The organism is Pseudomonas sp. FG98 (assembly GCF_057808595.1).
The window spans coordinates 1-45,676 of the sequence record NZ_JBMDIJ010000052.1; the positions used below are offsets into that span (position 1 = coordinate 1).

Consider the following 45,676-nt stretch of genomic DNA (forward strand, 5'->3'; position numbering starts at 1 on the left):
TTCGCCGCCGATCGCGGCTAACAGCCGCTCCCACAAGGTCCGCGTTGAGCATGGCTGAGATGTGTAGATACCCATGCAGCGATAGGGCCCACAAGAACGAAAAAGCCCCGTCAGTCTGGCGGGGCTTTTTCATTTCAGCTGTCGATCAGCGCCGACGGAACAGCGGCAGCGGTTCGTCAGTGGCGGCCTGGTAGGTCACCGAGAAGTCCTTCAGGCTTTCCAGCGCATCTTCCGGGCTCTTGTCGGCACGGATGGCGAAGGCGTCGAAACCGCAACGGGCCATGTAGAACAGCTGGTCGCGCAGCACGTCGCCAATGGCACGCAGCTCGCCGGTGAACTTGTAGCGATCACGCAGCAGGCGCGCATTGGAGTAGTTGCGCCCGTCGGTGAAGGCCGGGAAGTTCAGGGCGATGACCTGGAAGTGGCCGACGTCTTCACCGATTTCCTCGGCTTCCTCGTCGCTGTCCAGCCAGACACCCAGGCCGCCATCACGGGCTTTCAGGGCGTGGCTGTGTTCGCGCCAGAGTTGCAGCGGCACGATATAGTCGTCGCAGTTGGTCAGCTCGTCGAGGGTGACTTCCTTGGGCAGCAGGTGCCAGGTTTCGTCGACGATCTGGTTGTTCTTAATGATTCGCTGCATAGACGCGCTCCTTGAAGGGGTCGATGCCGATACGCTGGTAGGTGTCGATGAAACGCTCGTCTTCGGTACGTTTTTCCACGTACACCGAGATCAGTTTCTCGATCACGTCCGGCATGGCGTCCTGGGCGAAGGACGGGCCGAGGATCTTGCCGAGGCTGGCGTCGCGGCTGGCGCTGCCACCCAGGGAGACCTGGTAGAACTCCTCGCCTTTCTTGTCCACCCCGAGGATGCCGATGTGGCCGACGTGGTGGTGACCGCAGGCGTTCATGCAACCGGAGATGTTCAGGTCCAGTTCGCCGATGTCGAACAGGTAGTCCAGGTCGTCGAAGCGGCGCTGGATGGATTCGGCGATCGGGATCGACTTGGCGTTGGCCAGCGAGCAGAAATCACCGCCAGGGCAGCAGATGATGTCGGTCAGCAGGCCGATGTTCGGGGTGGCGAAGCCATGCTCGCGCAGTTCCAGCCAGAGCGCGTGCAGCTCGCTCTGCTCGACGTCGGCGAGGATGATGTTCTGCTCGTGGGAGGTGCGCAGCTGGCCGAAGCTGAAGCGCTCGGCGAGGTCGGCGACCTTGTCCAGTTGCTTGTCGGTCAGGTCGCCGGGGGCGACGCCGGTAGGCTTGAGCGACAGGGTCACGGCCACATAGCCCGGCTTCTTGTGCGCCAGGGTGTTGCGCACGCGCCAGCGGGCGAAGCCCGGGTGCTGCTGGTCGAGTTCGGCCAGTTGCGTGTCGAGGTTGTCCAGGGCCTTGTAGTCCGGGTCGACGAAGTGCTTGGCAACGCGCTGCACTTCGGCTTCGGTCAGGGTGGTGCTGCCGCCGCGCAGGTGGACCATTTCGGCCTCGACCTTCTCGGCGAAGACTTCCGGCGTGAGGGCCTTGACCAGGATCTTGATCCGCGCCTTGTACTTGTTGTCACGGCGACCGTAACGGTTGTACACGCGCAGGATGGCGTCCAGGTAGCTGAGCAGGTCCTGCCAGGGCAGGAACTCGTTGATGAAGGCACCGACCACCGGGGTACGGCCCAGGCCGCCGCCGACCAGGACGCGGAAGCCCAACTCGCCGGCTTCGTTGTGCACCGGCTCCAGGCCGATATCGTGCACTTCGATGGCCGCACGGTCGCTCTTCGAGCCGTTGATGGCGATCTTGAACTTGCGCGGCAGGTAGGCGAATTCCGGGTGGAAGGTGGTCCACTGGCGGACGATCTCGCACCATGGGCGCGGGTCGATCAGCTCATCGGCGGCAACGCCGGCGAACTGGTCGGTGGTGACGTTGCGCAGGCAGTTGCCGCTGGTCTGGATCGCGTGCATCTGCACGGTGGCCAGCTCGGCCAGGATCTCCGGGATATCCTCCAGGGCCGGCCAGTTGTATTGCACGTTCTGCCGGGTGCTGATGTGCGCGTAGCCCTTGTCGTAGTCGCGCGCGATCTTCGCCAGCATGCGGGTCTGGCGCGAGGTCAGCTGGCCGTAAGGCACGGCGACGCGCAGCATCGGGGCAAAACGTTGGATGTAGAGGCCGTTCTGCAGACGCAGAGGGCGGAATTCTTCTTCGCTCAGCTCGCCGGCCAGGTAGCGGCGGGTCTGATCCCGGAACTGCTTGACGCGGTCCTCGATGATCCGCTGATCGTACTCGTCGTATACGTACATAGGGGTCCTGTTCTCAAGCTGCTTGCAGCTAATCGCGCGCACGGCCGCGCACTCCGGAGGCGGAGCCGGGGAAAGATAGCAGTTTGTATTTATGTGAAAAAGTGATGTTTTTGCATATGAAAAGATCGTTTTGGACTAAGTGAGACTGGCTAGCGTTTGTAGGACGATTCGGCTGTCCGCCGAGCGGTAAAAGTCCCTGCTTGAGCAAAGGGCATTGCTGGACTTAACTGCTGGGGGTGTGCATTCCCATAACCACTACAACAAGAGGCGATGCAATGGGAAACCCGACCAAAACCGGCAAGTCGGACAGTAGCGTGGACGCTTGGGCAATCCTCTGCCTGATCGTGCTCGTGGTCGTAACCGCCGTGTACTGGGTCAGTCACCAGTGAAGGAGCACAACGACTGAGCAGAACCCACCGTGACCTGAAAAGCGACCGCCCGCGGCATGGACCCCGCGGGCGGTTTCGTTTCAGCGTGCCGTCAGGTGCAGGGCCAACTGGACCAGGCCGTAGAGCACGAGGATGAACACCAGCGTGAAGGCGGTGCCCATGGCGATGAAATGCGAGGGCTTGCCTTGGGTGAAGTCGCGGGCGCGGTTCTTGCCGCTCTGCACGCCGAAGGCGGCGGCGAGGATGCTGTGCAGGAGCTGCCAGAAGGTCGGGGGCTTGCCTTGTGGGTCTTCCATGGTCGGCTCTCCAAGTGGTTGAGGGAGAGTCTAGACCCTGGTTTCAGGGTTGCCCGACCGGGCCTCATCGCTGGCAAGACCAGCTCCCACAAGATTCACGAGCACCGCGAACCCTGTGGGAGCTGGCTTGCCAGCGATAGGGCCATCAGCCGCTATGGAGAACTCAGTTCTCGTACCCGAGATTCGGCGCCAGCCAGCGCTCGCTCACCGCCACGTCCTGGCCCTTGCGCGCGCTGTAGCTGTCGATCTGATCCTTCTCCACCTTGCCCACGGCAAAGTACTGCGCCTGCGGATGGGCGAAGTACCAGCCGCTGACCGCCGCCGCCGGGAACATGGCGAAGTGCTCGGTGAGGAATACGCCGCTCGGGCCGGTCTCGCCAATCGCGGTGCCGTCCAGCAGGCGGAACAGGGTTTCCTTCTCGGTGTGGTCCGGGCAGGCCGGGTAGCCCGGGGCAGGGCGGATACCGGCGTACTGCTCCTTGATCAGCGCCTCGTTGTCGAGGTGCTCGTCTTTCGCGTAACCCCAGTGCTCTTTACGCACCTGCTCGTGCAGCCATTCGGCGCAGGCCTCGGCCAGACGGTCGGCGAGGGCCTTGACCATGATCGAGCTGTAGTCGTCGCCCTTGTCCTGGTAGGCCTTGGCCACTTCCTCGGCGCCGATGCCGGCGGTGGTGATGAAGCCGCCGACATAGTCGGTCACGCCGCTGTCCTTCGGCGCGACGAAGTCGGCCAGGGAGAAGTTCGGCTTGTTGTCCGGCTTGATGGTCTGCTGGCGCAGGTGGTGCAGGCGTGCCAGCGGCTGGCCGTCGTCGCCGTAGACCTCGATATCGTCGTCCGCCACCTGGTTGGCCGGCCAGAAGCCGAACACTGCGCGGGCGCTGATCAGCTTCTCGTCGATCAGCTTGGCCAGCATCTGCTGGGCATCGGCATACAGCGCGGAGGCCGCTTCACCCACCACCTCGTCGGTGAGGATGCGCGGGAACTTGCCGGCCAGGTCCCAGGAAATGAAGAACGGTGTCCAGTCGATGTATTTGGCCAGTACCTTGAGGTCGATGTTGTCCAGCACCTTCACGCCGGTGAAGCTCGGTACCGCGGCCTGGTAGCCGGCCCAGTCGTACTGCGGCTTGGCGGCGATGGCCTGGGCGTAGCTCAGGCGCTCGGTACGGGCGCTGCGGTTGGCGGTGCGCTCGCGGACTTCGACGTAGTCGGCACGGGTCTTCTCGACGAAGCCGGGCTTCAGTTCCTTGGACAGCAACTGCGTGGCCACGCCCACGGCACGCGAGGCGTCGGTGACGTAGACCACCGCGTCATTGCTGTAGCGCGGTTCGATCTTCACCGCCGTGTGCGCCTTGGAGGTGGTGGCGCCGCCGATCATCAGCGGCAGGTGGAAGTCCTGGCGCTGCATTTCGCGGGCGACGTGGACCATCTCGTCCAGCGACGGGGTGATCAGGCCGGACAGGCCGATGATGTCGCATTTCTCGTCGCGGGCGACCTGCAGGATCTTGTCCGCCGGCACCATCACGCCGAGGTCGACGATGTCGTAGCCGTTACAGCCCAGGACCACGCCGACGATGTTCTTGCCGATGTCGTGGACATCGCCCTTGACCGTGGCCATGAGGATCTTGCCCTTGGCCTCCGGCTTGTCGCCTTTCTCTTCTTCGATGAACGGAATCAGGTGGGCTACCGCCTGCTTCATCACCCGCGCCGACTTCACTACCTGCGGCAGGAACATCTTGCCCGCGCCGAACAGGTCGCCGACCACGTTCATCCCGCTCATCAGCGGGCCTTCGATCACCTCGATCGGCCGTGCGCACTGCTGGCGGCACAGCTCGGTGTCTTCGACGATGTAGGCGGTGATGCCCTTGACCAGCGCATGCTCCAGGCGTTTTTCCACCGGCAGCGAGCGCCATTCCTCGTTTTCCACTTCCTTGGCTGCGCCGCCGCCCTTGTAGTCGTCGGCGATGGCGAGCAGGGCGTCGGTGCCTTCCGGAGTGCGGTTGAGCACCACGTCCTCGACCTTCTCGCGCAGCGCTGCGGGGATCTCGTCATAGATCTCCAGCTGGCCGGCGTTGACGATACCCATGGTCAGGCCGTTCTGGATGGCGTGATAAAGGAAAACCGAGTGGATCGCCTCGCGCACCGGGTTGTTGCCGCGGAACGAGAACGACACGTTGGACACGCCGCCGCTGGACAGGGCATACGGCAGATGGTCGCGGATATAGGCGCAGGCTTCGATGAAGTCCACGGCATAGTTGTTGTGCTCTTCGATACCGGTGGCGACGGCGAAGATGTTCGGGTCGAAGATGATGTCTTCCGGCGGGAAGCCCACTTCGTTGACCAGGATGTCGTAGCTGCGCTGGCAGATCTCGCGCTTGCGGTCGGCGGTGTCGGCCTGGCCGACCTCGTCGAAGGCCATCACCACCACGGCGGCGCCGTAGCGCTTGCACAGCTTGGCGTGATGCTTGAAGGCCTCGACGCCTTCCTTCATCGAGATCGAGTTGACGATGCCCTTGCCCTGGATGCACTTGAGGCCGGCCTCGATCACTTCCCACTTGGAGGAGTCGATCATGATCGGCACCCGGGAAATGTCCGGCTCACCGGCGATCAGGTTGAGGAAACGGACCATGGCCGCCTGGGAGTCGAGCATCCCTTCGTCCATGTTGATGTCGATCACCTGGGCGCCGGCCTCGACCTGCTGCAGGGCGACTTCCAGGGCCTCGGTGTAGTTCTCCTCGCGGATCAGCCGGGCGAATTTGGCGGAACCGGTGATGTTGGTGCGCTCGCCGACGTTGACGAACAGCGAGTTGCGATCGATGGTGAACGGCTCGAGGCCGGACAGGCGGCAGGCTTTCGGGATGTCCGGGATCGGCCGCGGCTGGTACTTGGCCACTGCCTCGGCGATCGCCTGGATATGCCCCGGGGTGGTACCGCAGCAGCCGCCGATGATGTTGAGGAAGCCGCTGGCAGCGAACTCCTCGACCACCACGGCCATTTCCGCCGGAGTCTCGTCGTATTCACCGAAGGCGTTCGGCAGGCCGGCGTTGGGGTGGGCGGAGACGTGGGTGCCGGCCTTGTTCGACAGTTCTTCCAGGTACGGGCGCAGGTCCTTGGCACCGAGGGCGCAGTTCAGCCCGACCGAGATCGGGTTGGCGTGGCGCACCGAGTTCCAGAAGGCTTCGGTGGTCTGGCCGGACAGGGTACGGCCGGAGGCGTCGGTGATGGTCCCGGAAATCATGATCGGCAGTTCGACGCCGTCGTCCTCGAACACCTGCTGCACGGCGAAGATCGCTGCCTTGGCGTTGAGGGTGTCGAAGATGGTTTCGATCAGGATCAGGTCGGCGCCGCCCTCGATCAGGCCGCGGGTGGCCTCGATGTAGTTCTCTACCAGCTCGTCGAAGGTGACGTTGCGGTAGCCGGGGTCGTTGACGTCCGGGGAGATCGAGCAGGTCCGGCTGGTCGGGCCGAGCACGCCGGCGACGAAGCGCGGCTTGTCCGGGGTTTCCAGGGTCTTGGCATCGGCCACCTGGCGGGCGATGCGCGCGCCTTCGACGTTGAGCTCGTACACCAGCTCTTCCATGTCGTAGTCGGCCTGGGAGATGCGGGTGGCGTTGAAGGTGTTGGTTTCGAGAATGTCGGCGCCGGCGTCCAGGTAGGCCTTCTCGATGGCCGCGATCACATCCGGGCGACTGAGCAGCAGCAGGTCGTTGTTGCCCTTGACGTCGCTCGGCCAGTCGGCGAAGCGCGTGCCACGATAGTCGCCTTCCTCCAGACGGTAGCTTTGGATCATAGTACCCATGCCGCCATCTAGAATCAGGATGCGCTCTTTGAGTGCTTGCTGAAGTGCTTGGAAACGAGCGCTGCGGTCAGACATTGGAACTACCTGGGTCAGACAAAGACGAAAGTTGCGGGATGATAACAAAGCTGCGCGCTTTTTAGACGTGCGGCACATTTGCATGAATTTCATTCATGTTGGCACCGCGCCCACCGGTAGACTGTGAAAAGCCTTTTGAAACCAGGACATACGGCACATGGTGCATCGCTTGATTGCCACCGCCTTCGCACTGTTGATCAGTGGCGCGGCGTCAGGGCAGGGCCTTCCGAATAACGCAGCGATCTCCTATACCCGGGACATCCAGCCGATCTTCACCGAGAAATGCGTGGCTTGCCACGCCTGCAACGACGCGGCCTGCCAGCTCAACCTGGGCAGCGCCGAGGGCGCCAGTCGTGGCGCCTCGAAAATCCCCGTTTACCAGGGCGACCGCAGCAAGGCGGTGACGCCGACCCGCTTGTTCTACGACGCCAGCGGCCCGGCCGCCTGGCAGAAGCTCGGTTTCAGCTCGGTGCTGGACAACCAGGGCAGCCAGGCCGCGCTGATGGCGCGCATGCTCGAACTGGGCCACGCCAAGCCGCTGGTGCCCAACGCCAAGATTCCCGACAACATCGTGCTGGGCCTGAACCGCGAGAACATGTGCCCGTTGCCCGGCGAGTTCGATGCCTACGCCAAGGCCCATCCGCAGGAGGGCATGCCGCTGGCGGTCACCGGCCTGAGCGATGCGCAATACCAGACCCTGCAGCGCTGGCTGGCCCAGGGCGCGCCGGTGGAGCAGAACCCGATCCGCCCCAGTGCCAGCGAAGCGGCGCAGATCGCCGAGTGGGAAGAACTGCTCAACCGTCCCGGCTCCACCGAGGCGCTGGTCGGGCGCTGGCTATATGAGCACCTGTTCCTGGCCCATATCCATTTTGTCGGCGGCGAACCGGGCCACTTCTTCCAGTGGGTACGCTCGCGCACGCCAAGCGGCCAGCCGATCGATGTCATCGCCACCCGACGGCCCAACGACCCGCCCGGTACCGATTTCTATTACCGGTTGATGGCGGTGCAGGGCGTGATCGTGCACAAGACCCACATCACCTACCCGATGGGGCCGCAGAAGCTCAAGCGGGTCAAGCAGCTGTTCTACAGCGGCGACTGGCATGCCACCTCGCTACCCGGCTATGGCCCGCGGCACCGCTCCAACCCGTTCGAGACCTTCGAAGCGATTCCGGGAGTGGCGCGGTATCAGTTCATGCTGGATAACGCCGAATACTTCGTCCGCACCTTCATCCGCGGCCCGGTGTGCCGCGGCCAGATCGCCACCGACGTGATTCGCGACAACTTCTGGGCGTTGTTCCAGGAGCCGGCTCACGATCGCTATATCACCGATGCCAAATACCGCGCCGAAGCCACGCCGTTGCTGGCCATGCCCGGGCAGATCGACGACGTTGGCAGCATTCTCAGCCTCTGGCATGCCTATCGCGACAAGCGCAACGAATACGAGAGCCTGCGCCGCGACACCTATGCCGAGATGCCGCCGCCCAGTTGGTCGACCCTGTGGGCGGGCAATGACAATGCCTTGCTGACCATCTTCCGCCACTTCGACAGCGCCTCGGTGACCAAGGGCCTGATCGGTGACGTGCCGCTGACCATGTGGCTGTTCGACTACCCGTTGCTGGAACGCACCTATTACCAGTTGGCGGTCAACTTCGACGTCTACGGCAATGTCTCGCACCAGGCCCAGACCCGCCTGTACTTCGACCTGATCCGCAACGGTGCGGAAGTCAACTTCCTGCGCCTGATGCCGGCCAGCAAGCGCGGCGACATCCTTGGCAGTTGGTACCAGAACAGCGGCAAGGTGAAGATGTGGATGGACTACGAGGACATCGACACCGACACGCCGAGCGCGTTGAAGCTCGATCTGCATCATTCGGTGCGCGATTTCGGCCTCAAGCTGATCGAACGTAGCGGCAGCCTCAACGCCTCGCCGGACCCGATCAACCGCTGCACCGGCGCCTATTGCTCGCGGCCGCAGATGAGCGAGGAGTTCCGTGATGTCGAGCAGGCCCTCAGTCGCCTGGCGTCGCGTCCGGCAGCCGGGCTCAAGGTGATTGGCCAGTTGCCCGAGGCGACCATGCTGCGTATCGAGGGGCAGGGCGGCCAGCGCCAGGTCTACAGCCTGTTGCGCAACCGGGCCCACAGCAACGTTGCTTTCATGCTCGGCGAGGCCTACCGCTACCAGCCGGGGCTGGACACCCTGACCCTGTACCCGGGCGTACTCAGCAGCTACCCCAACTTCATGTTCAACGTCCCGGCCAGCGATGTGCCGGAGTTCGTCGAAGACATGGAAGCGGCTCGGGACGACACCGCGAAGTTCGAGCGCATCGTCATGCGCTGGGGCGTGCGCCGCAGCCATCCGCAGTTCTGGCAGTACTTCCATGACCTGAACAGCTACATCAAGGAAACCGAGCCGGTGGAGGCCGGGGTGCTTGATATGAATCGCTACGAGAACCTTTGATTTGCCGGGGCTGCTGTGCGGCCCCATTGCATTTCTTTCCCGACACAATTGGTAGGACTTTGTTCGTCGCCGCGCATGGCGTAAACTGCCGACAAGTCTGTGAGGAAATTCCATGAGCGCCATAACCATTACCGACGCCGCGCACGATTACCTGGCCGATCTGCTGTCCAAGCAGAACACCCCTGGAATCGGTATTCGCGTTTTCATCACCCAACCCGGCACCCAATATGCCGAGACCTGCATTGCCTACTGCAAGCCAGGTGAAGAAAAGCCGGAAGATACCGCGCTGGGTCTGAAAAGCTTTACCGCCTACATCGATGCCGTGAGCGAACCGTTTCTTGACGACGCCGTCGTCGACTACGCCACCGACCGCATGGGCGGCCAGCTGACCATCAAGGCGCCCAACGCCAAGGTGCCGATGGTCAACGACGACAGCCCGATCAACGAGCGCATCAACTACTACCTGCAAACCGAGATCAACCCGGGGCTGGCCAGCCACGGCGGCCAGGTCAGCCTGATCGACGTGGTCGAGGACGGCATTGCCGTCCTGCAGTTCGGTGGCGGTTGCCAGGGCTGCGGCCAGGCCGACGTGACCCTGAAGGACGGCATCGAGCGCACCCTGCTCGAACGCATTCCGGAGTTGAAGGGCGTGCGTGACGTGACCGACCACACGCAGAAAGAAAACGCCTACTACTAAGCATTAGCAGGCAATAAAAAGCGGAGCCCAAGGGCTCCGCTTTTTTTCAGACCTTGCCGGCGATGAGGCCGGACCGGGCAACATCGTTGTTCATGCCGACGCTATCGCTGGCAAGCCAGCTCCCACAGGGCCTGCGTCGAGCACAGATACTGTGGCTGGCCCAGAACCCTGTGGGAGTCGGCTTGCCGACGATGAGGCCAGCTGTCACAACATCAATCTGCTTGTCTGCCCCCATAGAATCCCTCAGAAGTCATAACTCACACTGGTGTAATAAAACGCCCCCTGCGCCCCTTCCGGCGAGGTGATCGAGTACTTCGGCACTCCATACAGTTGAGCGCCTTTCAACTTGTCCGGATGGCTGTCGAACAGGTTGATCGCCCCCACCGACAACTTCAGCCCCAGGTCGAAGCGGTAGCTCAGGTCCAGGTCGGTGACCCATTGCGGGCTGAAGGTCTGGTCCAGCGCCGGGTTGCTGGCGTTGAGGCTTTTCCATTCGCCATAGCGCCGTTGGGTGACGGTCAGCCCCCAGTTCTCGTACAGCCAGTTGGCGCTGAAGGTCAGCTTGTTGTCCGGTGTGCCGTGCTCGATCAGGCCCTGGGTGGCGCGACCGACGATCTGCTCGCCACTGATCCCGCCGACATCCCGCAGCTCGGTGATCCGCGTGCGGGTCTTGGCGAAGCCGGCATTCAGGTCCAGCCGTCCATACGCCGCCAGGTCCAGTTGGTATTGCCCGCTCAGCTCGATACCGTCGGTGCGGGTGTCGGCGATATTGGTGTAGAACGCCGCGCTCTGGATATTGGCGTAGGGCGTGCCGGCGAAGATCGGCCCGACCACGTTGGACGGCAACTGGTCGGAGAGGGTGATGCGGTTGTCGATATCGATGCGGTAGGCGTCGACGCTCAGCGAGGCATTGCTCAGCGGTCGCCAGACCAGGCCCAGGGAGTAGTTGGTCGACTCCTCCGGCTTCAACGCCCGTCCGCCCAGCAGCGCGGCTTCCGGGCTGTCGGCGCGCAGGGTGCGCTGCTGCACTTCCACCCAGTTACCACTACCGGTCGGCTGTTCGACCACCTGCACGCTGAACGACGACAGCCCGCTCTGCACCAGCGATGGCGCGCGATAGCCGCTGCTGATACTGCCGCGGGCGGCGATCTGCGGGGTGAAGTCATAGCGCAGCGAAAGCTTGCCGTTGGTGGTGTCGCCGAAGTCCGAATAATGCTCGGAACGCACCGCAAGGCCGGCCTGGAACTTGTCGGTGATCTGTCCTTCGAGGTCCAGATAGGCACCGAACACCTTGCGCTCCAGCGAGGCGGCATCGACGTTGGTGATCCCCGAGTAGTAACCCGGCAGGCGCCGTCCGGTGACCGGGTCGAGGGTGTTGAACAGCGCGCCGTTCTGCCAGCCGGCCGCCTCGCCGGCGCTCAGGGTGTAGTTTTCCTTGCGCCAGGCCAGGCCGGCGGACACCGTCAGCGGCCTGGCCAGCAGGTCGGTAGGGAAGTCGCGGACCCAATCGAGGGTCAGGTTGGTCTGCTCGTTCTCGCGCTCGCCGGTATAGATGTTGTACGGACTGCTGGCCCCCCAGCTCGGGTTGATCGCATCGCGGTCGGTGGACTTCAGTGTGTCGTTGCCGTAGTTGGCCGCCAGGTCGAACTTGCCCAGTTGCTCGTCCTCGTAGCGCAGGCCGCCGGTCACGGCGTAGTCCTCCAGGGCGTAGCGGGTGATCGGCAGGCGCCCGTCCGGATAGCGGGCCAGGGCCACGCTGCCGTAGTTGTTGCGCAGGGTGGTGGGTGGATCGAAGAAGCCTTCGGCGTCGGTGTTCTTGTGCCCGTAAGTGGCAAAGCCGTAGGCGGTCAGGCCGGCGCCGAGGCCGATCTCGCTGTTGGCGACGAAGTTGTACTGATCACTGACTCCGCCCGAACCCCAGTTCCAGGTGCGGTAGCGGTTGTTCTGCTCGCGCGGCGTATTGATGCTGGTGCTGCCGGGATAGAAGATCCGGTTGTCCGGGCGGGTATCGCTGGCCGGGTCCTGGCTGCCGGCATCGAAGGACAGGGTAAGGAAGCCGTCGTTGGGCAGGGCAAAGCCCTTCCAGCCGCTGAGCTTGCGCTGCAGGCCGTCGCCCTTGTCGTAGCCGCCGAAGCGGTAGCCGATATTGCCGCCGTCATCGTTTTCCTTGAGCACGATGTTGATCACCCCGGCGATGGCATCCGAGCCGTATTGCGCGGCGGCACCGTCGCGCAGGACCTCCACGCGCTCGACTGCGCTCAGGGGAATCAGGCTCAGATCCACCGCCGCCGCACCGCGACCGTTGGCCAGGCTCTGGCGGGTGACGTTGGCGCTGCTGTGGCGGCGCTTGCCGTTGACCAGCACCAGCACCTGGTCCGAAGCCAGGCCGCGCAGCGAGGCGCCCTGGGCGATGGAACCGGCGAAAGCACCTTGCGGCGACTGCGGGAAACTGAACGACGGCGACAGCGCGGTCAGTGCTCCGGACAGGTCCTTGGCGCCGGTCTCTTCAAGGCGTTCGGCGCTGAGAACATCCACCGGCGCCGCGCTTTCCAGGGCGGTGACATCACTGCGGCGGGTGCCGACCACGACCACGGTATCGAGCTTGTCGTTCTTCGCAGCGGCGCCATTGGCGGGCTCCTGGGCCTGAACGACGGGCACGGCAAGGCTGCCGATGACCAGCGCGATGGCGCCGGCCAAGGGATCGAGACGGAACATGCAAGGCTACTCCTTTGACACGGAAAGGGTGCCGGCAACCTGGTTGCCGGCGAGGCAGGATCAGAACCGGCTGGTGACGCTCAGGCCGACGGTGCGCGGATCGCCGTAGGTGATCACGTATTGCCCGGCAGTACCGTTGGGCCGGCCATGGACCTGGTAGCGGCGGTCGGTGAGGTTGTTGACGAAGCCGGTGACGCTGAGTTTCTCGTCGGCGCTGAACCAGGTCAGGCGACTGTTGGCCAGGGTGTAGTGCGGCTGGTTGAGCGGGGCGTCGGCGCTGCTCTGGCGGTCGGCGAGGAAGTATTCCTTGTCGCGGAAGCTGACATCGCCGCCGGCCACCAGCTTGCCGGGGATATCCAGCGGCAGGGTGTAGTCGGCGCCCAGCGAGACCACGTAGCGTGGCGAACGGACGAAGCTGTTGCCGCTGTAGTCGGCGGTGACCGCACCGGTATTCGGGTTGGTGTTCTTGAAGTCGGTGTACTCGGTATCGAGGAACGACAGCGCACCACGCAGATGCAGGCGGTCGGTAGGCTGGCCTTCGATCTCCAGCTCGGCGCCCTTGACCTTGCCCTTGGCGCCGTTGGTCAGGGCGGTGGTGAGGATGCCGCTGTTGACCGTCAGCAGGTTTACCTGGATGTCCTGGTAGTCGTAGTAGAAGACGTTGGCGTTGACCGTCAGGCGGCGGTCGAACCACTCCGACTTCAGGCCCAGTTCATAGGCATCCAGTTCTTCCGGATCGACCGTGGTCAACTGCGCCAGGCTGGTGGACAGCCCGGTATTGAAGCCACCGGAACGGAAACCGTGGGCGTAGCGGAAGAACACCCGCAGGTTGTCGTTGATCCGGTATTCCGGGGTCAGGTCGTAGGTCCAGGCGTCCCAGCGTTTGCTTTCCTCGCGGTTGCCGTTGCTGCCGGAAGCGGTCAGCGGGATCAGCGGACCGTTGGCGGTGGCGCGGGTCAGTTGGGTCAGGTCGAGGTCGATATCCTTCTTCTCGGTGGTCCAGCGCAGGCCGCCGGTGACCGTCAGGTTATCGGTGAAGTCGTAGGCCAGGTTGCCGAACAGCGCGTAGCTGTCGGTGCGGTGGGTGTAATCGAGGTTACGGTAATCGACGGTGCCACCGGTCTGGTTGGAGCCGGTGCCATTGGGCGTCGGACCCGGAATGATGCTGCGTACCGCGCTGTTGTCGAGGGTCTCGTGGAAGTAATGGGTGCCAAGCATCCAGCGCAGGGTCTCCTGCGGCGACGAGGCCAGGCGGAACTCCTGGGAGTACTGGTCGTAGGTCGCATCGCTGTCGCTGGCGCCGTTGACCTCGTAGGGCGTGTAGTCGGCATCGGTCAGCGACGTGTTGCGGATATGGTCGTAGGCGGTGATCGAGGTCAGGGTGTAGTCGCCGAGGTTCCAGTTCAGGGTCAGCGAGGTGCCGCTGTGGTCGAGCTTGTAGTCCTCGTCGGTGTTCAGCTCGATCTTGCGTCCGTCCGGGCGCTGGTAGCCGACGTTGTAGTAGCGCCCCAGGGGCAGCGAGCCGCTGCTGCCGTCGCCCTTGAATTCGCGGCCGTGGATCTTCAGCAGGGCTTCCAGGTCCTCGTTGACCTTGGCCAGGAACTGCACGCGCACGGCCTTCTTGTTGACGTCGCCGTAGGTCTGGTCGTTGGTCAGGTTATGGGTGAAGCCGTCGCGTTCCTCGGAGTACAGCGACACCCGTGCGGCCAGGCGGTCGTCCACCAGCGCGCCGCCGATGGCGCCATTGAGGATGCGCTCGTTCTTGCTGCCGAAGCCGATGGTGCCGTAGCCGTCGGTGTCGAAGGTCGGCTTCTTCGAAATCACGTTGACCGCACCGGCGGTGGTGTTCTTGCCGTACAGCGTGCCCTGCGGCCCGCGCAGGATCTCGATGCGTTCCAGGTCGAACAGCGGCCCGCCGCCGGCCACTGGCGCGTTGAGATAGACGTCATCGGCATAGATGCCCACCGGATACACCGTGGCCGCACCGGTATCGCCGGTGCCGAGGCCGCGGATGTACCAGCGCGGGCGACCGTCGCCATCCGGGTTCTTCGCCGAGGCGTTGGGAATGAAGGTGGTGATATCGCCCATGGCGCGCACGCCGTCGGCGGTGAGTTGGGTGCCCTGGACCGCCGAAACTGCCACCGGAACCTCTTGCAGGGTTTCCTCACGGTGTTGGGCGGTGACGGTGACGGTTTTCAGCGCTGGTGTGGTGCTGGTGTCATCGTCGGCGTGGGCGAACTGGCTGGCCAGCAACAGGCTGATGCCGATGCCTTTGGCGATTGGATTGAGTTGGAACTTGAACATGCTGCTTCTCCCCGAGCGTTGCAGATGCTGGGGTAGAGCAGGGTTTGTGCCATGTTTTCAAGCTATTGATTTATATGAATAAATCAGGAATTTCCGAGCGGTATTGCTAGAAGGGAAGCAAGGGGGTGGTGAATGCCTGTTGCTACAGCAGCAGTCTGCACCGGCCTCATCGCCGGCAACGCCGGCTCCCACAGGTTTTGTTTGCACCGCGAACCTGTGGGAGCCGGCGTTGCCGGCGATGAGGCCCTCAATAGCAACGATGAACCTCAGTCTTCTCGCTTCACCACCAAGGTCAAAATGTCATAACTCGCCACCAGTTCCCCAAGCTGGTTGGTCACCTCCACATCCCACGCCACCACCCCTTGCGGCACGCCCTGCGGACTCTTCTTGCCCTGGTCGATCTTGCGCTTGCAGGTCAGCCGGGCCTGGATGGTGTCGCCGATGCCCACCGGGTTGATGAAGCGCAAATTGTCCAGGCCATAGTTGGCCAGCACCGGCCCCGGAGCGGGACTGACGAACAACCCGGCCGCCGCCGAGAGCACGAAGTAGCCATGGGCGATACGCTTGCCGAACTGCGATTCGCGGGCGGCGATTTCGTCGAAGTGCATGTAGAAGTGGTCGCCCGACAGGCAGCCGAAGTTGACCAGGTCGGCTTCGGTGACGGTACGGCGGTGGGTCAGCAGCGACTCGCCGATACGCAGGTCCTCGAAATGGCGGCGGAACGGATGCACCTCGGTTTCGATCACTTCGGCACCGCGCACGTATTCACCGGTCACGGCCATCAGCATGCTCGGCGAGCCCTGCACCGCAGCCCGTTGCAGGTAGTGCTTGACCGCGCGCAGGCCGCCCAGCTCTTCGCCACCGCCGGCACGACCCGGGCCGCCGTGCTTGAGCTGCGGCAGCGGCGAGCCATGCCCGGTGGACTCGGCAGCGGCTTCGGCGTCCAGTACCAGCAGGCGGCCATGCCAGGCAGCGGCGACCGGTACGGCCTTGGCGGCGACGGCGCGGTCGGCGGTGATCAGGCTGGCCACCAGGCTGCCCTTGCCACGGGCGGCCAGGGCCAGGGCTTCGTCGAGGTCGTCGTAGGTCATCAGCGTGCTGACCGGGCCGAACGCTTCGATGTCGTGGGCGCCGCCTTCGACATGGGCATCACGGGCCAGCAGCAGGGTCGGGGCGAAGAAGGCACCGTTGGCCACGCCGTCGCCGCGCGGTTCGAAGCCGTCGCGGGCACCGAACAGCAGGTCGCAGCTCTGCAGCAACTGCTCGACCCGCTCACCGACATCGGCCTGTTGCGCGTGGGACGCCAGCGCGCCCATGCGCACGCCTTCCACCGACGGATCGCCGACCACCACCTTGCTCAAGCGGTCGCGCAGGCGGGTGGCAACCGCGTCCAGGTGCCTGGCCGGGACGATGGCGCGGCGGATGGCGGTGCATTTCTGCCCGGCCTTGGTGGTCATTTCCCGGGCGACTTCCTTGATATACAGCTCGAACTCCTCGCTGTCCGGAGCCACGTCCGGGCCGAGGATCGAGCAGTTCAGCGAGTCGGCCTCGGCGGTGAAGGGCACCGAGTTGCGGATCAGGTTGGGCGTGACCCGCAGTTTCGCCGCGGTATCGGCCGATCCGGTGAAGGTCACCAGGTCCTGGCCGTCGAGGCGCTCCAGCAGGTCGCCGGTGCTGCCAATCACCAGTTGCAGGGCACCCGGCGGCAGCAGGCCGGACTCGTCGATCAGGCGCACCACGGCTTCGGTCAGGTAGCTGGTGGCCGTGGCCGGCTTGACGATGCACGGCATGCCGGCAAGGAAGGTCGGGGCGAACTTTTCCAGCATTCCCCAGATCGGGAAGTTGAAGGCGTTGATGTGCACGGCGACGCCGGCCCGTGGCACCAGGATATGGCTACCGGCGAAGCGGCCCTGCTTGCCCAGGGGGATGGCCGGGCCTTCGTGGACCAGGTTGCCGGACGGCAATTCGCGAGCGCCGATGCCGGCATAGGAGAACAGCGTGGCATTGCCGCCCTCGATATCGATCCAGCTGTCGGCGCGGGTGGCGCCGCTGTGGTGGGACAGGGCATAGAGCTGTTCCTTGCGCTCGGCCAGGTACAGGGCGAGCGCCTTGAGACGCTGGGCGCGCTGCTGGAAGTCCAGGCCCATCAGCCCATTGCGGCCCTGTACCCGGCCGAAGGCGATGGCCTCGGCGAAGTCCGGGCGCTCCTCATGGGCGTGGGCCAGGACATGGCCGTCGATGGCGCTGCGCAGGGACTGGGCGGCGTGCTGGCCGATCCAGCGACCGGCGATAAAGCTTTGCAAGGTAGGGGCAGCAGACATCGTGGTGTCCTCCGATTCTTTTAAAAGGGCGCTGTTACCACAGCGCCAGGGTGTAGCCGACGATCAGGCGGTTTTCGTCCAGGGCATTGGTCAGGCCGTTGCCGGAACGGAAGGTGACGTTGCGCCAGCGCAGGCTGACGTTCTTCAGCGGGCCGCTCTGGATCACGTAGGCGAGGTCGGTGTCCCGTTCGCGCTCGCGGCCGTTGTCGATGCCGGCGGCCTTGGCGTGGCGGCCGTCGGTGTAGCGGGTCATGAAGGTCAGGCCGGGAATGCCCAGGGCGGCAAAGTCGTAGTCGTAGCGCGCCTGCCAGGAGTCCAGGCCGGCGCGGGTGAAGGTGTTGTAGGTGACCAGGTTGACGGTGTACGGGTCGCCGCCGTTGAGGAAGGGGAAGGCGCTGTCGCCGGACATCTGCTGGAAGGTGCCGCTGAACTTATGCGCGCCCACCGCCAGGGTGAACATGCCGTTGAAGTTGCGGTTGTCGATGCGCCCGGCGCGCTCGGCGCCGTCGCCGCGGCTGTCGAAATAGCGCAGGTCGCTGCGCAGGCTCATGCCCTCGGCCAGCGGCAAGGTGTGGAGCAGGCCGACATATTGCTGGCGATAGATCTCTTCCAGCTTGGCGTAGTAGTAGGTCACCGCCAGTTGCGGGTTGAAGGCATAGGTGCCGCCGCCGAAATCGAAGTGATCGCTGCTCGCCGCGCCGTAGCCGATATCGTCGTTGCTCGACGAATCGCGCAGGTTGGCCTTGGTCAGGCGCCCTCCGTTGAGGGTCAGGCCGTCGATCTCCTGGCTGGTCAGCAGGCCACCGCCGAAGGTCGAAGCGAGCAGGCGGGTGTCGTTGTAGGTCACCACCGGCAGCAGCGGCTGCAGGGTGCCCAGGCGCAGCACGCTCTTCGACAGGCGCACCTTGGCGGTCACGCCCAGCTCACTGTAGTCGTCGGCCGGCTCCAGGCTGTTGCGGCCGTAGGGCAGCAGGCCGGTGCCACGGCGGTCGCGGCTGGAGTCGAGCTTGATGCCCAGTTGGCCCATGGCATCGACGCCGAAGCCCAGGGTGCCGTCGGTAAAGCCCGACTCCAGCTTGGCGGTAAAGCCCTGGGCCCATTCCTCGGCCTTGGACTGTGGCGCGTTGTCCTGGTGGAAATCGCGATTGATGTAGTGGTTGCGCAGCTCGATCCTGGCGTGGCTGTCTTCGATGAAGCCGGCCAGGGCCGGGGTGCAGGCGAGGGGCAGGGTCAGGCCTGCCAGAAGGCGAATAGGGTTCATTGTTGTTATTCCCGAGTCGTTTTCTTGATTAGTGTTTTGCCGCGCCGGCTGCGCCGATGCCGGTCATGGAACGGATGAACTGCGCCAGGTAGCGGCCGCGCTCTTCGCTGGCCTGGGCTGAGCGGTCGGTCACCGAGAACGCCCAGGCGGCGAGGAAGGCCGCGCTCATGGAGAACAGCGCCGGGTTGGAGTAGGGGAACAGCGCCTTGTCGTGATGTAGGACGTTGACCCACACCACCGGGCTCAACACCAGCAGGATCACCGCCGAGACCAGGCCCGCCAGGCTGCCGGCCACGGCGCCACGGGTGGTCAGGCCTTTCCAGAACATCGACAGGAACAGCACCGGGAAGTTGACCGAGGCGGCGATGGCCAGTACCAGGCCGGAGAGGAAGGCGATGTTCTGCGACTCGAACATCAGGCCGAGGATGATCGCCAGCACGCCGATCACCAGGGTGGCGACGCGGGAGACGCGGATTTCTTCCTGTTCGCTGGCCTTGCCCTTGCGCACCACGCAGGCATAGATGTCATGGGACACCGCCGAAGCGCCGGACAGCGCCAGGCCGGCGACCACGGCGAGGATGGTGGCGAAGGCCACCGCCGAGATGAAGCCGAGGAACAGGTTGCCGCCCACGGCCTGGGCCAGGTGCACGGCGATCATGTTGCCGCCGCCGATGATTGCGCCGCTGGCGTCGCGGTAGGCCGGTTCGGTACCGACCATGACGATGGCGCCGAAGCCGATGACGATCAGCAGCAGGTAGAAGTAGCCGATGAAACCGGTGGCGTAGAACACCGACTTACGCGCTTCCTTGGCATCGCTGACGGTAAAGAAACGCATCAGGATATGCGGCAGGCCGGCGGTGCCGAACATCATGCCCAGACCGAGGGAAATGGCGTCCACCGGGTTCGACAGCAAGCCGCCCGGAGCCATGATCGCGGTGCCCTTGGCGTGCACGGCGGCGGCGCTGGCGAACATCGCCTCGGTGCTGAAACCGAAGTGCTTGAGCACCATGAAGGCCATGAAGGTGGTGCCGGACAGCAGCATCACCGCCTTGATGATCTGCACCCAGGTGGTGGCGAGCATGCCGCCGAAGGTCACGTAGAACACCATCAGCACACCGACCAGCATCACTGCGTACAGGTAGCTGATGCCGAACAGCAGCTCGATCAGCTTGCCGGCGCCGACCATCTGCGCCACCAGGTACAGCAGGGCCACGGTCAGGGTGCCGAAGGCCGAGGTCAGGCGTACCGGGGTCTGCGCCAGGCGGTAGGAAACCACGTCGGCGAAGGTGTATTTGCCCAGGTTGCGCAGACGTTCGGCGATCAGGAACAGGATGATCGGCCAGCCGGCAAGCACGCCGAGGGCGTAGAGCAGGCCGTCGTAGCCGTTGAGGAACATCATCGCCGAGATGCCGAGGAAGGACGCCGCGCTGATCATGTCGCCAGCGATGGCCAGGCCGTTCTGCATCCCGGTCAGGCCGCCGCCGGCGGTATAGAAGTCGCTGGCCGAGCGGGTGCGCAGGGCGGCCCAGCGGGTCACGCCGAGGGTGAAGACGACGAACAGCAGGAACATGCCGATGGCGGTCCAGTTCATTGCGCGCACTCCTGCTTGACCTTGTCGTTGAGCGGATCGAGGACGTTATTGGCGCGGTACACGTAGATACCGGTGAGGGCGAAGGACAGCAGGACGATCAGCACGCCCACCAGCATGCCGACGCTGGTCACGCCGCCGCTGAGGGACTGGCCGAGGGTGCTGGGGGAAAAGGCCACGAGCAGGACGAAGCCGTAGTAGATCACCAGCATGGCGGCGGTCAGGCTGCCGTTGAGGCGGCGCTTGCGCCGCACCAGTTGCTGGAAGTCGGGGTGGTTGCTGATGGATTCGATATGACTGGGAGTCATGGTGTGGGCGCTCTCTTGATCTTGTTGTAGTTGTTGTGTGATTCACGCTTGGGTATTGCTTTTGCGGCCTCATCGCTGGCAAGCCAGCTCCCACAGGTCTGGCGGTGCACTCGATCCCTGTGGGAGCTGGCTTGCCAGCGATAGGGCCGGAACAGGCTCAGAGCTGGTCGAAGTCCAGCACCACTCGCTCACTCACCGGGTAGCTCTGGCACGACAGCACATACCCGGCCGCCACTTCGTAGTCCTCCAGGGCATGGTTGCTGTCCATCTCCACCTCGCCCTCGATCACCTTGCACTTGCAGGTCGAGCACACCCCGGCCTTGCACGAGTAGGGCAGTTCGGCGCCGATGGCGTTGCCGGCATCCAGCACACTCTGGCTGTTGCGCGGCAGGTCGAAGGACAGCGCGCGGCCATCGCTGATCACGGTGATCTGGCTTACCGCCGAATCCACCTGGCGCGCGGCCTCGCGGGCCTGGCGACGCTCGTCGCTGCCGGCGGCGGCAAACAGTTCGAAATGGATGCGCTCGGTAGCCATGCCGCGTGCCTTGAGGGCATCGCGCACGGTCTCGGTCATCGCCTGCGGGCCGCAGATAAACGCGGCCTCCAGCTGCGGCACGTCGAGCCAGCGGCTGAACAGCTGCTCGCACTTGTCCGCATCGATGCGGCCGTTGTACAGGTCGATGTCCTGCTGCTCGCGGCTGAACACGAAGATCAGGTTGAGGCGTTGCAGGTAGCGGTTCTTCAGGTCTTCCAGCTGCTCGCGGAACAGCGCCGAGCCGCTGGCGCGGTTGCCGTAGAGCAGGGTGAAGCGGCTGTTCGGCTCGGCTTCCAGGGTGGTCTTGACGATCGACAGGATCGGCGTGATGCCGCTGCCCGCCGCCACTGCCAGGTAGTGGCCGTGGCGCGCCGGGTCGAGCGGCACGTGGAAGCTGCCGGAAGGCGGCATCACGTCGATCACGTCACCGGCCGCCAGCACTTCGTTGGCGAAGGCGGAAAAACGCCCGCCGGCGACCTTCTTCACCGCGACGCGCAGTTCGCCGTCGTTGATCCCGGTGCAGATCGAGTAGGAGCGGCGCACCTCTTCATCGTCGAGACGGGTACGCAGCACCAGGTACTGGCCCTGGGTGAAACGGAAGGTCTCGCCCAGCTCGCCCGGCACGTCGAACAGGATCGACACGGCGTCGCGGGTTTCGTTGCGCACTTGCTTGACGGTCAGGCTATGGAACTGGCTCATGGGAAATTCTCCAGCAAGCGCTCAGATGCACTTGAAATAATCGAAGGGCTCGCGGCAGTCGCAGCAGCGGTACAGGGCCTTGCAGGCGGTCGAGCCGAACTCGCTGAGCACCTCGGTGTGGGTGCTGCCGCACTGCGGGCAGGCGATCACATCGGGTTCGCCGAGCAGGCTGCGCTTGTTCGAACTGCCGGCCGGCGCGGCGATGCCGTAGGCACGCAGGCGTTCACGGCCGCTGGCGCTGATCCAGTCGGTGGTCCAGGCCGGGCTGAGCTGGCGGTTCAGCGCCGGCGCGGCGAACCCCGCCTGTTCCAGAGCGCTGCAGATGTCCTGCTCGATCACCTCGGTGGCCGGGCAGCCGGAGTAGGTCGGGGTCACGGTCACCCGCAGGTGGCCGTCGGCCCAGTCCAGGTCGCGGACGATGCCCAGCTCGACCACGCTGACTACCGGCACTTCCGGGTCCATGACCTGTTCCAGCACCGTCCAGGCCTGGCTCAGGTCGTCGGGCCGCGACGCACGGGCGCCGCGGTCGCTGGCGATCAGCTCACCAGGTCGCATCGGGGTAGGCTCGGGGCAGGGACTGCATTTCCGCCAGCAGCAGGCCGAGGTGCTCGCTGTGCACGCCCTGGCGACCGCTGAGGTAGAAGTGACTGGCCGGCAGCGGCACCGGCAGGGTGGCGCGCTCGAAGGTGGCTTCGACCTGTGCCTGCCAATCCAGGGCGACCTGCTCGGGATTGCCGATCACCCCGGCCTGGAACAGGCGCTGTTCGACCGCATCGGCGTCCACCAGCTCGACGGTGAAACGCCAGACCTGGGGCAGGGCGGCGAGCATGCGCTGGCGGCTGAGCTCGGTGCCGTCGCCCAGGCGCTCGACCCACTCGCCGGAACGGCGCAGGTGGTAGGTGACTTCCTTCAGCGCCTTGGCCGCGATGCCCTGGATGCGCTCGTCGCTGGAGCGGCACAGGCCCTGCAGCACGGCGAAATGCCAGGCGTCGTAGAAGAACTGCTTGAGGATGGTTACCGCGTAGTCGCCGTTGGGCTGTTCCACCAGCAGCAGGTTGCGGTAGGCGCGCTCGTCGCGGCGGAACACCAGGTGATCGGCATCGCGGCCGTCGGCGCCCAGTTCGGCGGCATATTCCAGCCAGTTGCGGGCCTGGCCGACCAGGTCGAGGCCGACGTTCATCAGCGCCAGCTCTTCTTCCAGCGCCGGGGCGCGGCCGCACCACTGGCACAGGCGCTGGGCCTGGACCATGGCGCTGTCGCCCAGGCGCAGCAGGTACTGGATCAGATCCCCGTTCATGGCAGAAGTCATTACATGTGCCCCACTTCGGCCGGCAGCTCGTAGAAGCTGGCGTGGCGATAGATCTTGTCTTCCGACGGTGCGAACAGCGGGTCCTTCTCGTCCGGCGAAGAGGCGGTGATCAGCGCCGAGGGCACTACCCACAGGCTCACGCCCTCGTTGCGCCGGGTGTACAGCTCGCGGGCGTTCTCGATGGCCATGGCGGCATCGGCGGCATGCACGCTGCCGACATGCTTGTGGTTAAGCCCGTGCTTGCTGCGCACGAACACTTCGAACAGGGTCCATTCGGACATGGCGATTTCTCCTCGGGCGGCGCTCAGGCGGCGTTCTTGTTGGCTTTTTTGCGGGCGTTCTTTTGTGCATGAGCGACGGCGGCTTCGCGGACCCAGGCGCCATCCTCGATGGCCTGGCGGCGGGTGGCGACCCGCTCCTGGTTGCATGGGCCGTTGCCCTTGAGCACTTCGTAGAATTCGTCCCACTGGATCTGGCCGAAGTCGTAGTGGCCGCGCTCGGCGTTCCACTTCAGCTCCGGATCAGGGGCGGTGCAGCCGAGCAGTTCCAGTTGCGGCACGGTCTGGTCGATGAAGCGCTGGCGCAGTTCGTCGTTGCTCTGGCGCTTGATCTTCCAGGCCATGGACTGGGCGCTGTTGGGCGAGTGTTCGTCGCTCGGGCCGAACATCATCAGCGATGGCCACCACAGGCGGTTGATGGCGTCCTGGACCATGTCCTTCTGCGCCTGGGTGCCCTCGCGCATCATGGTCAGGAGGATTTCGTAGCCCTGGCGCTGGTGGAAGCTCTCTTCCTTGCAAATGCGGACCATCGCCCGCGAGTAGGGGCCGTAGCTGGTGCGCTGGAGCACTACCTGGTTGACGATGGCGGCACCATCCACCAGCCAGCCCACCGCGCCGACATCGGCCCAGCTCAGGGTCGGATAGTTGAAGATGCTGGAATATTTTGCTTTTCCGCTGTGAAGCTTTTCAATTTCCGTATCACGATCGGCGCCCAGGGTCTCCATGGCGCTGTACAGGTACAGGCCATGCCCGGCCTCGTCCTGGATCTTCGCCATCAGTTGCAGCTTGCGCTTGAGCGACGGGGCGCGAGTGACCCAGTTGCCTTCCGGCAGCATGCCGACGATTTCCGAGTGGGCGTGCTGCGAAATCTGCCGGATCAGCGTTTGCCGATAGGCATCGGGCATCCAGTTCTTGGCTTCGATCTTGATCTCGGCATCGATGCGCTCCTGGAAGGCGCGCTCCTGTGCGGACATCTCGTCGAGGGTCTTCAGGCGCTTGACGCCGGTTTCGACCAATTGTGCGTACATATGTGTCTCCCGCCTTTTTGTCATGGGGGCTTCGGGGCGTGGATACAGTTATAAGTGATACAAAACAAAATATCAAACATAAAAAATGGTGTCGCAATTGAATTGTGTATCGAATTGACCGGTTCGCGGGTGCGGGTTGTTCTATGTACTTATAGTATGTACTTTTGGTACATCGATTCGACCTTCGCAGGAGTTCATCCCATGCATGCCTTGATCGTGGTTTCCCATCCGGACAAGCAGTCCCTGACCCACACCGTCGCCGCCGAACTGGCTGCGCATATCCCCCAGGCTCACGGCTTCGAGATAGCCGATCTGCATGCCGAGGGCTTCGACCCGCGCTTCAATGCCGAGGACCTCGGCTTGTTCCGCAACCAGTCCCCGCTTGCCGGCGATGTGCTCGCCGAGCAGGCGCGCATCGACCGGGCCGATGCCCTGGTGCTGGTCTATCCGGTGTACTGGTGGTCGTTCCCCGGCGTGCTCAAGGGCTGGATCGACCGCGTTTTCACCAGCGGCTGGGCCTACGACCAGGCCGAGCAGGGCCTGCTGCAGCGTCTGCCGGTGCACCTGGTGGCGCTGGCCGGGGCAGGGCCGCGCACCTATGACAAGCACGGCTATGCCGTGGCCATGCACACCCAGATCGAGCACGGGATCTTTGGCTATTGCGGCGCGCGGGTGGCATCCTCGACGCTTTTGACCCAGGCCGATGACGACTTTCCCCAAGGTCACCTGGACGCGGCGCGGCGTATTGGCCGCGAGCTGTTCACGCAGAGGAGTTGATGCATGTCCGATACCCGCAAGCGCCTGAGCCGGGAGCAGCGCCTGGAGCAATTGCTGGAGGTTGCCCGGCAACTGATCGCCGAGGAGGGCAGCGATGCCCTGAGCCTGGGGCGCCTGGCCGAAGCGGCGGGGATCACCAAGCCCACGGTGTACGACCACTTCGGTACCCGGGAAGGCCTGCTGACTGCGCTGTACCGGGATTTCGAAGTGCGCCAGAACCGGCTGATCGATGCGGCCATGGCGGCGGGAGAAGCAAGCCTGGAAGGCAAGGCGCGGGCGATCGCCGACAGCTATGTCGATTGCGTACTGGCCGAAGGGCGGGAGATTCCCGGGGTGCTGGCGGCGCTGGAAGGCTCGCCGGAGCTGGCCCGGCTCAAGCGCGAATGCCAGCTGGAGTTTCTCGACAAATGCCGCGCGGTGCTTGGGCCGTTCGCCGGGACACTGTCTACGGCTGGGCTATGGGGCATGCTCGGTGCCGCCGATGCCTTGTCCGGGGCGGCGGTGGCCGGGGAGATCGAGGATGGGCAGGCGCGGGATGAGTTGTTTGCGGTGATTGTCGGGCTGGTAAGCAGGAGCTGAATTTCCAGTCGAGGCTGATGGCCTCATCGCCGGCAATGCCGGCTCCCACAGGTATTGCGTACACCGCCGAACCCTGTGGGAGCTGGCGTTGCCAGCGATGAGGCCGGCAAGTCAGGCTTGTTGCTTGCGCTTGTCATACACATGACAAGCCTTGCCCTCCGACCGTTTGATCGAGTACGCCGGCTGCAACACGATCCGCGAGCTGATGCCGATATGGGTCTTGATATGCCGGCCCAGCTCCGAGCACACCTCTTTCTGTTGCGCCTCGCCCAGGTGCTGGTGCTCGCCGCGCAGTTCGACGTGGATATCGATGCTGTCGAGGTTGCCGTTGCGGTACAGGTGGATCTCGTAGCACTCGGCAAGCTGCTTGACCTTGAGCACCTGCTCCTCGACCTGGGTCGGGAACACGTTGACCCCGCGGATGATCAGCATGTCGTCGCTGCGTCCGGTGATCTTGTCGATGCGCCGCATCGGTCGCGCCGTGCCCGGCAGCAGGCGGGTCAGGTCGCGGGTGCGGTAGCGCACCATGGGCAGTGCCTCCTTGCTCAGGGTGGTGAACACCAGTTCGCCCAGTTCGCCGTCCGGCAGCACTTCGCCGGTCACCGGGTCGATGATTTCCGGGTAGAAATGGTCTTCCCACACAGTCGGTCCGTCGCGGCTCTCGGCGCATTCCATGGCCACGCCCGGGCCCATGATTTCCGACAGCCCATAGATGTCCAGAGCGGTGATGCCCAGGCGTGCCTCGATCGACGCGCGCAGCTCCGGGGTCCACGGCTCGGCACCGAAGATGCCCAGGCGCAGGGCCAGTTTGTGCGGGTCGATGCCCTGGCGCTCGATCTCGTCGGCCAGATTGAGCATGTACGAGGGGGTGACCATGATGATGTCCGGCTGGAAATCACGGATCAGCTGCACCTGCTTTTCGGTCTGGCCGCCGGACATGGGGATCACCGTGCAGCCCAGGCGCTCGGCACCGTAGTGCGCGCCGAGGCCGCCGGTGAACAGGCCATAGCCATACGACACATGCACCTTGTCACCCTTGCGCCCGCCCGCGGCGCGGATCGAGCGGGCCACCAGGTCGGCCCAGGTATCGATGTCCTTCTGCGTGTAGCCGACCACCGTCGGTTTGCCGGTGGTGCCGCTGGAGGCGTGCAGGCGCACGATGTCGTGCTGGGGCACGGCGAACATGCCGAACGGGTAGTTGTCGCGCAGGTCGTTTTTCACGGTGAAAGGGAATTTCGCCAGGTCGGCGAAATCCTTCAGGTCGGACGGGTGCACACCCAGCTCATCGAAGCGCTGGCGGTACATCGGCACGTTCTGATACGCGTGTTCCAGGCTCCAGCGCAGGCGTTCCAGCTGGTGGGCGCGGAGCTGGTCGACGCTGGCGGTTTCCATCGGGTCGAGCACGGAGGCGGGGGCAAGCTGCATGTTCATGGGTTCACTCTGCATGTTGTTCTTGTGAGTGCATGGCGCCAAGCATAACCCGGCGCCCGGGAGCGTTTGTCAGTCAGTGGTCGAGTCGTTCGATGATCAGCGCCAGGCCCTGGCCGACACCGATGCACAGGGTGCACAGGGCGTAGCGGCCCTGGCGCCGTTCCAGTTCGTGCAGGGCGGTAGTGACCAGGCGCGCGCCGCTCATGCCCAGCGGGTGACCGAGGGCGATGGCACCACCGTTGGGGTTGACCCGTGGATCGTCGTCGGCCACCCCCAGTTCGCGCAGCACAGCCAGGCCCTGGGCGGCGAAGGCTTCGTTGAGTTCGATCACGTCCATGTCGGTCAGGGCCAGGCCGGTCAGTTCCAGTACCTTGTGGGTCGCCGGGACCGGGCCGATACCCATGATCCGTGGCTCGACCCCGGCGCTGGCCATGCCGAGCACCCGACCGCGAGCCTTCAGGCCGTAGCGATTGGCAACTTCCGCACTGGCCAGGAGCACGGCGCAGGCGCCGTCGTTGACCCCCGAGGCGTTGCCGGCGGTGATGCTGCCACCCTCGCGGAATGGCGTGCCCAGGCGCTGCAACTGCTCCAGGGTGGTATCGCCGCGCGGGTGTTCGTCATGCTCGACCAGCTTGTCCGGCCCTTTGCGCTGGGGGATCCGCACCGCAACGATCTCTTCCGCCAGGCGCCCGCTGGCCTGGGCCGCGCCGGCGCGTTGCTGGCTGCGCAGGGCGAAAGCGTCCTGGTCGGCGCGGCTGATATTGAACTGCTCGGCCACGTTCTCGGCGGTCTCCGGCATGCTATCGATGCCGTATTGCCGCTCCATCAACGGATTTACGAAGCGCCAGCCGATGGTGGTGTCGAACAGCTCGGCCTGGCGGGAGAAGGCGGTCTCGGCCTTGCCCATCACCAGCGGCGCACGGGACATCGACTCGACGCCGCCGGCCAGCACCAGCCCGGCCTCGCCACAGCGGATCGCCCGCGCCGCCGCGCCTACCGCTTCCAGGCCGGAAGCGCAGAGACGATTGAGGGTCACTCCGGGCACGCTGACCGGCAGCCCGGCCAGCAGCGAGGCCATGCGCGCGACGTTGCGGTTGTCCTCGCCGGCCTGGTTGGCGCAGCCGTAGACCACTTCGTCGACCTGGCTCCAGTCCACCTGGGGGTGGCGCTCCATCAAGGCGCGCAGGGGGATTGCACCGAGGTCGTCGGCACGCACCGCGCTGAGGGCGCCGGCATAACGGCCGATGGGCGTGCGCACGGCATCGATGATCAGGGCATCTTTCATTTCAGGGTTTCCTCCGCGAGCACGGTGCCGCGTATCTGGTAGGACTTGCCACGGAACAGGGCGATCAACTGGCCGTGCTGATTGTCGATGCGCACGTCGTAGACGCCGGTGCGTTTGCCCCGGCTCAGTTCGTTGCAGGTGGCGGTCAGGGTGTCGCCTTCGAAGGCCGGAGCGACGTAGTCGATGCTGCAGCCCTGGGCCACGGTGGCGGCGTTGTGGCTGTTGCAGGCAAAGGCGAAGGCCGAGTCGGCCAGGGCGAAGAGGAAGCCGCCGTGGCAGGTGTTGTGGCCCTGGAGCATGTCGGCGCGCACGCTCATGCCCACGGTGGCGCTGCCCGGGCCGCTGGCCAGCAGGCGCATGCCCAGGCCCTGGCTGGCGGCGTCGCGGTCATACAGGGCCTGGGCGCAGCGGCTGGCCAGATCCAGACGGTCATTCATGAAAAGGCACTCCTTCGGCCAGTTGCCGACGCAGTTGCAGGGAAGGGCGGTAGCGTTCCTCGCCGTAGGCGCCTTGCAGGTGGTCGAGCACCCGCACCAGAGTCGCCGCACCGAGGCGATCGGCCCAGGCCAGCGGCCCGCAGGGGTAATTGACCCCGGCGCGCATGGCCAGGTCGATATCCGCCGCCGAAGCCACCCCTTGCAGCAGGGCATCGGCGGCTTCGTTGGCGAGCATGGCCACGGTGCGCAGTACGCACAGGGCAGGGCTGTCGCGCAGCGCGGTGACGGCGATTCCGGCCTTGGCCAGCAGGGCGACGACCTGGTCCACGGCCTGGGGCGAGGTGGTGGCCGACCAGCTGATGGCAAGGCGGCGGCAGCTGCGGTAGTCCAGTGCCAGGTCGAGCAGTACCAGGTTGCTCAAGCCTTCGTCGGCGCTGCGCTGGCTGGCCAGGCGACCATCGCTGAGGGCGACGGTGGCTTCGCCGACCCGCAGCAGACCGCGACCGGCGCGCTGGCTGATCTTTATTTCATGGTCCGTCAGGCGTTCCAGCAGCGGCTGCAACAGTCCGGTATCGCCTTCGACAATCACCTGCGGCACAGGCGTCGTGCTGTCCAGTGTCAACGGCTGCGGCCGTACTGCGCCGTCGCGGTAGTCATAGAAGCCGCGCCCGCTCTTGCGCCCGAAGTGGCCGGCGTCCACCAGTTCTTTCTGGATCTGCGAGGGCTGGAAGCGCATGTCCTGGTAATAGGCGTCGAACACCGAGCAGGTCACCGCGTAGTTGACGTCGTGGCCGATCAGGTCGGTCAGCTCGAAGGCGCCCATGGCAAAACCGCCGGCCTCGCGCAGCAGTGCGTCGAGGCTGGCGCAGTCGGCGGCGCCTTCCTGCAGCAGGCGCAGGCTCTCGGCGTAGAACGGTCGGGCCACGCGGTTGACGATAAAGCCCGGGGTCGAACGGGCCAGCACCGGCTTCTTGCCCCAGGCCTGGGCGGTGGCGAGCACCGTGGCGACCACGTTGGCGTCGCTGGCCAGGCCCTGGATCACCTCCACCAGTTGCATCACCGGCGCCGGATTGAAGAAGTGCATGCCCACCAAGCGCTCCGGACGCTGCATGCCGGCGCCGAGGCGGGTGATGGAGATCGACGAGGTGTTGCTGGCGAGGATGCACTCCGGCGCGCACAGGGCTTCCAGTTGGCGCAGCAGGGCCTGCTTGATTTCCAGGTTCTCGATGATGGCCTCGATCACCAGGCCGGCATCGGCCAATTGTTCCAGGTTGTCTGCCGGGACCAGCGCGGCCAGGCAGGCTTCGCGGGCGCTGGCGGCCAGCTTGCCGTTGGCGACGCGCTTGTCCAGTTGCTTGCCGATGCCCTCGATGGCCTGGGCAGCGGCGCCCGGGCGATTGTCGTAGAGCCAGACCCGGTGCCCGGCGCTGGCCGCGACCTGGGCGATGCCGGCACCCATGGCCCCGGCACCGATGACCGCCACCGGCACGCTTGTGTTCAGTGCGCTCATCGCTTCAGTACCCCTTGAACGCTGGCGTGCGTTTTTCCATGAAGGCGGCGACGCCTTCGCGGTAGTCCTCGCTGCGCCCGGCCAGGCGTTGCAGATCGCGCTCCAGGGTCAGTTGCTCCTCGAAACTGTTGTCCAGGCTGGCATGCAGGCTGCGCTTGATCAGGCCCAGGCCGTAGGTGGGCTGGGTCGCCAGTTGGCGGGCGAGGGCGATGGCCTGGTCGCGCAGTTCGGCATCGTCCACCACCTTGTAGATCAGCCCCCATTCCAGGGCCTGTTCGGCGCTCAGGCGCTCGCCCAGCAGGGTCAGGGCCTTGGCCCGGGCCATGCCGACCAGGCGTGGCAGCGCCCAGGTGCCGGCGGAATCGGGGATCAGGCCGATCCTGCAGAAGGCCTGGATAAAGCTGGCGGAGCGCGCGGCCAGGACCAGGTCGCAGGCCAGCGGGATATTCGCCCCGGCCCCGGCGGCCACGCCGTTGACCGCGCAGATCACCGGGATCGGCAGCTCGCGCAGGGTGCGGATCAGCGGGTTGTAGAAACGCTCGATGGACAGGCCCAGGTCGGGCATCTCGGCGCCAGGGGCGACATTGCGGTCGCTCAGGTCCTGGCCGGCGCAGAAGCCACGGCCCTCGCCGGTGAGCAGCAGGACGCGGACCTCGGCGCTGTTCTGCACGGTCTTCAGCGCCTCGCGCACTTCCTGGTGCATCAGGGTGTTGAAGCTGTTCAGTTGCTCGGGGCGATTCAGGCACAGGGTGGCGACCCCGGCTTCGATGGAAAACAGGATGTGCTGGTAACTCATGACGGGGTCCTCTTAGCAGCCCTTGAAGGCGGCCTGGCGTTTTTCCTGGAAGGCGCGGATGCCTTCGTTGCGGTCGGCGGTGCCGGCCAGCAGGGTGAAAGCGTGGCGTTCGAAGCGCAGGCCGCTGGCCAGGTCGAGGTCCTGGGCCTTGAGTACGGCTTCCTTGGCCAGGCGCACGGCCAGCGGCGCCTTGGCGGCAATACGCTGGGCGATCTGCAGGGCGCGTTCGACGGTGAATTCCGGTTGGGTGATTTCGCTGACCAGGCCGGCTTCGAGGGCGCGGCGGGCGCTGATCGACTCGCCGGCGAGGACCATCTGCATCGCCAGCGACTTGCCCACCGCATGCAGCAGACGCTGGGTGCCGCCGGCGCCGGGCATGATCCCCAGGTTGATTTCCGGCTGGCCGAACTGGGCGTCGCTGCCGGCGATGAGGATGTCGGCATGCATGGCCAGTTCGCAGCCGCCGCCCAGGGCGTAGCCGTTGACGGCGGCGATCAGCGGTTTGGGGAAGCGGGTGATCTGCTGCCAGTGCTGCTGGCGCGGGTCGTCGAGCATGCCGACCAGGTCGCGCTCGGCCATTTCGTTGAGATCGGCACCGGCGGCGAAGGCCTTGCGGCTGCCGGTGATGACCACGGCGCGCACGCCCGGATCTTCAGCGCAGCGCTGCAACTCGGTTGCCAGCTCGCCGAGCAGTTCGCTGGTCAGGGCATTCAGTGCATGCGGACGATGCAGGGTGATCAGGCAGGTGGCCTGATGGGCCTGCACCTCGAGGGTGTTCGGCATGACGCGGTTCCTCGCAAGGCGTTGCCTGGCCTCGGGGGCCGGCGTTTTTTATTGGATGGGCTGCTTGGCCCTTTCGCCAGAGTATAGGCATAATGCGATACAGAAAAACAACATAACAAAATAAAAATGTGTCTAATGATCCTGTGTTATTTTGCGGGATCGCCGTTATTACTGAATGAAACCCGCTATTGAGGGTTTTATCTTGCATGCCTGGTGCGTATCGTTTTCGAGGAAATTCGTCATGACTTGTTACAGTATCGATGGCCTGACCCCGGTGGTTCACCCGACCGCCTACGTGCATCCCTCGGCGGTGCTGATCGGCGATGTGATCATTGGCCCGCACTGCTACGTCGGGCCTTTGGCCGCCTTGCGCGGCGATTTCGGGCGGATCGTCCTGGAGGAGGGCGCCAATCTGCAGGACACCTGCGTGATGCACGGCTTCCCGGCCAGCGACACGGTGGTGCAGCGCAACGGCCATGTCGGCCACGGTGCGGTGCTGCACGGTTGCGTGGTGGGCGAGGATGCGCTGATCGGCATGAATGCGGTGATTCTCGACAATGCGCGAATCGCACCGCGCTGTATCGTATCGGCCGGCGCGCTGGTCAAGGCGGGTTTCCAGTGCGAGGAGCAGTCGTTGCTGCTGGGGTCGCCGGCCAAGGTCACCCGGCGCCTGAGCGACGATGAAGTGGCCTGGAAGCAGACCGGTACCCGGGCCTATCAGCAGCTGACTCGGCGCTGTCTTGAAAGCATGCGGGAGTGCACGCCACTGACCGAGATCGAGGCAGGGCGCGGCCGTTACCGCGACGATGCCGTGCGCCCGAAAGTACCGGGTGGCGCCTGAGCCTGCCGGCGCGCCCGGAGCATGGTCATGCTGCGGGCGCGCGGGTATATTCCTTCCTTTTTCGACCGGAACGCCTATGTCGTCCCTCACTCCGCTGGACCACCTGATCGACCGCTTCCAGCAGCAGACCCCGATTCGTGCCAGCTCCCTGATCATCACCCTCTACGGCGATGCCATCGAACCCCGTGGCGGCACCGTCTGGCTCGGCAGCCTGATCCAGCTGCTGGAGCCCATGGGCATCAACGAACGGCTGATCCGCACCTCGATCTTCCGCCTGACCAAGGAAAACTGGCTGACTGCGGAGAAGGTCGGCCGGCGCAGCTACTACAGCCTGACCGGCACCGGGCGGCGGCGTTTCGAGAAGGCCTTCAAGCGGGTCTATGCGGCCAATCCACCAGCCTGGGACGGTTCCTGGTGCCTGGCGATGCTCACCCAGTTGCCCCAGGACAAGCGCAAGCAGGTTCGCGAGGAGCTGGAATGGCAGGGCTTCGGCGCCATCTCCCCGGGCGTGCTGGCCTGTCCGCGCAGCGACCGCGCCGATGTCATGGCCACCCTGCAGGACCTTGGTGCCCAGGAAGAAACCATCCTCTTCGAAACCACCGCTCAGGATGTGCTGGCTTCCAAGGCGCTGCGCATGCAGGTGCGCGAAAGCTGGAAGATCGATGAACTGGCGGCGCACTACAGCGAGTTCATCCAGCTGTTCCGGCCGCTGTGGCAGAGCCTCAAGGAGCAGGCGCAGCTCGATCCCAAGGCCTGCTTCCTGGCCCGGGTGCTGTTGATCCATGAATACCGCAAGCTGCTGCTGCGCGACCCGCAACTGCCGGACGAACTGCTCCCGGGCGACTGGGAAGGCCGGGCGGCGCGGCAGTTGTGCCGGAATATCTACCGGTTGGTGCAGGGGCCGGCGGAGCAGTGGCTGGAGGCGGCGATGGAGACTGCGGATGGGCCGTTGCCGGCGGTGAGCGAGGGGTTCTACAAGCGTTTTGGCGGCTTGGGCTGATAGTCATTTGTTGTTCTTGAGGGCCTCATCGCTGGCAAGCCAGCTCCCACAGTGACCGTGTGCATCGCAGGACCTGTGGGAGCTGGCTTGCCAGCGATGAGGCCCTGAAAATCACCCCGATACTTCAGTTGTATCCCCAACCCACAGCACATACCGATCCTTCCCCGCCCGCTTGGCGTCATACAGCGCGGCATCCGCCCGGCCCAGGGCATTGCCCAGGGTGTCGCCGTCTTCCATGCGGGTCAGGCCGATGCTGACCGTCACCGGATGCTCCCCCGGGGTCTCCCGCACCAGCGTACACAGTGCCGCCACCCTGGCCTCGGTGGCGGCCTGGTCCAGACCCCACAGGTAGACCACGAACTCCTCGCCACCGAGCCGTGCATAGACGAACTCGTTCATGCTGGTGCGGATATTGCCGGCGATGCGCTTGAGCACCACGTCGCCGCTGTCATGGCCGTACTGGTCGTTGACCCTCTTGAAATTGTCCACGTCGATCATCGCCAGGTAGCGCTCCGGGCTTTCGTCGGCATCCTGCATGTGCTGCTCGGCGAGTGCGACGAAGGAGCGGCGGTTGGGGATTTCGGTGAGTACGTCGATATAGGCCTGGTCGAGCAGCAGGCGCGACATGTGGAAGTTCTGCAGCTTGGCCTGGCGCAGCACCACGTAGCTGTAGAAGGTCAGGCCGGTGATGAACGCGGCATAGCTGATGATCATGCAGCCACGCAGGTCGAACAGCTCGGTGCCTTCGGCCTGGAACGGGTTGAGCAGCAGCCAGGTGACCAGCGCCGAAGCGAAGAACGACCAGCGCCGCACCGGCAGGATCGAGATCGAATAGAGAATGCTCGACGCCGCCATGATCAGCCAGGCGGCTTGATGGTCCTCGGGGGTGCCGTCGACCACCAGGCGCACGGCGAAGGCCATCAGGCTGACGAACAGCAGGTTGAGCCAGCTGAAATGCTCGGCTTTGCGCACGAACAGCAGGATCACCGTGAGGATGCCCATGGCGCAGATCAGTGCCGCCGAGCGCCAGGTGAAGCCCTGGCTGCCGATAAAGCTCACCAGCAGATCGAACAGGAACCAGATGCCGATGCTCAGGCAGAACACCAGGATGCAGAAATGCCGCAGTCGTTCGAAATCGTGCTGGCGGAATTCGGCGCGCACTGTCTGCGGGGGCGGGTGATGGCGGACCTGGTTTTCGATGGTTTTGTACATGGCTTGGCTTATTGGTTGTTCGTCAGGGCCCTATCGCCGGCAACGCCGGCTCCCACAGGGTTCTGCGGTGTGCCCGCAATCAAGGAGCACTGGGCAACACCTTTGCCCAAGGCCGGTAATTCAAGGCAAACACCGCCTGGTCGTGACACCCGGCGCCCATCGCGGGTGCGGCCGGCACCGCCCGGAACGGCTGGCCCTCGGCGCTGACCTGGCGGAACGCTTCGTGAATGATCCCCACCTCGCAGGGCAGGGCGCGGACATAGTCGGCGCGCACCAGCGGCGGCAAGCGCCCGGTGCCCGCGCCGTCCTGCCACCACAGCTTGATGCCCAGCCCGGCCAGTTTGCCGAACCAGCTGGCCTGCACCCCGGGCGCCAGCTTGCCAGTACTGAAGGCGCTGATATGCAGCGGCGCGTCCAGTTTGCGGTTGAATTCCTGCAACTGGCTGAACAAGGCATCCCGTCGCTCGGCCATCTGGAAGTGCAGGTCGTCCAGCTCCATCGGCAGGTACCAGCCCGCCACCGGCAAGCCCCATTGGCGCACCTCGCGCTGCTGGGCCAGGGAGTCGCCGAGTTGCGACTTCCAATAGGCCGCCAGCCCGCCCGTGTCCAGTTCGTTGATCCGGGTGTAGTAGGCGCTGTCCAGGTACAGGCCCAGGACCAGTTCCAGTCCCTGGGCATGGGCCTCCTTCAGGCTTGCGGCGAGCCAGCCGTCGGCACCGCCGAAGCGCTCGTCGCCGTAGCGGGTCCATTGCACCATCAGGGTCTTGCCGCCATGGCTCACGGTATCGCGCCATAGCTGGCGCCACTGCTCGGTGCTGAGCACAGCATCGCGGCTTTGCGGTTGATAGATCACCCGCTGGTCGGCCGCGACCGGCAGGCAGGCCAGCAGTAGGAGAAACAGGATCCGGCGCATCAGAAGGTCAACTCCACACCGAGGAGCACGCCATTGGCGCGCTCGTACAGATTGCCGCCGAGGGACTGCTGGTACTCCGTGCGGACCTTCAGCGAGCCCCGGTATGCGTTGTATTTGTCGTCGTCGAACCACCATTGCCAGCGCAGCCCGACCCCGGCACGCAGGTCCTGGCGCCAGTCGTTGCTCGGGTCCTGGCTGGCGAATTCGAGGAAGCCGTAGGGCATGACGGTCTGCGGCGAGCGGGTGTCGAGCTTCCAGGTGTGGCCCTGCTGGTAGCGCGACAGCCACTGGTGATCACCGGCGCGGGTCCACCAGGAGGCATCGAGGTAGAGGAAGCGTTCGTTCCAGTCGTCCTCGTCGACCCGCCAGTCGGCGCGGTAGTCGCCCTGGTCGAAGAACGAGGCGGTGGCCCGCAGCAGCAGGTCGTTGCTGCTCGACGCATGGCTGCGCAGGTCGCGCCAGTTGCGCCCGACCTTGCCCGGGCTGAACAGTTGGCCGAGGCTGAGGCCGTCGTAGTGGCTGTCGTCGATCTCGCGCTGGTGGTACAGCTCGCTGTACAGGTTGAGGTTGGCGGTGCCCAGCGGCTTCCAGCGCAGGCCGACGCCGGTGCCCATGCTTTGCGCGTAGTCGCTGCGCCCGCTGCCGCCGAACAGCACCCGGCCGTAGACCGAGAAGGTGCTGCCATTGCGGCTTGGCTCGTCGCCCAGGGCGTGGTCCCACATGGCCATCTGCACGTTCTGCGATTGCGCGCGACGTTGCGGGTTGTCGGAGGCGCGGAAGTTGTCGTTGGTGGAAATCCCGGCGGGCGACCAGGTGCTGGCGAGGGTCACCGTATCGCGCCGCGACAGCGCTTCGTGGGCGCGGCGCTGGCGGTACTTGCGTGCCTCCAGGCTGCCGTATTCGTCGTCGCCGCCGACCAGGTCCTGCTCCACATCCAGCACCCGGCGCAGTTCCTTGCGCGCGGCGGCACTGTCTTCCACTTCGTCGTAGCGCCAGGCCAGGGTCTCGCCGAGGCGGTAATCCTCGGGGAAGCTGCGGGTGGCCTGCTCCAGCAAGGGAATGGACTGGCGGCGGACGGCCTTGTCCTCGCTGCCGGCCAGGCGCATGCCGTAGTCGGCGCGGTAGCGTGGATGCTCCGGAGCCAGGCGCACGGCTTCGGCCAGCCAGGCGGTGCTTTGCGCCAGGTCGCCGGTTTTCTGCGCGGTGATCGAGGCGTCGTAGTAGTGCTCGGCGCGGGGCTGGTGCTGCAGGGCCTGGCGTCGCCGTTCCAGGGACTGGGGCAGGTCGCCGCGGCGCTCGGCGATGCTCGCGCCCAGGGCCCAGTCGTCGGCATTGGGGTGGGCGGCGCGGCTCCAGTGTTGTTCGGCGCGCTCCGGGTTGCCGGCGTTGAGAGCGCTTTGTGCGGCGGTCAGGCGTGCGTTGTCGGTCCATTCGCTGGCCGGCAGGCTGTCGAAGATGCGCTGGGCGCCAGCCGCATCGCCCGCGGCCTCGAGGGCGTAGGCCAGGGGCAGGCGGCTGCCGCGATCACCAAGACGCTCGGCGGCCTGGTAGTACACCACGGCCTCGCCGGGATGCTCGGGCATGGCGCAACGGCCCAGGGCTCGCAACTGGCCGGGCTCGGTGGGTTCTGCGGGTATCGCTGCGTGCACCGCGCCGCACTGGCCGCTTTCCGCCAGGCGCGCCAGCAGCAGGGCCCGGCTGGCGGCATCGACCCGCGGGATCAGGGCGACAGCGCGGCGACTGTCCAGCGTCGTGTCGGTCTGGCTGTAGAGCCCGGCCAGGCGTTGCAGCAGCGGGGCGGAAAGCCGACCCTGATGGCGGTCGTAGGCCTGTTCCAGCATGGCTAATGCCTCATGCTTGCGCCCGGCGTTGAGCATCAGGTAGGTAGCCTGGTTAAGCGCATCCAGGCTGCCGGTCTGGCGATACAGGCTTTCCCAGGCGGTGCTGGCATCGCGGCGATTGCCGCTGCCCTGCAGCAGTTCGGCACGCTGTTGGAGAATTACCGGGGTCTGCGGTTGCGCGGCCAGCCAGTCCATGACCTGGCGGGTCTTGCCTTGCTCGCGCCAGACCTCCAGCAGTCGTTGCTGGCGCTGGGCGTCCCAGGGCTGCGGCAGGCGCTGGTTTTGCAGAAGGTCATCGGCGTGCAGGCGCTGGGCGAGAATCAGCCAGGTTCTCGGGTCGTCCTCGGCGCGGCATTGACGAAGCTGGTCGAGGGCGTGCTGCGGGTCATTGCGTGACAGCCACTCGGCGGTCTCCAGGCAAGGCTTGTTCAGGTCGTTGCTGAGTTCCCGTACCAGTGCGCCGTCTTCGCTCTGTCGGGCCAGTTCGAGCAGTTGCTCGCGGTGTTGCGGCTGGTCGCGGTCGGCTTCCGGCAGGCTTTGCAGCCAGCGTCGGGCCTGTTGTTCGTGACCCACGGCGACGGCGCGATCGACCATCGCCAGGCGGGTCTTGCGCGCGGCGTCCGCCGAGGGCGCTTGCGTCAGCAGTTGCTGCAACGGTGCGTCGTCAAGACGCTGCACATAGGCATTGGCCAGGCGCTGCCAGTCATCAGGCTGAAGTTGCCCGTTGGCTGCCAGCGGCGCCAGTTGCTGCACGGTTTCGTCCCAGTCGCCGACCTGCTCGGCCCAGTTGGCCCGGGACTGGCGCAGGATATTGTCGTCGCCGGCCGGGCGTAGCTGGTTCAGCCAGTCCAGGGCCTTCTGCGGCCCGTAGTGCTTGCCCAGGCTCAGGCTGTAGGCCTGACGCAGGCGGATGCGCTGGTTGATCTGGCTGTCGTTCATCCAGCGCTCGACCACCGAGGTCTCGGGTGGATTCTCTTCGATGCGGATCAGGCGCAGTTCAAGCAACTGGTCGCTGTCCTTGCCCTGGGCTTCGGCCAGTCGTTCGGCTTCGTCGTAGCGGTTCTGGTGGGCCAGGGCCTGGATCAGCAGGCTGCGCGCCTCGTCGTTGTTCGGCACCTTGTCCAGCAGGTAGCGGGTCAGGCGCTCCACCTCGGGCCAGTTGTTGTTTTTCGCCTCGCGGTAACTACGGTCCATGTACGGAAAGCTGCGGAAACGCTCGAAATCGCTCATCGGCGCCGCCATGCCGTGCAGGCCGTAGAGGCACAGGAGCAGGCCGGTCACTGCCAGCGGAACAGGCTGCTTCATGCCACCTCCCGGACGATGTTGAAGGCCGCCTGCTGTTCCGCCGCCTGCTCGGCCAGGGCCTCCTTGAGAAGCTGCTCGGTGATGATGCCGCGTTCGATCAGGTAGTCGCCCAGGCTCATATGCTCGGGATCGAAGTCGATCATCACCTGGTTGAACAGGGTGGCCGGGACCATGCCGCGGGTTTGCAGGAGGGTGCCGAGCAGCACCTGGTGATGGCTGACCCGTTCGATCAGTTCGGCGTCGTCCTTGTGCCGTTGCAGGACCGCGAGCATCTGCCGGGTTTCCTCCTTCTGCCAGGGGCTCGGGTAGTGGTAGCGCAGGCCAAGGGTGACCCGGCCCTGGGGGGCCAGGCGGCACAGGACCGGGCGCTTCAGTTGGCGGGCTATGGCGCCCAGGGACACCTGGCTGACCGGGCTTTCGCTGGCCAGGATCAGGGTCTTGCCTTCCACCGCCACTGGCAGCACGCCGTAGTGCATGGCGGTCTTGCGTGGCAGTTGGGCGATCAGTTGCGGATCGATATCGAAGGGATCCAGCGGTGCCCACGGCAGGTCGAGCTGTTCGGCCAGGGTTTCCACCAGTTGTTCGCTGCTGATCAGCTCGCGCACCAGCAGTTCGCGACCGAGCCGGCGGCGTTCCGGGGAGGTGATCGCCGCTTGCAGCTGTTCTTCGTTGATCAGGCCCTTTTCGATCAGGCGCTGGCCCAGCGGAGTCCGCGCCGGTGCGGCAAGGGCCGGGAATTCGTGGGTGGTCTTGTCCCAGGCGACCCGGCGCGAGTCGCCCATTTCCAGGACCTGGCGCAGGGCACGCAGATTGGCGAAGAAATTGACGAAGTTGCTCCACATCATCCGCGGCGCCGACAGCAGGCCCTCGAAGATGCCGTAGTAGCGGGTGACGAACCAGCCGCGCTGGAACAGCCGGTTGAGCAACAGGAAGCCGTTGAGCCAGAGCAGGGTGGTGAGCAACTGGCTGCCTTCGAGGATCGACGGGAAGCGCCAGGCCTCGGGGAAGACCAGGGTGATCAGCCACATGGTCAGCAGCACCAGCAACAGCAGGTTGACCAGGAAGCTCAGCAGGTAGGCGAACAGCCCGCGGCGGTCGCGCCAGAGGAAGTAGTTGAGCGCACCCTTGCGGCTCCAGCCAAGGTTGCTGGTGCCCTGGAAGACGATGCCGACGATCCACCGCGACTTCTGCCGGATCGCATGCTGCCAGTCCCGCGGGAAGTGCTCGCGCACGCAGATCACCTGGGCGAAGCTTTTGCTCATGCCCGGCACCCAGACCCGTTCCAGGGCCAGTTCCGGATCGCTGATGGAGTAGCGGGCGAAGATGCACTTCATGCCTTTCTGCTTGAGGCGGAAGCCGATGTCGTAGTCCTCGGTCAGGCTCTGCACGTCGAAGGCGATGCCGTCGCCGTCTTCCAGCAGGGCACCGATGGCGCGGCGGCTGAAGCAGGTGCCGACCCCGGCGCTCGGCACCTGGCCGGTCAGGGCCTCGCGGACGATAACGTCCTTGCCATGGTTCTCGGCGAATTCGTCGACATAGTGCCCGGCGGTGAAGCCGCGCCACTCGGGGGCGAAGGGGTAGACCGGGATCTGGATCATGTCCTTGGCCGGCAGCAGGTAGTTGAACAACCGCAGCTCCATGGGCGAGATCACGTCTTCGGCGTCATGCAGGATGAAGCCGGCGAATTCGATGCGCGCGTCCCGCTCGAAACGCAGGATGGCGTCGATTACGTTGTTCAGGCAGTCGGCCTTGCTGGTCGGGCCGGGGCGGGCGCAGACCACCTTGTGCACGTTGGGGTAGTGCAGGCACACGGCGTCGACGTCGGCCTGGGTCTGCGGGTCGTTGGGGTAGGTGCCGACGAAGATCTGGTAGTTCTCGTAGTCAAGGGTCGAGGCTGCCAGGCGGGCCATCTCGCCGACCACGCCGACCTCGTTCCAGGCCGGGACCATGATCGCCAGGGGCTTTTCCGCCACCTCGAACAGGCGCTTCTCGTCGGCGCGCTCGTGCTTGGCATAGACGCGGAAGCTGCGCACCAGCTTGCGCACCCAGTAGACGAGGTCGATGAACAGGTCATCCAGGCCGAGGATGAACATCAGCGTGGCGAGGATGATTGCCAGCCACTTCAGGCCGTACAGCACATAGGTGAGGACATCGACCCAGAACAGGCTCATGAGTCGTCGCGCCCGTTGGCGTTTTCCTCGAGCCAGCGGCTCAGTCGTTCGGCGATGCGCTCGCTGGCATGGCCGTCACCTACCGGGAAGAACACCTTGCTCATGCGCTGGTAGGTGGCCGGATCGTCGAGCAGTTGCCGGGTTTCCTTGACGATGCGCTCGCTGTGGGTGCCCACCAGGAGCACCGTGCCGCTTTCGAGTACCGCCGGCCGCTCGGTGACCTTGCGCAGCACCAGCACCGGCTTGCCCAGGGCCGGGGCCTCTTCCTGGACGCCGCCGGAGTCGGTGAGGATCAGGTAGGCGCGGTCCATCAGCCAGACGAAGTGCTGGTAGTTCTGCGGCGCGATCAGGTGGATGTTGGGCTGGTTGGACAGTACCGAGTACACCGCCTTCTGCACCTGCGGGTTGAGGTGCACCGGGTAGACGAATTGCACGTCCGGATAGCGCCGGGCCAGTTCGGCCAGGGCCAGGCAGATACGTTCGAAACCGGGACCGAAATTCTCCCGGCGGTGGCCGGTGATCAGCACCAGGCGCTGGTCGTCGCGTAGTTTCGACAGCGGCGAGTCGGCGGCGGGCTGCCAGTGGCTGTGCTTGAGGTGGTCGCGCATCCACAGCAGGGCGTCGATCACCGTATTGCCGGTGACCTCCATATGCTCCAGCGGCACGCCCTCGCGCAGCAGGTTGTCGCGTGAATCCCGGGTCGGCGGGAAGTGCAGGTCGGCGATCACCCCGGTCAGGCGCCGGTTGGCTTCTTCCGGCCAGGGCTGGCGCAGGTTGCCGGTGCGCAGGCCGGCCTCGACATGGGCGATGGGGATCTGCCGGTTGAAAGCGGCGAGGGCGGCGATGAAGCTGGTGGTGGTGTCGCCGTGGACCAGCACGATGCGCGGCTTGATCCGCTCGTAGGCGGCATCGATCTGCCCAAGCAGTTGTTGCGAAAGGCTGTTGAGGGTCTGGTTCTGGGTCATCACCTGCAGGTCTTCGTCGACCTGCAGGCCGAAGTCGTTGAGCACCTGCTGGAGCATTTCCCGATGCTGGCCGGTGGAGCAGATGCTCAGGTCGATATCAGGCCATTCGCGCAGGACCCGGGCCAGTGGCGCCATCTTGATCGCTTCCGGGCGGGTGCCGAAAACCATCATGACTTTGTAGGGCATTCCTTCGCTCATGGTCCGATCCCTCTGAGGTTTGAGTCATACGGGGGATGCATGGGTGCAGGGTTTGATACAAGCAGGGGAGTCAGGGGTTGTCCAATCGGGGCTGTGCTTTTTTGGGGCAGGGAGTGATGGCTTTGCGACAGGTGTCCCGGCAACTTTTCGAATCAATCGTTGACTTGCCAGAATCGTTTCGCTAGCTTCGCTGGCATGAACACATTCCTGCACCTGCCAGCCCAGAGCATTATTACCGCCATTATCAGATTGGCGGGCTAGCTGGCAGCTGCACCTAACCCGCCCTGGAGGCGGGTTTTTTCTTTCCACTCCTGGGCTTTTTGAAAACACCAGGAGTCATCGATGACCAGCCTCACCGTCTGCACCCCAACCAGCATGGGCACCAGCCTCGGCGCCCCGAACCTGCTGTCGGACTACGTGCGCCGCATTCTGTCCGCGCCGGTGTACGACCTGGCCATTGAAACGCCCCTGCAAGCGGCCCGCGCCTTGTCTGCGCAACTGGGCAACCAGGTGCTGCTCAAGCGCGAAGACCTGCAACCGACTTTCTCCTTCAAGATCCGCGGTGCCTACAACCGCCTCAGTCGGCTGACTCCGGAGCAACGTGCCCGCGGGGTGATCACCGCGTCCGCCGGCAACCATGCCCAGGGCGTGGCCCTGGCCGCTCGCGAGCTGGGGATCGTGGCGACCATCGTCATGCCGGAGACCACCCCGGCACTGAAGGTCGAGGGCGTGCGTTCCCGTGGCGGCAACGTGGTGCTGCATGGCGATGCCTTCCCCCGAGCCCTGGCCCATGCCCTGCAAATGGCCCAGCGCGATGGCGCGACCTTCGTGCCGCCGTTCGACGACCCGGACGTGATAGCCGGGCAGGGCACCGTGGCCATGGAGATCCTCCGCCAGCAGCCGGGCGCGCTGGACGCCATCTTCGTGCCGGTAGGCGGTGGCGGGCTGATCTCGGGGATCGCTGCCTACGTCAAATACCTGCGCCCGGAGGTCAAGGTGATCGGCGTCGAGCCGCAGGATTCCAACTGCCTGCAAGCGGCCCTGGCCGCCGGCGAGCGGGTGGTGCTGCCGCAGGTCGGCACTTTCGCCGACGGCGTGGCGGTGGCGCAGATCGGCGCCCATTGCTTCGATATCTGCCGGCATTACGTGGACGAAGTGATCACCGTCAGCAGCGACGAACTGTGCGCGGCAATCAAGGACATCTACGACGACACCCGCTCCATCACCGAACCGTCCGGCGCCCTGGCCGTGGCCGGGATCAAGAAGTACGTGGCTGCCCGTGGTGTGACCGGACAGACCCTGGTGGCGATCGACTCCGGCGCCAACGTCAACTTCGACCGCCTGCGCCATGTCGCCGAGCGCGCCGAACTGGGCGAGCAGCGCGAGGCGGTGATCGCCGTGACCATCCCCGAGCGTCCGGGCAGCTTCCGCGCCTTCTGCCAGGCCCTGGGGCGGCGGCAGATCACCGAGTTCAACTACCGCTATCATCCGGGCAAGGAAGCGCGTCTGTTCGTTGGTGTGCAGACCCATCCGCTGACCGACCCGCGCGAGGCCTTGATCGCCAGCCTGGGGGAGCAGGGCTACGAAGTGCTCGACCTGACCGACAACGAGCTGGCCAAGCTGCATATCCGCCACACCGTTGGCGGCCATGCCGGGCCGGGGGCGGATGAGCGCGTGCTGCGTTTCGAATTCCCCGAGCGTCCGGGGGCGCTGCTGGGCTTCCTCGAAAGCCTGGGCAAGCGCTGGAATATCAGCCTGTTCCACTACCGCAATCATGGCGCCGCCGATGCCCGGGTGTTCGCCGCCTTGCAGGTGCCGGAGGATGAACGCGGCGACCTGCCGGGCCTGCTGGATGCCATGGGTTATCGCTACTGGGACGAGACCGATAATCCGGCTTATCGCCTGTTCCTCGGCTGAATTGTCCTGGATCAACACGTGCGGCTCATTGGCGGCGGATGCTGAAAGCACCGAGATAGAGCCACTGAGGGATAAGACCATGAGCAGCACGTTTTTCATTCCAGCCGTGAATATCATGGGCATCGGCTGCCTCGACGAGGCCATGACCGCCATTGTCGGCTACGGCTTGCGCAAGGCCCTGATCGTTACCGACAGCGGTCTGGCCAAGGCCGGGGTGGCGCAACGCATCGCCGAGCAACTGGCGGTCCGCGATATCGATTCGGTGGTGTTCGACGGGGCCAAGCCCAACCCGAGCATCGCCAACGTCGAGCAGGGCCTGGCGGTGTTGCAGCGGAGCAAGTGCGATTTCGTCATTTCCCTGGGCGGCGGCTCGCCCCATGACTGCGCCAAGGGCATCGCCCTGTGCTCCACCAATGGCGGCAAGATCGCCGACTACGAAGGTGTCGACCGCTCGGCCAAGCCGCAGTTGCCGCTGGTGGCGATCAACACCACCGCCGGCACGGCCAGCGAGATGACCCGCTTCTGCATCATCACCGATGAAGCGCGGCACGTGAAAATGGCCATCGTCGACCGCAATGTCACGCCGATCCTGTCGGTCAACGACCCGGCGCTGATGGTCGGCATGCCCAAATCATTGACCGCCGCCACCGGCATGGATGCCCTGACCCACGCGGTGGAGGCCTACGTGTCGACGGCGGCCACGCCGATCACCGATGCCTGTGCGCTGAAGGCCATCGAGCTGATCAGCGCCAACCTGCGCCAGGCCGTGGCCAATGGTGAGGACATGCCGGCGCGGGAGGCCATGGCCTATGCCCAGTTCCTGGCCGGGATGGCGTTCAACAACGCTTCGCTGGGCTATGTGCATGCCATGGCGCACCAACTGGGCGGCTTCTATGACCTGCCGCACGGGGTATGCAATGCGGTGTTGCTGCCTCATGTGCAGCGCTTCAATGCCAAGGTCAGTGCTGCGCGCCTGCGTGATGTCGCCGGGGCATTGGGCGTGGAGGTGCGCGAGCTGGGGCCGGAGCAGGGCGCAGCGGCGGCTATTGCGGCGATCGAGCAGTTGAGCCGGGATATCGACATTCCGCCGGGGCTGGCGGTGCTCGGGGCCAAGGTCGAGGATGTACCGATCCTGGCCAGCAATGCCCTGAAGGACGCCTGCGGCCTGACCAACCCGCGCCCGGCCAGCCAGGCGGAGATCGAGGCGGTGTTCAAGGCGGCGTTCTGATCAGGGATCTGCTCTGACCTTCAGTGCTTCATCGCTGGCAAGCCAGCTCCCACAAGTGCCTGAAAAATCAATAAGTTATGTGTTTTTCTATGAGAGCTGGCTTGCCAGCGATGAGCATGGGTATCTACACATCTCAATTAGGCGCAAC

At 65.1% G+C, this 45,676-nt stretch carries 33 protein-coding genes and 1 pseudogene; 8 read left to right on the forward strand and 26 right to left on the reverse strand.

Features of this window, described 5'->3' with window-relative positions; all coding sequences use genetic code 11:
• Positions 1–145 precede the first annotated feature (145 nt).
• The 4 genes from ACODSK_RS23400 to metH all read right to left on the reverse strand — a co-directional run bounded on the left by ACODSK_RS23400 (position 146) and on the right by metH (position 6,838).
• Complete coding sequence (locus ACODSK_RS23400; protein WP_489019467.1) at positions 146–640, reverse strand: DUF934 domain-containing protein; 495 nt, start codon at positions 638–640, stop codon at positions 146–148.
• A complete protein-coding gene (locus ACODSK_RS23405) occupies positions 624–2,282 on the reverse strand; it encodes a nitrite/sulfite reductase (RefSeq protein ID WP_489019468.1) in 1,659 nt (552 codons plus the stop codon). Before ACODSK_RS23405 ends, ACODSK_RS23400 begins: the two co-directional genes overlap by 17 nt.
• Before the next feature lie 469 nt (positions 2,283–2,751).
• Positions 2,752–2,967 (reverse strand): DUF2970 domain-containing protein, encoded by a 216-nt coding sequence (locus ACODSK_RS23410; RefSeq protein ID WP_489019469.1) that lies wholly within the window; start codon positions 2,965–2,967, stop codon positions 2,752–2,754.
• A gap of 163 nt (positions 2,968–3,130) precedes the next feature.
• On the reverse strand, positions 3,131–6,838 hold the full coding sequence (gene metH, locus ACODSK_RS23415) for a methionine synthase (protein WP_489019470.1): 3,708 nt from the start codon (positions 6,836–6,838) through the stop codon (positions 3,131–3,133).
• A 157-nt stretch (positions 6,839–6,995) separates the two neighbouring features.
• On the opposite strand from metH, the gene ACODSK_RS23420 reads away from it, so the two are divergent.
• Together ACODSK_RS23420 and nfuA are read left to right on the forward strand one after the other, a co-directional pair.
• Entirely contained in the window at positions 6,996–9,296 is a 2,301-nt protein-coding gene (locus ACODSK_RS23420; protein WP_489019471.1) for a fatty acid cis/trans isomerase, read from the forward strand.
• Positions 9,297–9,408: 112 nt separating this feature from the next.
• Positions 9,409–9,993: a Fe-S biogenesis protein NfuA gene (nfuA, locus tag ACODSK_RS23425; protein WP_075804120.1), complete on the forward strand. Its 585-nt coding sequence runs from the start codon at positions 9,409–9,411 to the stop codon at positions 9,991–9,993.
• Positions 9,994–10,236: 243 nt separating this feature from the next.
• On the opposite strand, the gene ACODSK_RS23430 is transcribed toward nfuA, so the two are convergent.
• The 11 genes and pseudogenes from ACODSK_RS23430 to paaA all read right to left on the reverse strand — a co-directional run bounded on the left by ACODSK_RS23430 (position 10,237) and on the right by paaA (position 24,339).
• A complete protein-coding gene (locus ACODSK_RS23430) occupies positions 10,237–12,708 on the reverse strand; it encodes a TonB-dependent receptor plug domain-containing protein (protein WP_489019472.1) in 2,472 nt (823 codons plus the stop codon).
• Positions 12,709–12,768: 60 nt separating this feature from the next.
• Positions 12,769–15,012, reverse strand: coding sequence for a TonB-dependent receptor (locus ACODSK_RS23435; protein WP_489019473.1), 2,244 nt, complete (start codon positions 15,010–15,012; stop codon positions 12,769–12,771).
• Positions 15,013–15,278: 266 nt separating this feature from the next.
• Positions 15,279–17,333 carry a phenylacetic acid degradation bifunctional protein PaaZ gene (gene paaZ / locus ACODSK_RS23440; RefSeq protein ID WP_489019474.1) on the reverse strand — a complete coding sequence of 685 codons (2,055 nt, stop codon included), beginning with the start codon at positions 17,331–17,333 and terminating at the stop codon, positions 15,279–15,281.
• Positions 17,334–17,367: 34 nt separating this feature from the next.
• Positions 17,368–18,594: an OprD family porin gene (locus ACODSK_RS23445; protein WP_489019475.1), complete on the reverse strand. Its 1,227-nt coding sequence runs from the start codon at positions 18,592–18,594 to the stop codon at positions 17,368–17,370.
• Positions 18,595–18,622: 28 nt separating this feature from the next.
• Positions 18,623–20,191: pseudogene (locus ACODSK_RS23450) on the reverse strand (cation acetate symporter); the annotation flags it as partial.
• Positions 20,182–20,490: a DUF485 domain-containing protein gene (locus ACODSK_RS23455; RefSeq protein WP_489019476.1), complete on the reverse strand. Its 309-nt coding sequence runs from the start codon at positions 20,488–20,490 to the stop codon at positions 20,182–20,184. The gene ACODSK_RS23455 and the pseudogene ACODSK_RS23450, both read right to left, overlap by 10 nt.
• A 157-nt stretch (positions 20,491–20,647) precedes the next feature.
• On the reverse strand, positions 20,648–21,724 hold the full coding sequence (paaE, locus tag ACODSK_RS23460; protein ID WP_489019477.1) for a 1,2-phenylacetyl-CoA epoxidase subunit PaaE: 1,077 nt from the start codon (positions 21,722–21,724) through the stop codon (positions 20,648–20,650).
• Between the two features lie 21 nt (positions 21,725–21,745).
• Complete coding sequence (gene paaD, locus ACODSK_RS23465; RefSeq protein WP_489019478.1) at positions 21,746–22,279, reverse strand: 1,2-phenylacetyl-CoA epoxidase subunit PaaD; 534 nt, start codon at positions 22,277–22,279, stop codon at positions 21,746–21,748.
• Complete coding sequence (paaC, locus tag ACODSK_RS23470; RefSeq protein ID WP_489019479.1) at positions 22,266–23,021, reverse strand: 1,2-phenylacetyl-CoA epoxidase subunit PaaC; 756 nt, start codon at positions 23,019–23,021, stop codon at positions 22,266–22,268. The genes paaD and paaC overlap by 14 nt, the downstream gene beginning before the upstream one ends.
• Before the next feature lie 11 nt (positions 23,022–23,032).
• The gene (gene paaB, locus ACODSK_RS23475; RefSeq protein ID WP_075804132.1) at positions 23,033–23,314 is read right to left on the reverse strand and encodes a 1,2-phenylacetyl-CoA epoxidase subunit PaaB; all 282 of its coding nucleotides are present in this window, start codon (positions 23,312–23,314) and stop codon (positions 23,033–23,035) included.
• A gap of 23 nt (positions 23,315–23,337) precedes the next feature.
• Entirely contained in the window at positions 23,338–24,339 is a 1,002-nt protein-coding gene (paaA, locus tag ACODSK_RS23480; protein ID WP_489019480.1) for a 1,2-phenylacetyl-CoA epoxidase subunit PaaA, read from the reverse strand.
• 201 nt (positions 24,340–24,540) lie between these two features.
• Here paaA and ACODSK_RS23485 point away from each other — a divergent pair, with 201 nt between their 5' ends.
• Together ACODSK_RS23485 and ACODSK_RS23490 are read left to right on the forward strand one after the other, a co-directional pair.
• Complete coding sequence (locus tag ACODSK_RS23485) at positions 24,541–25,116, forward strand: NAD(P)H-dependent oxidoreductase (RefSeq protein ID WP_489019481.1); 576 nt, start codon at positions 24,541–24,543, stop codon at positions 25,114–25,116.
• A 3-nt stretch (positions 25,117–25,119) separates the two neighbouring features.
• A complete protein-coding gene (locus ACODSK_RS23490; RefSeq protein WP_489019482.1) occupies positions 25,120–25,695 on the forward strand; it encodes a TetR/AcrR family transcriptional regulator in 576 nt (191 codons plus the stop codon).
• Positions 25,696–25,806: 111 nt separating this feature from the next.
• On the opposite strand, the gene paaK is transcribed toward ACODSK_RS23490, so the two are convergent.
• The 6 genes from paaK to paaF all read right to left on the reverse strand — a co-directional run bounded on the left by paaK (position 25,807) and on the right by paaF (position 31,937).
• Entirely contained in the window at positions 25,807–27,126 is a 1,320-nt protein-coding gene (gene paaK, locus ACODSK_RS23495; protein WP_489019483.1) for a phenylacetate--CoA ligase PaaK, read from the reverse strand.
• A gap of 73 nt (positions 27,127–27,199) precedes the next feature.
• The gene (gene pcaF / locus ACODSK_RS23500) at positions 27,200–28,411 is read right to left on the reverse strand and encodes a 3-oxoadipyl-CoA thiolase (protein WP_489019484.1); all 1,212 of its coding nucleotides are present in this window, start codon (positions 28,409–28,411) and stop codon (positions 27,200–27,202) included.
• A complete protein-coding gene (gene paaI / locus ACODSK_RS23505) occupies positions 28,408–28,848 on the reverse strand; it encodes a hydroxyphenylacetyl-CoA thioesterase PaaI (protein ID WP_489019485.1) in 441 nt (146 codons plus the stop codon). Before paaI ends, pcaF begins: the two co-directional genes overlap by 4 nt.
• Positions 28,841–30,358, reverse strand: a complete 1,518-nt coding sequence (paaH, locus tag ACODSK_RS23510) for a 3-hydroxyacyl-CoA dehydrogenase PaaH (RefSeq protein WP_489019486.1) — start codon at positions 30,356–30,358, stop codon at positions 28,841–28,843. The genes paaI and paaH overlap by 8 nt, the downstream gene beginning before the upstream one ends.
• 4 nt (positions 30,359–30,362) lie before the next feature.
• Positions 30,363–31,154 carry a 2-(1,2-epoxy-1,2-dihydrophenyl)acetyl-CoA isomerase PaaG gene (gene paaG / locus ACODSK_RS23515; RefSeq protein WP_489019487.1) on the reverse strand — a complete coding sequence of 264 codons (792 nt, stop codon included), beginning with the start codon at positions 31,152–31,154 and terminating at the stop codon, positions 30,363–30,365.
• Between the two features lie 12 nt (positions 31,155–31,166).
• Positions 31,167–31,937 carry a 2,3-dehydroadipyl-CoA hydratase PaaF gene (gene paaF, locus ACODSK_RS23520; RefSeq protein ID WP_489019488.1) on the reverse strand — a complete coding sequence of 257 codons (771 nt, stop codon included), beginning with the start codon at positions 31,935–31,937 and terminating at the stop codon, positions 31,167–31,169.
• 241 nt (positions 31,938–32,178) lie between these two features.
• Between paaF and paaY the strand changes: the two genes are divergently transcribed.
• Together paaY and paaX are read left to right on the forward strand one after the other, a co-directional pair.
• Positions 32,179–32,778 (forward strand): phenylacetic acid degradation protein PaaY, encoded by a 600-nt coding sequence (gene paaY / locus ACODSK_RS23525; RefSeq protein ID WP_489019489.1) that lies wholly within the window; start codon positions 32,179–32,181, stop codon positions 32,776–32,778.
• 76 nt (positions 32,779–32,854) lie between these two features.
• Positions 32,855–33,778: a phenylacetic acid degradation operon negative regulatory protein PaaX gene (gene paaX / locus ACODSK_RS23530; protein WP_489019490.1), complete on the forward strand. Its 924-nt coding sequence runs from the start codon at positions 32,855–32,857 to the stop codon at positions 33,776–33,778.
• A 111-nt stretch (positions 33,779–33,889) separates the two neighbouring features.
• On the opposite strand, the gene ACODSK_RS23535 is transcribed toward paaX, so the two are convergent.
• From ACODSK_RS23535 to wecB, 5 genes are all read right to left on the reverse strand, one after another.
• Complete coding sequence (locus ACODSK_RS23535) at positions 33,890–34,990, reverse strand: GGDEF domain-containing protein (RefSeq protein WP_489019491.1); 1,101 nt, start codon at positions 34,988–34,990, stop codon at positions 33,890–33,892.
• Positions 34,991–35,069: 79 nt separating this feature from the next.
• On the reverse strand, positions 35,070–35,903 hold the full coding sequence (locus ACODSK_RS23540; RefSeq protein WP_489019492.1) for a DUF4434 domain-containing protein: 834 nt from the start codon (positions 35,901–35,903) through the stop codon (positions 35,070–35,072).
• Positions 35,903–39,049 carry an NfrA family protein gene (locus tag ACODSK_RS23545; protein ID WP_489019493.1) on the reverse strand — a complete coding sequence of 1,049 codons (3,147 nt, stop codon included), beginning with the start codon at positions 39,047–39,049 and terminating at the stop codon, positions 35,903–35,905. Before ACODSK_RS23545 ends, ACODSK_RS23540 begins: the two co-directional genes overlap by 1 nt.
• Positions 39,046–41,220, reverse strand: coding sequence for a cyclic di-3',5'-guanylate-activated glycosyltransferase NfrB (nfrB, locus tag ACODSK_RS23550; RefSeq protein WP_489019494.1), 2,175 nt, complete (start codon positions 41,218–41,220; stop codon positions 39,046–39,048). The genes ACODSK_RS23545 and nfrB overlap by 4 nt, the downstream gene beginning before the upstream one ends.
• Positions 41,217–42,371: a non-hydrolyzing UDP-N-acetylglucosamine 2-epimerase gene (gene wecB, locus ACODSK_RS23555; protein WP_489019496.1), complete on the reverse strand. Its 1,155-nt coding sequence runs from the start codon at positions 42,369–42,371 to the stop codon at positions 41,217–41,219. The genes nfrB and wecB overlap by 4 nt, the downstream gene beginning before the upstream one ends.
• Before the next feature lie 387 nt (positions 42,372–42,758).
• On the opposite strand from wecB, the gene ilvA reads away from it, so the two are divergent.
• Complete coding sequence (ilvA, locus tag ACODSK_RS23560; RefSeq protein ID WP_489019497.1) at positions 42,759–44,300, forward strand: threonine ammonia-lyase, biosynthetic; 1,542 nt, start codon at positions 42,759–42,761, stop codon at positions 44,298–44,300.
• Between the two features lie 79 nt (positions 44,301–44,379).
• A complete protein-coding gene (yiaY, locus tag ACODSK_RS23565) occupies positions 44,380–45,528 on the forward strand; it encodes an L-threonine dehydrogenase (protein ID WP_489019495.1) in 1,149 nt (382 codons plus the stop codon).
• Positions 45,529–45,676: the final 148 nt, after the last annotated feature.

What these genes read in the sequence shown, in the direction of transcription:
- ACODSK_RS23400 (WP_489019467.1), bottom strand. Translation starts at nt 640, where the DNA reads ATGCAGCGAATCATTAAGAACAACCAGATCGTCGACGAAACCTGGCAC.
- ACODSK_RS23405 (WP_489019468.1), bottom strand. Translation starts at nt 2,282, where the DNA reads ATGTACGTATACGACGAGTACGATCAGCGGATCATCGAGGACCGCGTC.
- ACODSK_RS23410 (WP_489019469.1), bottom strand. Translation starts at nt 2,967, where the DNA reads ATGGAAGACCCACAAGGCAAGCCCCCGACCTTCTGGCAGCTCCTGCAC.
- metH (WP_489019470.1), bottom strand. Translation starts at nt 6,838, where the DNA reads ATGTCTGACCGCAGCGCTCGTTTCCAAGCACTTCAGCAAGCACTCAAA.
- ACODSK_RS23420 (WP_489019471.1), top strand. Translation starts at nt 6,996, where the DNA reads ATGGTGCATCGCTTGATTGCCACCGCCTTCGCACTGTTGATCAGTGGC.
- nfuA (WP_075804120.1), top strand. Translation starts at nt 9,409, where the DNA reads ATGAGCGCCATAACCATTACCGACGCCGCGCACGATTACCTGGCCGAT.
- ACODSK_RS23430 (WP_489019472.1), bottom strand. Translation starts at nt 12,708, where the DNA reads ATGTTCCGTCTCGATCCCTTGGCCGGCGCCATCGCGCTGGTCATCGGC.
- ACODSK_RS23435 (WP_489019473.1), bottom strand. Translation starts at nt 15,012, where the DNA reads ATGTTCAAGTTCCAACTCAATCCAATCGCCAAAGGCATCGGCATCAGC.
- paaZ (WP_489019474.1), bottom strand. Translation starts at nt 17,333, where the DNA reads ATGTCTGCTGCCCCTACCTTGCAAAGCTTTATCGCCGGTCGCTGGATC.
- ACODSK_RS23445 (WP_489019475.1), bottom strand. Translation starts at nt 18,594, where the DNA reads ATGAACCCTATTCGCCTTCTGGCAGGCCTGACCCTGCCCCTCGCCTGC.
- ACODSK_RS23455 (WP_489019476.1), bottom strand. Translation starts at nt 20,490, where the DNA reads ATGACTCCCAGTCATATCGAATCCATCAGCAACCACCCCGACTTCCAG.
- paaE (WP_489019477.1), bottom strand. Translation starts at nt 21,724, where the DNA reads ATGAGCCAGTTCCATAGCCTGACCGTCAAGCAAGTGCGCAACGAAACC.
- paaD (WP_489019478.1), bottom strand. Translation starts at nt 22,279, where the DNA reads ATGCGACCTGGTGAGCTGATCGCCAGCGACCGCGGCGCCCGTGCGTCG.
- paaC (WP_489019479.1), bottom strand. Translation starts at nt 23,021, where the DNA reads ATGAACGGGGATCTGATCCAGTACCTGCTGCGCCTGGGCGACAGCGCC.
- paaB (WP_075804132.1), bottom strand. Translation starts at nt 23,314, where the DNA reads ATGTCCGAATGGACCCTGTTCGAAGTGTTCGTGCGCAGCAAGCACGGG.
- paaA (WP_489019480.1), bottom strand. Translation starts at nt 24,339, where the DNA reads ATGTACGCACAATTGGTCGAAACCGGCGTCAAGCGCCTGAAGACCCTC.
- ACODSK_RS23485 (WP_489019481.1), top strand. Translation starts at nt 24,541, where the DNA reads ATGCATGCCTTGATCGTGGTTTCCCATCCGGACAAGCAGTCCCTGACC.
- ACODSK_RS23490 (WP_489019482.1), top strand. Translation starts at nt 25,120, where the DNA reads ATGTCCGATACCCGCAAGCGCCTGAGCCGGGAGCAGCGCCTGGAGCAA.
- paaK (WP_489019483.1), bottom strand. Translation starts at nt 27,126, where the DNA reads ATGAACATGCAGCTTGCCCCCGCCTCCGTGCTCGACCCGATGGAAACC.
- pcaF (WP_489019484.1), bottom strand. Translation starts at nt 28,411, where the DNA reads ATGAAAGATGCCCTGATCATCGATGCCGTGCGCACGCCCATCGGCCGT.
- paaI (WP_489019485.1), bottom strand. Translation starts at nt 28,848, where the DNA reads ATGAATGACCGTCTGGATCTGGCCAGCCGCTGCGCCCAGGCCCTGTAT.
- paaH (WP_489019486.1), bottom strand. Translation starts at nt 30,358, where the DNA reads ATGAGCGCACTGAACACAAGCGTGCCGGTGGCGGTCATCGGTGCCGGG.
- paaG (WP_489019487.1), bottom strand. Translation starts at nt 31,154, where the DNA reads ATGAGTTACCAGCACATCCTGTTTTCCATCGAAGCCGGGGTCGCCACC.
- paaF (WP_489019488.1), bottom strand. Translation starts at nt 31,937, where the DNA reads ATGCCGAACACCCTCGAGGTGCAGGCCCATCAGGCCACCTGCCTGATC.
- paaY (WP_489019489.1), top strand. Translation starts at nt 32,179, where the DNA reads ATGACTTGTTACAGTATCGATGGCCTGACCCCGGTGGTTCACCCGACC.
- paaX (WP_489019490.1), top strand. Translation starts at nt 32,855, where the DNA reads ATGTCGTCCCTCACTCCGCTGGACCACCTGATCGACCGCTTCCAGCAG.
- ACODSK_RS23535 (WP_489019491.1), bottom strand. Translation starts at nt 34,990, where the DNA reads ATGTACAAAACCATCGAAAACCAGGTCCGCCATCACCCGCCCCCGCAG.
- ACODSK_RS23540 (WP_489019492.1), bottom strand. Translation starts at nt 35,903, where the DNA reads ATGCGCCGGATCCTGTTTCTCCTACTGCTGGCCTGCCTGCCGGTCGCG.
- ACODSK_RS23545 (WP_489019493.1), bottom strand. Translation starts at nt 39,049, where the DNA reads ATGAAGCAGCCTGTTCCGCTGGCAGTGACCGGCCTGCTCCTGTGCCTC.
- nfrB (WP_489019494.1), bottom strand. Translation starts at nt 41,220, where the DNA reads ATGAGCCTGTTCTGGGTCGATGTCCTCACCTATGTGCTGTACGGCCTG.
- wecB (WP_489019496.1), bottom strand. Translation starts at nt 42,371, where the DNA reads ATGCCCTACAAAGTCATGATGGTTTTCGGCACCCGCCCGGAAGCGATC.
- ilvA (WP_489019497.1), top strand. Translation starts at nt 42,759, where the DNA reads ATGGGCACCAGCCTCGGCGCCCCGAACCTGCTGTCGGACTACGTGCGC.
- yiaY (WP_489019495.1), top strand. Translation starts at nt 44,380, where the DNA reads ATGAGCAGCACGTTTTTCATTCCAGCCGTGAATATCATGGGCATCGGC.